Here is a 56,675-nt window from a genome sequence, read left to right as displayed (position 1 = left end):
TTGTGAAGCTCCTTGCGAAAGTGGAGCCGCCACTGATCGCCGCGACGCGATTGAAGGTGGCAGCTGTACGCAGGTTCGCGGACCGGTCTAGGAGCAACCCGGCATACCCGAAGGTATCCCGCGCACAGCCGCCATAGCGCCGCACAGTAGACGATAAAAAAGCGTCGACTGAAAGGGAGATGGTGCTTTTACTCCGTAGTAAACCGGGCCGCGACGCCCGACCACTGCATTTGCAGCGGTGTACGGAGACTAGGGAGCCCGGTTCCTAGGGGCAACCCGAAAACCTTGTCGGAAATTTCCTCAGTAACAACAGGTACACACCCATCCAACTGTGGGAGCTGGTTGAAGATCGTTCCCACGCTCCCGTGTGGGAATGCCTCCTGTGACGCTCTGCGTCACCGTTGCGCAAGGCTCAAGTCGGGACGCGGAGCGTCCCTGGCTGCATTCCCACGCAGAGCGTGGGAACGATCTTTACAACAGGTACACCCCCATCCAGCTGTGGGAGCGGGCTTGCTCGCGAAAGCGGTGTGTCAGCCAAAACTGTTCTAACTGAACCACCGCCTTCGCGAGCAAGCCCGCTGAAGATCGTTCCCACGCTCCCGCGTGGGAATGCCTCCCGTGACGCTCTGCGTCACCGTTGCGCCGGGCTCAAGTCGGGACGCGGAGCGTCCCTGGCTGCATTCCTTTGCTGCGCGTGGGAACGATCATCACACCCCCATCCAGCTCCCACATTTGAACCGGTGACCACTCGACGATCGTCGCCCTGAAACCAAAGTTGGAAGGCTTCTTGCAATACCGCCTCCAGGACGCTCTCCCGCGTCAAAACTTTGCTTCAAGGAACACGAGGAATACCGGTGGTAGATCGCTCTCAAATGCTCAACACGGCCCGTGGCACCCTGACTGATTTGTCGCGGGGCAACCTGGGTGTGCCGTTGTTGTTGCTGGTGATGCTGGCAATGATGATGTTGCCAATGCCGCCGTTCCTGCTCGACGTGTTTTTCACCTTCAACATTGCGCTGTCGGTGGTGGTGCTGCTGGTCTGCGTGTATGCCCTGCGGCCGCTGGATTTCGCCGTATTCCCGACCATTTTGCTGATCGCGACCCTGCTGCGCCTGGCGCTGAACGTGGCATCCACACGAGTGGTGATGCTCCACGGCCAGGACGGCCACGCCGCCGCCGGTAAGGTGATCCAGGCCTTTGGTGAGGTGGTGATCGGCGGTAACTATGTGGTTGGTATCGTGGTGTTCGCGATTTTGATGATCATCAACTTCGTGGTGGTGACCAAGGGCGCCGGGCGGATTTCCGAGGTGAGCGCGCGGTTTACCCTCGACGCCATGCCCGGCAAGCAAATGGCGATCGACGCTGACCTCAACGCCGGCCTGATCGACCAGAACCAAGCCAAATCCCGTCGCCTGGAAGTCGCCCAGGAAGCCGAATTCTATGGCTCCATGGACGGCGCGAGTAAATTCGTGCGCGGCGACGCCATCGCTGGCCTGTTGATCCTGTTTATCAACCTGATTGGCGGCATGGCGGTCGGGATCTTCCAGCACGGCATGACCTTCGGCGATGCGGGCAAGGTCTACGCCTTGCTGACCATTGGTGACGGTTTAGTGGCGCAATTGCCATCACTGTTGTTATCCACAGCTGCAGCCATCATGGTCACCCGTGCTTCGGGCTCCGAAGACATGGGCAAGCAGATCAGCCGCCAGATGTTCGCCTCGCCCAAGGCGCTGGCCGTAGCCGCCGGCATCATGGCGATCATGGGCATCGTGCCGGGCATGCCGCACGTGTCGTTCCTGAGCATGGCGGCCATGGCCGCCGGTGGTGCCTACCTGTTCTGGCGCAAGCAAAATGCGGTCAAGGTCCAGGCCCAGCAGGAAATCGCCCGCCAGCAAGACTTGCTGCCATCCCCGGCCCGCGCCCAGGAAACCAAGGAGCTGGGCTGGGATGACGTGACCCCGATCGACATGATCGGCCTGGAAGTCGGCTACCGCCTGATTCCGCTGGTGGACCGTAACCAGGGTGGCCAACTGCTCGCGCGGATCAAGGGTGTGCGCAAGAAGCTGTCCCAGGACCTGGGCTTCTTGATGCCCACCGTGCACATCCGCGACAACCTTGATTTGGCCCCCAGCGCCTACCGCCTGACCCTGATGGGCGTGATCCTGGCCGAAGCCGAGATCTACCCGGATCGTGAGTTGGCGATCAACCCTGGCCAGGTGTTCGGCACGCTTAATGGCATTACCGCCAAAGATCCGGCTTTTGGCCTGGAAGCGGTATGGATCGAAGTCAGCCAGCGCAGCCAGGCACAATCGCTCGGTTACACCGTGGTCGACGCCAGCACCGTGGTCGCCACCCACCTCAACCAGATCCTCTACAAGCACTCCCATGAGCTGATCGGCCACGAGGAAGTCCAGCAATTGATGGGTTTGCTGGCCAAAGCCTCGCCGAAACTGGCCGAAGAACTGGTACCCGGCGTGCTGTCGCTGTCGCAGTTGCTCAAGGTGCTGCAAGCCTTGCTCGCCGAACAGGTGCCGGTGCGCGACATTCGCAGCATTGCCGAGGCCATCGCCAACAATGCCGCCAAGAGTCAAGATACTGCCGCTTTGGTGGCCGCGGTGCGTGTCGGGTTGTCCCGCGCCATCGTGCAAAGCATTGTAGGCATTGAGTCTGAGCTGCCTGTGATCACCTTGGAACCAAGGTTGGAACAAATATTGCTCAATAGTATTCAGAAGGCCGGACTTGGCCAGGAAGAGGGCGTTCTGCTGGAGCCAAGCATGGCTGAGAAACTGCAGCGTTCGTTGATCGAAGCCGCCCAGCGTCAGGAAATGGCGGGCCACCCGGTGATTCTGCTGGTGGCAGGCCCGGTTCGAGCGATGTTGTCGCGGTTTGGTCGCCTGGCAGTTCCGAATTTGCACGTTTTGGCTTATCAGGAAATTCCTGACAATAAGCAAGTGACTATCGTCGCGACAGTAGGGCCCAACGGCTGAGGTAGTGGGTTATGCAAGTTAAGCGTTTTTTCGCCGCCGATATGCGTCAGGCCATGAAACTGGTACGTGATGAGCTGGGCGCCGATGCCGCGATTATTGGAAACCGTCGCATTGCCGGCGGTGTCGAGCTGACGGCTGCCCTGGATTACACCCCGTCGGCGCTGGCGCCGCGCGTGCCGAACATGGAACTCGAAGACGAACTGCGCAAGACCGCTTCGCGCATTGTCTCGGCCCAGGCTGAATTGAGCATGCGTGGCGACAGCGATGCCAGCACCAATCGCCAATTGTTCGCCGGCTTGCCGCTGACCGCCGCCGAGCCGTTGGTAGAACCGACCTTCAAAGAACCGCCACGCCCTGCAGCGCCAGCCCCGGCCGCCGCTGTCGACCAGCGCGCGCTCGACTCGATGCGTTTTGAACTCAATGGCCTGCGTGAGCTGCTCGAAGTGCAGCTGGGCTCGCTGGCGTGGACGCAACTGCAAGGCAGCAAACCGCACCAGGCCAACCTGTGGCGTCGCCTGCAACGCATCGGCCTGTCCGGCCCGTTGTCGCGCGATTTGCTTGCACTGACGGCTGAAGTCGAAGAACCGCGCCAAGCCTGGCGCATGTTGCTGGCGCACCTGGCGCGCATGATCGCCACGCCGGAAATCGAACCGCTGGAAGAGGGCGGTGTGATTGCCATGGTCGGCCCCGCCGGCATGGGCAAGACCACCACCCTGGCCAAGCTGGCCGCGCGTTATGTGCTCAAGTACGGCGCGCAGAACATCGCGCTGGTGAGCATGGACAGCTATCGCATCGGCGCCCAGGAGCAGCTCAAGACCTTGGGCCGCATCCTCAATGTGACGGTGACCCACGTCGACCCGGGCCAGTCGCTGGCCAATGCACTCGACCCACTGCTGCGCAAGCGCGTGGTGTTGATCGACACGGCCGGCTTGCAAGCCAGCGACCCGGCACTGCGCATGCAGCTTGAAAGCCTGGCCGGGCGTGGCATCAAGTCGAAAAATTACCTGGTGCTTGCAACCACCAGCCAGAAACAGGTTCTTACCGCTGCCTACCACAGCTACAAACGCTGTGGCCTGGCCGGTTGCATTCTCACCAAGCTCGACGAAACTGCGAGCCTGGGCGAGGTGTTGAGCCTGGCTATCAGTCATGAGTTACCGGTTGCCTACCTGACCGACGGGCCGCGGATCCCGGATGATTTGCATCTGCCGCGCCGTCATCAGTTGGTCAGCCGTGCTGTCAGTGTGCAAATGCAAGAAGAGCCTAGCGAGGAAGCGATGGCCGATATGTTCGCCGACCTTTACCACAACCCGGCTAAGCGGGTGGGGTGAGGCAGGATGAACACCGTGAAATGTATCTACATCGATGGTCTGCAAGCGATTCACGCGGCCAAGCCATGTAGCCTGCGTCTAAGCAAGACAAGGTAAAGAAATAAAATGGGCAGCATGCATCCCGTACAGGTGATCGCGGTGACCGGCGGCAAAGGTGGCGTCGGGAAAACTAACGTGTCAGTGAATTTGTCCCTGGCCCTGGCAGAGCTTGGCCGTCGCGTCATGCTGCTGGATGCTGACCTGGGCCTGGCGAACGTGGACGTTCTGCTGGGGCTGACACCCAAACACACCCTTGCCGATGTGATCGAAGGCCGTTGTGAGCTGCGCGATGTGCTGCTGCAAGGCCCCGGTGGCATTCGCATCGTGCCGGCTGCCTCAGGCACCCAGAGCATGGTGCACCTGAGCCCGGCGCAGCATGCCGGCCTGATTCAGGCGTTCAGCGACATCGGCGACAACCTCGATGTGCTGGTGATCGACACCGCCGCCGGGATCGGCGAGTCCGTGGTCAGCTTCGTGCGCGCCGCGCAAGAAGTGCTGCTGGTGGTGTGCGACGAACCCACGTCGATCACCGACGCCTATGCCCTGATCAAACTGCTTAACCGTGACTACGGCATGAACCGCTTCCGCGTGCTGGCCAACATGGCCCAAAGCCCGCAGGAAGGGCGAAATCTGTTTGCCAAGTTGACCAAGGTCACGGATCGCTTCCTCGATGTCGCCTTACAATACGTGGGCGCAGTTCCTTATGACGAGTGTGTGCGCAAGGCTGTGCAAAAGCAGCGTGCAGTCTATGAAGCGTTCCCTCGTTCGAAGTGCGCATTGGCGTTCAAGGCTATTGCTCAGAAGGTCGATACTTGGCCGTTGCCTGCCAACCCTCGGGGGCATCTGGAGTTTTTCGTCGAGCGATTGGTGCATCAGACGAGCGCGGGACCTGTGCTATGACATCCAGCGGCTACAACCTTTACAAAAAGTCGGCACGTGACAGTCAGGGCGAACTGATCGAGCGCTATGCGCCCTTGGTCAAGCGCATTGCCTATCACTTGCTGGCACGCCTGCCTGCCAGTGTGCAGGTTGAGGACTTGATCCAGGCCGGCATGATCGGCCTGCTCGAAGTGTCGACCAAATACGACGCGAGCAAGGGCGCGAGTTTCGAGACGTATGCGGGTATTCGCATACGCGGTGCGATGCTCGATGAAGTGCGTAAAGGGGATTGGGCGCCGCGTTCGGTACACCGCAATACGCGTATGGTCAGTGACGCAATTCGTGCAATTGAAGCAAAAACCGGTCGTGACGCTAAAGATCATGAAGTTGCGGCCGAACTCCAATTGAGTCTCGACGATTACTACGGGATTTTGAACGATACCTTGGGCAGCCGCCTGTTCAGTTTCGACGACCTTTTGCAGGACGGCGAACACGAAGGGCTGCACGAGGACGGCGCGAGTGCACATCTGGAACCGTCGCGCGACCTGGAAGACGAACGTTTCCAGAGCGCGTTGGCGGAGGCGATTGCCAATTTGCCGGAGCGTGAGCGACTGGTGTTGGCGCTGTACTACGACGAAGAGCTGAACCTCAAGGAAATCGGTGAGGTCCTGGGGGTCAGCGAATCGCGTGTCAGCCAGCTGCATAGCCAGTGCGCCGCCCGCTTGCGGGGGCGATTGGGAGAGTGGCGCGCGCGCTGACAGGCAGTGTGGGGACACTGCAGACGCTACCGCAAAGGCTCTACGCTTTTGCGGGTTCGTGCCGTGGTGCCCTGGGCAGTCCTTTTTGTGTAACGCCTGTTGATTGAAATGGCGCGTCCAGGTGCTGGGCGCGTTTAAGACTGCTTGGAGGTCGAATTGGACAAGAACATGAAAATCCTCATCGTTGATGACTTCTCAACGATGCGGCGGATCATAAAAAACCTGTTGCGTGACCTTGGGTTCACCAACACGGTCGAGGCGGATGACGGCCTGACGGCGATTCCGATCCTCAACAGCGGGAGCATCGACTTTCTGGTAACCGACTGGAACATGCCGGGCATGACCGGTATCGACTTGCTGCGTCACGTGCGCGCCGATGAAAAACTGCGCAGCTTGCCTGTGTTGATGGTGACCGCCGAAGCCAAGCGTGAACAGATCATCGAAGCCGCCCAAGCCGGGGTTAACGGTTACGTGGTCAAGCCATTCACTGCATTGGCCTTGAAAGAGAAGATCGAAAAAATCTTCGAACGCATCCACGGCTGATGTCACCACGGGGGAGCTATGGAGCATAAAGAAACGTCACAGGGCGATTTTGAATCGACCCTGAAAAAGCATGCTCACCAGTTGGTCGACAGCCTTGAAAAAGGCCAGTTCGGCGACGCGGTGCAGTTGATCCATGAGCTTAACCAGACCCGTGACCGCGGCCTGTATCAGGAAGTGGGCAAGCTCACACGCGAGCTGCACAGTGCAATCGTCAATTTTCAGATTGACCCGCACATGCCCCAGGCCGAAGAAATCTCGCAGATCACCGATGCCACCGAACGCCTGTCCTATGTGGTCCGGCTGACTGAGGCGGCGGCCAACCGCACCATGGACCTGGTGGAAAACGCCACGCCCTTGGTCAATGGCATGGCCACCGAAGCTCAGGCGCTCAGCGTTGACTGGGGCCGCTTCATGCGCCGGGAAGTGGGGGCTGAGGAGTTTCGTGAGTTGGCGCGTCGGGTCGAGGGCTTTCTGTCGCGCACCGAACAGGAAAACCGCACGGTGGCCAGCAACCTCAATGACATTCTGCTGGCCCAGGATTACCAGGACCTCACCGGTCAAGTGATCAAGCGCGTGACCCAACTGGTCACCGAAGTGGAAAGCAACTTGCTCAAATTGGTACTGATGGCCGGCCAGGTCGACCGTTTTGCCGGCATCGAACATGACCGCGCAGCGATCCTCTCGGAAAAAGATCCACAAAAACATCTCGCCAAGGGTGAAGGTCCGCAGATTCATGCCGATAAACGTGAAGACGTTGTGTCAGGTCAGGATGACGTAGATGACCTGTTATCCAGTTTAGGCTTCTAAGGAGCACCCACATGAGCTTCGGCGCCGATGAAGAAATCCTTCAGGATTTCCTTGTAGAGGCCGGCGAAATTTTAGAGCAACTGTCCGAACAACTGGTCGAGCTGGAAAGCCGACCGGATGATGCGAACCTGCTCAATGCAATTTTTCGCGGTTTTCACACTGTAAAAGGGGGCGCCGGCTTCCTCCAGCTCCATGAGCTGGTGGAGTGCTGTCACATCGCCGAGAACGTGTTCGACATCCTGCGCAAGGGTGAGCGTCACGTCGACTCGGAACTGATGGACGTGATTCTCGAAGCATTGGATGCGGTCAACGGCATGTTCAGCGAGGTGCGCGAGCGTGCGCCGATCACTGCTGCCACGCCGGAGCTGCTGGCTGCGCTGGCACGCCTGGCCGAACCTGCCGATACCTCGGTTGCGCCGGTCGCCGCGCCTGAGCCTGAAGTTGAAGCCGAGCCGGATGTGACCGACAGCGAGTTCGAACAGCTGCTCAACTCCCTGAGCGCGGTGAAAGCCGAAGCTGAAGCACCGCAAGCGGTGGCTACGCCTGCCGTGCCGACCAGCGAAGACATTACCGACGCAGAATTCGAATCCCTGCTCGACCAGTTGCACGGTAAAGGCCAGTTTGCGCCGGACGCCGTGGCACCTGCTGCTGAGTCGGCAGCGCCTGCTGCGTCTGCCACATCTACAAGCGCCACCGACATTACCGACGACGAATTCGAAGCACTGCTCGACCAACTGCATGGCAAGGGCACGTTTGCTGCCGAAGCCTTGCCGGAAGTCGCCGCCATCGCGGCCGCACCTGCCGCCAGCGCTGCGCCTGCCAGCGTTGAGCCTGCCGCTGACGGCCTGATCTCCGATCACGAATTCGAAGCGCTGCTCGACGAGTTGCATGGCAAAGGCAAGTTCTCTGAAGTGGCCCCGGCCGCAGCAGCGACTGCAACGCCTGTGGCTGCCAAACCTGCGCCAGCCAAAGCCGCCGCGCCTGTGGCTGCCAAGCCCGCACCGGCACCGGCTGCCGCACCTGCGCGTGCCGCAGCGGCGCCGGTAGCCGAAAAGCCTGCCAGTGAAGCCGAAACCACCGTGCGGGTTGATACCGCGCGCCTGGACGACATCATGAACATGGTCGGCGAACTGGTGTTGGTGCGTAACCGCCTGGTGCGCCTGGGCCTGAACAGCGGCGATGAAGCCATGCAAAAGGCCGTGTCGAACCTCGACGTGGTCACCGCAGACTTGCAGACCGCCGTAATGAAAACGCGGATGCAGCCGATCAAGAAAGTCTTCGGCCGTTTCCCGCGCCTGGTTCGCGACCTCGCGCGCCAGCTCAAGAAAGAAATCAACCTGGAACTGGTGGGTGAAGAAACCGACCTCGACAAAAACCTTGTCGAGGCCCTGGCCGACCCGCTGGTCCACTTGGTGCGCAACGCCGTCGACCATGGCGTCGAAACCCCGGAAGAACGCGAAGCCTCGGGCAAGTCGCGTAACGGCAAGGTGATTCTGGCGGCCGAGCAGGAAGGCGACCATATCCTGCTGTCGATCACCGATGACGGCAAAGGCATGGACCCGGCGATTCTGCGCAATATCGCGGTCAAGCGCGGCGTGATGGACAAGGACGCCGCCGACCGCCTGACCGACACCGAATGCTACAACCTGATCTTCGCGCCGGGCTTCTCGACCAAAACCGAGATTTCCGATGTGTCCGGCCGTGGCGTGGGCATGGACGTGGTGAAGACCAAGATCAGCCAGCTCAACGGCTCGATCAATATTTACTCGACCAAGGGCCAGGGCTCCAAGATCGTGATCAAGGTGCCGTTGACCTTGGCGATCATGCCGACCCTGATGGTGATGCTGGGCAACCAGGCGTTCGCCTTCCCGCTGGTCAACGTCAACGAGATCTTCCACCTCGACCTGTCACGCACCAACGTGGTGGACGGCCAGGAAGTGGTGATCGTGCGCGACAAGGCGTTGCCACTGTTCTACCTCAAGCGCTGGCTGGTGGCTTCGGCCAAGCATGAAGAGCAGCGCGAAGGCCATGTGGTGATTCTGTCCGTGGGCACCCAGCGCATTGGCTTTGTGGTCGATCAACTGGTGGGCCAGGAAGAAGTGGTCATCAAGCCTTTGGGCAAAATGCTGCAGGGAACCCCGGGCATGTCGGGTGCGACCATCACCGGTGACGGTCGGATCGCGCTGATTCTCGATGTTCCGAGCATGCTCAAGCGTTACGCCGCACGGCGTATTTGATTCTGGCGGGGCAGGGCGGTTTGCCCGCCCCGCCTAACGGAGTGTTTATGGCAGTCAAGGTCCTGGTGGTGGACGATTCGGGTTTCTTCCGCCGCCGCGTCTCGGAAATTCTTTCCGCCGATCCAACCATCCAGGTGGTCGGCACGGCCACCAACGGCAAAGAGGCGATTGATCAAGCCATTGCGTTGAAACCGGACGTGATCACCATGGACTACGAGATGCCGATGATGGATGGCATCACCGCAGTCCGGCACATCATGCAGCGCTGCCCGACCCCGGTGTTGATGTTCTCCTCGCTGACCCACGAAGGCGCCCGGGTGACCCTGGATGCGTTGGACGCGGGTGCGGTGGACTTCCTGCCGAAGAATTTCGAAGACATCTCGCGCAACCCCGACAAGGTCAAGCAGATGCTGTGCGAGAAGGTGCACAGCATTTCGCGCAGTAATCGTCGCAGCCTGTTCAGTGCGCCTGCGCCTGCGCCTGCGCCCGCGCCAGTTGCCGCGCCGACGCCGAGCACCTCGACGTTTGCTCGCCCGGCCCCGGCACCGATAGCCCGGCCCGCAGTGGCGCCGGCGCGGGCCCCGGCACCGAGCGCGCATTCGCCTGCGCCCAAGCGCAAAGCCTACAAGCTGGTCGCCATTGGTACATCCACTGGCGGCCCGGTGGCCTTGCAACGCGTGTTGACTCAACTGCCGGCCAACTTCCCGGCGCCGATCGTGTTGATCCAGCACATGCCCGCCGCCTTCACCAAGGCCTTTGCCGAGCGCCTGGACAAGCTGTGCCGCATCAGCGTCAAGGAGGCCGAGGATGGTGACATCCTGCGTCCTGGCCTGGCACTGCTGGCACCGGGCGGCAAGCAGATGATGGTCGACGGCCGTGGCGCGATCAAAATCCTGCCGGGCGACGAGCGCTTGAACTACAAGCCGTGCGTGGATATCACCTTCGGCTCGGCGGCCAAGTCCTACGGCGACAAAGTTCTGGCGGTGGTACTCACCGGCATGGGCGCCGACGGCCGTGAAGGCGCACGCCTGCTCAAGCAGGGTGGCAGCGCGATCTGGGCGCAGGACGAAGCCAGCTGCGTGATTTATGGCATGCCCATGGCCATCGTCAAGGCGGACCTGGCTGACGCGGTTTATAGCCTGGACGACATCGGCAAACATCTGGTGGAGGCCTGCCTCTGATGGATGTCTTGAGCCTGATTGGCATCACCATGGCGTTTGTCGCGATTATCGGCGGCAACTACCTGGAAGGCGGCCACCTCGGCGCCTTGGCCAATGGCCCGGCGGCGCTGATCGTGATTGGCGGTACTGTGGGCGCGGCGCTGTTGCAGTCGCCGCTGAGTTCGTTCAAGCGCGCCATGCAGATTCTGGTGTGGATTATCTTCCCGCCGCGCGTGGACCTGCCCGGCGGCATCGACCGTGTGGTCAACTGGAGCCTCACCGCGCGCAAGGAAGGCCTGCTGGGCCTGGAAGGCGTGGCCGATGCCGAGCCCGACAGCTATGCACGCAAAGGCCTGCAATTGCTGGTCGACGGCGCCGAACCCGAGGCGATTCGCAGCATCCTTGAGGTGGATTTCTACACCCAGGAAAGCCGCGACATCAACGCCGCCAAAGTCTTTGAAAGCATGGGCGGCTACGCGCCGACCATCGGCATCATCGGTGCCGTGATGGGCCTGATCCACGTGATGGGCAACCTGGCCGACCCGTCGCAGCTGGGCAGCGGCATTGCCGTGGCGTTTGTCGCCACCATTTACGGCGTGGCGAGTGCCAACCTGGTGTTGTTGCCGGTGGCCAGCAAGCTCAAGTCGATCGCCATGCGCCAATCGCGTTACCGCGAAATGCTGCTGGAAGGCATCTTGTCGATTGCCGAGGGCGAGAACCCGCGCTCCATCGAATTGAAGCTCCAGGGCTTCATGGATTAATGCCCATGCACATCGACCTGTGGCCAGTGAGCGTTATGTGGCGAGCGAACTTGTTGTGGCGAGTGAGCTTGTTGTGGCGAGTGAGCTTGCTCACGCTGGGCTGCGAAGCAGCCCCAAAACCATACACCGCAACCTGCCTGAACAAACGCATTGCCTGGAGTGGGTCCGCTTCGCGCCCCAGCGCGAGCAAGCTCGCTCGCCACAATGAAGCGGGCACCAGTGAAGCGCTCAATAGGGGTCAGGGAGGTATCTGCCTGTGAGCCGTCGCCGCCGCGAGCCTGAAGAGCACGTCAACCATGAACGCTGGCTGGTGTCTTACGCCGACTTCATCACCTTGCTGTTCGCGTTTTTTGTGGTGATGTACTCCATTTCGTCGATCAACGAAGGCAAGTACAAGATTATTTCCCAGGCGCTGGTGGGCGTGTTCAACGACACCGACCGCTCGCTCAAGCCGATCCCGATTGGCGAGGAGCGGCCCAAGACCGTGACGCCGGCCAAGCCGCTGGTCAATGACAGTGACGAAACCGCCGCCGGCATCGGTGGCACCAGCGACCCGCTCAAAAGCATCGCCGATGACATCAGTGCCGCGTTTGGCGACTTGATCAAATCCAACCAGATGACCGTGCGCGGTAATGAGTTGTGGGTGGAGATCGAGCTTAATTCCAGCCTGCTGTTCGCCAGCGCCGATGCGTTGCCGAGCGATCAGGCGTTTACCATCATCGATAAGGTGGCGGCGATTCTCAAACCGTTTGAGAACCCGATCCACGTCGAAGGCTTTACCGATAATTTCCCGATCAGCACCGCGCAATACCCGACCAATTGGGAGCTGTCATCGGCACGGGCCTCAAGCATCGTGCGCATGCTCGCGATGCAGGGCGTGAACCCTGGGCGCCTGGCGTCGGTGGGTTACGGTGAGTTCCAACCGGTGGCCAATAACGCCACTGCCGAAGGCCGCGCGCGCAACCGCCGTGTGGTGCTGGTGGTGTCACGTAACCTGGATGTGCGCCGCAGCCTGACCGGCACCGGTACTGCCAACGCAACACCGGATGCAGCCTTGAAGCGGGCTGGCACACAAACTGCACCGCCAACCGTTAAGCCGCCGGTTCGTCAGAGCGCCGTCAATTCTCCGTCACCGGCTCAATAATGTTATGTAATGTCTCGGTCGCGCCTTAGCCTACCGGGAGGAACCAACTGAATGAGAGTCTGGGCAGTTGCCAATCAAAAGGGTGGAGTCGGCAAGACCACCACGTCCATCGCCTTGGCCGGCTTGCTGGCCGAGGCGGGCAAGCGTGTGGTCGTGGTCGACCTGGACCCGCACGGCTCGATGACCAGTTATTTCGGCTATGACCCGGATGCGCTGGAGCACAGCTGTTACGACCTGTTCCTGCACAAGGGCAGCGTACCGGCAGATTTGCCCGGGCAATTGCTGCTGCCCACCAGCAACGAGAGCATTTCGCTGTTGCCGTCGAGTACCGCGCTGGCGACCCTTGAGCGCCAGTCGCCGGGGCAGAGCGGCCTGGGCCTGGTGATCGCCAAGACCCTGGCGCAACTGTGGCAGGACTTCGACTACGCGATCATCGACAGCCCACCGTTGCTGGGCGTGCTGATGGTCAACGCCTTGGCGGCCAGCCAGCAGTTGGTGATCCCGGTACAGACCGAACACCTGGCGGTCAAAGGCCTGGAGCGTATGGTCAGCACCTTGGCGATGATCAACCGTTCGCGCAAACAGGCGCTGCCGTTCAGCATCGTGCCTACACTGTTCGACCGTCGTACCCAAGCGTCGCTGGGCACCTTGCGGGTGTTGCGCGATGCTTACCCGGAAACGATCTGGAACGGCTACATTCCGGTGGACACGCGCTTGCGTGACGCCAGCCGCGCCGGGCTCACGCCGTCGCAGTTCGACGGCAAGAGCCGTGGCGTACTGGCTTACCGTGCGTTGCTTAAACATCTGCTGTCCCAGCAACTTGTGGCGCAGGTGGCGTGATGAACCGTCCCGTTGAGCTTAAGACCCGGCCGCAACTGGCACTGGAATCCTACCTGGACGCCTTGTTGCAGGATGCGACGGCAGAAGAATTGCCCGAGCCGATTCTGGTCCTTGAACCGGCCGTAGTCGAACCCGAAAGCACCCTGGATGAATTTCAGTTAGCGGTGCTGGAAGAACAGGCTCGTGATGCCCACGTGGTGGTGCCGATTGTGCCTGCGCCCGTGGTGGTCACGCCCGTGGTGGTTGAACCGGTGGTCGATGTGCACCTGCCGCCGAGCATCACGCCGCCGCCGGTCACGGGTGACGGTCGCCCATCGTGGGCGGCCGAGCCGTTCGAGTGCCTGCTGTTCGACGTCGCCGGGTTGACCCTGGCGGTGCCGCTGGTGTGCCTGGGGTCGATCTACTCGCTGGAAGGCCAGGAGCTGACGCCGCTGTTCGGGCAACCGGAGTGGTTCCTCGGCATCCTGCCCAGCCAGGCCGGCAACCTCAAGGTGCTGGATACGGCGCGCTGGGTGATGCCCGACCGCTACCGCGATGATTTTCGCCAGGGCTTGCAATACGTGATCTCGGTGCAGGGCTACGAGTGGGGGCTGGCGGTGCATCAAGTCAGCCGCTCGTTGCGCCTGGACCCGAATGAAATCAAGTGGCGCAGCCACCGGGGCCAGCGGCCTTGGCTGGCGGGCACCGTGATTGAACATATGTGCGCGTTGCTCGACGTCGCCGAACTGGCCGAGTTGATCGCCAGTGGGGCGGTCAAGACGATGCCACAGAACAAACGCAGTTGATTGAACAATAAGGGCCGTGCGGTTGCGCGGTCGAAGAAGCACACACTGAAGGGGTCAGGGGTATGAACAAGTCAGCATCCGCACAAGGTTTGGATGATCCGATCCTGCAATGGGTTACCTTCAAACTGGACAATGAAACCTACGGCATTAACGTGATGCGCGTGCAGGAAGTGCTGCGCTACACCGAAATCGCCCCGGTTCCAGGCGCGCCGAGCTACGTGCTGGGCATCATCAACCTGCGTGGCAACGTGGTGACGGTGATCGATACCCGCCAGCGTTTTGGCCTGATGCCTACTGAAGTCAACGACAACACGCGTATCGTGATCATCGAAGCCGACAAGCAAGTGGTCGGTATCATGGTCGACAGCGTGGCTGAAGTGGTTTACCTGCGCCAATCGGAAGTGGAAACCGCGCCGAACGTCGGTAACGAAGAGTCGGCCAAGTTCATCCAGGGCGTGTGCAACAAGAACAACGAGCTGTTGATTCTGGTTGAGTTGGACAAGATGATGAGCGAAGAAGAATGGTCGGAACTGGAGAGCATCTGATTGTTCCTTGATGCGGCGGTGATTGTCCTGGCCCTGTTGTGGGCCGGGACGTTGGCATTCCTGCTGCGCTATATGCGCCAGCAACGGGAACTGGCCGTGCAGCAGGCCGAGCGCGATGCTGTGCGTGACCGACGGATTCTGGATTTGGTCAAGCGTGTGGATCACTTCCAGCAGAGTGCGGTGAAGGTCGGGGATGAAGTGCATGAACTGCGCGCGATTCTTGGGCCGTTGCCGGATAAGTTGGCGCAGATCGAGCAGCGTGATCCTTCAAGCCTGTCGTTTGCCCAGGCGGCCAAATTGGTCGGCATGGGGGCGACGGTGGATGAGCTGACGCAGTCGTGTGGGTTGACCCAGGCTGAGGCGCAGTTGATGAGCAAGTTGCACAAGAGCTGATTGCGGCGATCCTCTGAGACACCGCGGTCGAAATGTGGGAGTTGGCTTGCCTGCGATGGCATCAACTCGGTGTACCTGATGTGCCCAAGTGCCTGCATCGCAGGCAAGCCAGCTCCCACAGTTGACCGAGTATTGTTCTGTTGCTCTGGCCATTACATCCTTTTCGCTGGCGAAATCAGCGGTCTTTTGATCTGCGCTTTAGATCGAAAGCCGACCGGAGTGGTTGGATCAAAAGCACATCAACGTGCTTTCGGGCTACCGATACAATCCTTATAGCAAGGCTCCACACGCACATCCGGCCTGTCGTCGACGTAGAAGCCGTCGCGATTGGGCATCTTCAGATGAGTGAGGGTGGCAGCATCCACCGTGGCGTTCGCTTCCACTATCTCGTTTTTGTTGAGGATGTAACCCACCACGGCGTACACCTGATCATTGCTCAACGACTGTGGTTGCTGAAAGGGCATGGTGCGCCTGACATAGTCGAACAGGGTGGTTGCGTAGGGCCAGTAACTGCCGACGGTTTTTACCGGTTTGGGCGTGGGCAGCGAGCCGGCACCGCCGACCAAGGCCGGGCCTGTGCCGCCTTCGAGGTGCGCGCCGTGGCAGCCAAGGCAGCTGGTTTGATAGACCTTTTCGCCTTCCATGACCGTGCCTTGTCCGGCGGGCAGGCTCTTGCCATCGGGAGCGACGTCGATGTTCCAGCGGGCGATGTAGTGCTCTGTCACCGGCTGCCCCAAGCCGGATTGCGCAGCCGTCGATGCGCACGCAACCACGCCCATGCTCAGTAGCCCCAATGCCATGGCGGTAAGGTTATGCACGGCCATTGCTCACCTCCCCATTGGCGTTGATGCGCCAGGGCTGGATTGCATTGTTGTGGTAGAACGAGAAGTCCCCGCGCACGGCTTTCAATTGTTCCAGGCTGGGTTGCACGTAGCCGGTCTCGTCGATGGCGCGGCTCATGATGAGCATTTCTTTGCCCAGCCATTGGAAGGGCGCGCGAAACACCGTCAGGCATTTGTTCAGCACCGGCTCCTGCAGCGTGGCCGCATACCAGTTGTTCCCGCCGTCGACGGACACGTCCACGCGGGTGATTTTGCCGTTGCCGCTCCAGGCGATCCCGCGTATTTCATGCGGGCCTTTGCGGGTGAGTGTCTGGGTGCCGGACGGGGCCGTGATGAGTGACTTGCACTCCATCACGAAGGAGAACTTCCTGGCTCGCCCATCTGGCATCAAGTCGGTGTATTTGGCCGTTTCTTCACGGCTGTACGCCGGGGCATCGGTGACATGCAGGCGGCGCAGCCACTTGATGTGGGTATTGCCTTCATAACCCGGAACGATAAGACGCAGGGGGTAACCTTGCTCGGGGCGCAGCCTTTCGCCGTTTTGGCTGTAGGCGACCAACACGTCATCCAGGCATTTTTCGAGCGGCAGGCTGCGGGTCATGGCGGCGCCATCGGCGCCTTCAGCCACAACCCATTTCGCCCCTGGCTTAAGGCCAGCCGCGTGCAGCAAGGTTTTCAGCGGCACGCCGATCCACTCGGCACAGCTGACCAGGCCCGCGACTTCAGCGGCGGTTTTGCCCCAGGGCGGCAGGAATGAAGGGTTGCCCGAGCATTCGATGAAGTGGATGCGCGAGACGGCGGGAAACTGGCGTAGCTCATCGAGGGTGAACAGCAAGGCTGTGTCGGTCAGCCCATGAATCACCAGGAAGTGCCTGGCCGGATCAATCGCTGGCACGCCGGCGTGATGGCGTTCAAAAAACAGCCCGTTGGGCGTAATGATGCCGTCCAGTTCCTGCAGGGGCGAAGTACTGTAGGCCGACATGCGCTCGGTAAGCCCGGGGTAGAGATTGCGCACCGCATCCGTCTCAAAGCTGGACGGTTTACCGTAGGGCACACCGGTGGGACCGCCCAAGGTTTTTGTCCAGGCCGGCACTTCCAGTTGTTCATCGGCTGATCCGGGAGATTGTGCCGCGCGCGCCAACGGGCCAAAAGCAACCCCGAGCGCGGCGCTGCCAACCAGCAGGCTGGTTTTGCCGAGGAAGTCCCGGCGAGCCAGGGGCGCGGCGATTGCGGGTTTATCGTCTGTTGAGTCGTCTTTCATTCTGGCTCTCCTGAGCAAAAATTTTGGCGACTCGCCAGCGGTTAACGCTGCACCATTGGTTTTAATGTAGTCGGTTTTTAATCGCAGGCTTTGAAATTGATGTAACCCGGCGACGAATTAATTTTCAAGCGGATGGCTTTTTTCTTCTCCTCAAAGGTCCACATCCTTCAGGAACCCTTGAACCCAGGAGAATGCCCCCATGACCACCCCCAAAGCACTGTTGATCCTGCACGGCAAGCAAGCCCTCAATGAGGACGTGCGCGCTGCCGTGCAGGCCCGGCGCGAGCAGGGTTGGGAGCTGGCGGTACGGGTGACGTGGGAGGGCGGCGATGCCCAGCGCCTGGTCAATGAAGCCTTGGCCGACGGTTATACCCACTTGATCGCCGGTGGTGGCGACGGCACGTTGCGTGATGTAGCCGAGGCCATGGCCTTGGCCAAGACCGACGCCAGCCTGGTGTTGATGCCGCTGGGCACCGCCAACGACTTTGCCCGCGCCGCCGGTGTGCCGCTGGAGCCTGAACGCGCGCTGGCGCTGCTGGATGTGCCGCCCAGGGCCATCGACCTCGGTCAGGCCGGTGGGCAGATGTTCCTCAATATGGCCACCGGCGGCTTTGGCAGCCAGGTCACCGCCAATACCTCTGAAGACCTGAAAAAAGTGCTGGGCGGCGCGGCGTATCTGTTCACCGGGCTGTCGCGTTTCAGCGAGTTGAAGGCGGCGTATGGCGAGCTGGAAGGGCCGGGCTTTCACTGGAAGGGCGATTTGCTTGCACTGGGCATCGGCAACGGCCGCCAGGCGGGCGGTGGGCATGTGCTGTGCCCTGGCGCGCTGGCCGATGATGGCTTGCTTGATATCAGTATTTTGCCGGCGCCCCAGGAAGTGGTCGGCACGCTGATGACCCTGATGAGTGACGGCTGGGGCCTGGACAATATGTTTGTCCGCGCGCGCCTGCCATGGGTCGAGATCAAAGTGGCCGAAGGGCTGTATATCAACCTTGATGGCGAGCCATTGAAAGGCGATGACCTGCGTTTTTCCGCGCTGCCCAAGGCCCTGCGCGTGCACTTGCCGCTGGGCTCGCCGTTAGTCGTCCAGGCTGATGATCTGCTCGCGAACGGCGAATAACACCAGGCCCGCCACGTCGAAGATCTGCAGGCGTTTCATGATCTGCGAGCGATGCGCTTCCACTGTCTTGATACTCAAGCCCAGGCCATGGGCGATTTCCCGGGTGGACTTGCCGCGCACGATCAAACGCAGGATCTCCAGCTGGCGCGCCGTAAGGTTATGGTTGTCGGCGGCGGAGGAGACAGGCCCCTGGCTGCGGATCAGCGCCTGGTTGATCACCGTGTGGGCAATCGCAGGGCTCAGGTAGCGCTCGTTGTTACGCAAGGCCAGCAGGGCATGTTCCAGCTCGCTGGCGGTGGTGTCCTTGAGCAGGTAGCCATGGGCGCCGGACTCCAGCGCGCGCATGATCAGCTCCGGGTCGGTGTGCATCGACAGGATCAGCACCTTGCTTTTGGGGTAGGCCGCCTTGAGTTGCTGAAGCGCGTCGAGGCCGCCGGTGTATTTCATCGACAGGTCGAGCAGCACGATATCTGGCTGCAGTGCGCTGAATGTCTCCAGCAATTGCGCGCCATCGCTGGCCTCGCCGATCACGCTGTAGCCTTGGATATCCTGGATCAGCGCGCGTACGCCGGCCCGGATCAGTGCGTGGTCATCCACCAGGAGTAAGTTGCAAGTCACTCGAGAACCTTAGGGGAATTGGCCCGTTCGAGGGCGCGGGGCGCCCAGGGAAAAAGCGCGTCGATGCGCGTGCCTTTGCCTGGCTGGCTGCTGACAGACAATGCACCGCCCAGTTGGTCGATGCGCTCGGTCATGCCGGCCATGCCTCGTTGGCCTTCAAGGCCTGGGTTGGTCGCCGGTGAAAAGCCCAGGCCGTCATCGCAGATCATCAGCGACAGGCCTTCGGGCAGGCGTTGCAGGCGTACCAGCAAATTCTGCGCCTGGGCATGGCGCAACATATTGGTCACCGCTTCCTGGGTGATGCGAAAGGCGGCCACGGCCATTTCTTCCGGGATGCCGGTCAGGCGCTGCTGGCATTCCAGGCTCCAGTGCACCGAGGTGTTTTCCAGGGTCTTGAGCAAGTGCGCGCGCAGGCTCGCCTCAAGGCCCAGGCTGGCCAACTGGCGGGGGTTGAGGATGGCGGACACGTCGCGCACTTTGGCCAGGGTTTCGTTCAAGGTATTGCATAACACCGTGCATTGGCTTTGCAGGTCGTCGGGCAGGCGACGCTTGAGCCATTCGCTTTGCAGTTTGGCGGCGGTCAGCAGTTGGCCGATATCGTCATGCAGTTCGCGGCTGAGGCGGTGGCGTTCGTTTTCCTGGACCTGTAGCAGGCGGTCGGCCAGTTCCTGCGGCTGGAATTTTATCGACTTGCGCGAGCGCCACTGCTGCAGCCCCACCACCACCAGGGTGGCCAGGTTGAGCAGCACTATCAACAAAGGCAGGGGCGCTGAGCGTGTGTAGGCCCACAGACTGACGAACAGCGAGCAAAGGCACAGGGCGAGGGCCAGGCGGCGAGCATTGCTGCGGGACACGGACCTTGCGATGAGTGACTTTAGGCTGGCGTACATAGCGGATGGAGCCAATGAAGGTTCGCTGCGGGAAGACCGGTCACTGCGGCTGACAGGGCTCTGTGTGGAATACGGTGCTGGAACGTTTTTTTATACATGATGAAGTTGAGTCACTTCGAACGGGGCATAGTACCACCACTATTACCGTCGGTCGCCTGGCGCCTTACCCGGTGCCGCCTAATCTGCGCCAAACGCCGAGGAACCTGACTCCGTAGTTCAAAGAGCCAGCGGTTTACTCAGCATAGTTATATTAATTTGGTTTGTTTGTATCGATATTGCGTTGATGGCTAATTGATATATATCGCCCACGCATCATTGTCGACCGTTGAATGTACGGTCGTTTTTAGATAACTCGACGATCAAATACGACCTGTCAGTACTCAGGACGCGTGATGTACGCGCTGTTGTGGTTTATGCGTGAAGTCTTTCTGCGGGATCTGCAAAGTGACGGTCGCGATCAGTGTGGTTTGTTCGCTGTCATCCAGCGTCAGTTCGCCGGTGCGGATGTCGATCAGCTCCAGTTGCCAGGCCAGCAGCGTCAGGCAGTCATGCAGGGCACTCAGCGCCTGGTCGTGCAGCTCCATGGGGCTTGCGGCGTTGGCGATCAGGTATTGGATATGTCGGGAAAACTCGCTGATCGCCTGCAGGGCCAGGCCTTCGGCTTTTTCCGCCAGCTTGGCCAGGCTGGTTTTCATGCAGTCGATGGCATCGCTGTCGTTGCGAATCAGATGTAAATGGTGCAGGCACTCTTCTGACTTGGCCAAAAGCTTTTCGGCTTCCAGCAGAAACTCGGGAAGTGCAGTCTGCCATTCGTTTGCGCTATTCATCATGCAAGTCTCCGCAACATAAGGTCGGGTGATGAGATGTCGCACCGGGTGAATGGCGTAAAACTACCGCTGAAATATGACTGAGATCTGTAGCCTGCTTCTGAAATTTCAGTAGGACCGTTACTTGAATGATCAGAGTCGCCGTGGAAGGCCCTGGTCATTCGGGTCATTTGCACAACTTTGGTTGCCGCCACGTATAAGTCTGGAAGACCCGTGGGCCGAGGGCTTGGGATGGCAAACAAAAGCCTGACTCCATTCATGCAATGAGAATGGCGTCACATTAATGGCTATTAGATATCGCGAATATCAGGTCGGGCCTGATTGTGCATAGGGGAATCCCTTACACAGCGGAACCCTACGTCGATTTGAATGTCGCGCAAGGTCGCTGTACTGCCGTCTGGAGAGCGGATTGCAGTAAACCATGATGTCAGTGTGACATCAATGTATTTACATGGCATTTTACCGGGGTCAAGGTCTGGCGCTTGCCGCCGATAACCACCCTTAAGTGAGCTGCACAATCCCACATCAGGAGCTTTTAATGGCCGGCATTCTCGACACGGTAGATCAACGCACGCAACTGGTGGGTGAGAATCGCCTGGAGATCCTCATGTTTCGCCTGGCCGGGCGGCAATTGTTTGCGATCAACGTGTTCAAGGTTCAGGAAGTCCTGCAACTGCCCAAGTTGACCCTGATGCCCCAGCGTCACCCGTTTGTATGCGGCGTGGTCAACCTGCGTGGCCAGACCCTGCCGGTCATCGACCTGTCACAGGCCATCGGCATGCGTCCGCTGGTGCCGGGGCCGAACAGCACGATTATCGTCACCGAGTACAACCGTTCGGTGCAGGCCTTCCTGGTGGGCGGTGTGGACCGTATCGTCAACATGAACTGGGAAGCCATCCTGCCGCCACCGGCCAGCGCCGGGCGCCAGCATTACCTCACGGCCATCAGCAAGGTCGATGACCAGTTGGTGGAAATCATCGATGTGGAAAAAGTCCTCGCCGAAATCGTGCCGTACAACGCCAAAGTCTCGCGGGAAAAACTTGAAGACCCGGTGCTGGAACGTGCCCGTGGCCGCGAAGTGCTGCTGGTGGACGATTCCAACGTGGCCCTCTCGCAACTGCGCGACACCCTGGGGCAACTCGGCGTGAAGATGCACATTGCCAGCGACGGCCTCAAGGCGCTGAACATGCTCAAGGCCTGGGCCGACAGCGGCCAGGTCATGACCGACAAATTGCTGATGATCTTCACCGACGCCGAAATGCCCGAGATGGACGGCTACCGCCTGACCACCGAAATCCGCAACGACCCGCGCCTGCGTGGCCTTTATGTGGTGCTGCACACCTCGCTGTCGGGCAGCTTCAACGACTCAATGGTCAAGAAGGTCGGTTGCGACAACTTCCTGTCCAAATTCCAACCCGACAAGCTGGTGGATGTGGTGCGCCAACGCTTGATGTTGGACGAAGTGCCCGCCTGAGCAGGCGGCCTATTGTGGCAGGCAGTCTCGTGATGGCAGGCAGGCTTGCTGTGGCAAGCAGGCTTGTTGTGGCGAGCAGGCTTGCCCTGCGTTGGGCTGCGAAGCAGCCCCTATAAAGGCGCCGCGTACTTCCAGGCAAAACCAAAGCGCCTGGTTTCAGGGCCGCTTCGCCCCCCAACGCCGGGCAAGCCTGTTCGCCACAGTAAGCTTACCGGTCACAAGAGCTCCAGCGACCTTTGATTCTGGAAGTCCCGTCCTATAGGGTGGCGCTTTGTCCCCCTCAGGAATGCAGGCCCATGCTTCGTCTCAGCGCGCTGTACCGTTACCCCTTGAAGTCTGGCAAGGCCGAAGCCTTGCAGCACATCGGCCTGGATAAACTCGGGCTGGATGGGGATCGACGCTGGATGCTGGTGGACGAAGCCAGTGGCCGATTCCTGACCCAGCGGGCGGTGGCGAAGATGAGCCAGTTGTCGGCGTTGTGGAACAGCGCCGGTGGCCTGACCCTTAATTCGCCTGGCTTTGCCACGCTGGACGTGGCGCTGCCGGGCAGCGATGCCGAGTTGCGCGGCGTGACGATATGGCGCGACACACTGCGTGTGCCGGATGCCGGCGATGCGGCGGCGGCCTGGGTCAGCGACTTTATCGGCAAGCCCACGCGGCTGGTGCAGGTGCCGCTGGCACGTGCACGTACTACCGAGGCCGGTTATGGCAAGGACGACGATCAGGTCGGTTTTGCCGATGGTTTCCCCTTGCTGCTGATCGGCCAGGCCTCGTTGGACGACTTGTCCCAGCGCATCGGCCGGCCGATGGAAATGCTGCGTTTCCGTCCCAATCTAGTGATTGAAGGCAGCGAGGCCTTCGCCGAAGACGGTTGGAAGCGCGTGCGTATCGGCGACGTGGAGTTTCGCGTGGTCAAGTCGTGCTCGCGCTGCATCCTCACCACCATCGACCCGGCCAGCGGCGAGCGCAGCGCCGACCGTGAGCCGCTGGCGACACTCAAGACCTACCGTGAGCAGGGCGGTGACGTGATGTTCGGCCAGAACCTGGTCAACGATGGCAGCGGTGAATTAGCCGTCGGAATGCCCGTGACGATCCTGGAATAAAAAATGCCCGTCTCCTGCGAGACGGGCATTTTTTTGCGCTGTAACCCTTAGCCGCGGTATTCGCACAGGTAAGCGGTGTCTACGGCAACCTTCAGTTGGAACTTGCTGTTGGCCGGCACGTTGAACTGGCTGCCGGCCGCGAAGGTTTCCCAGGCGTTGGCATCTGGCAGCTTGACGGACAGGGCGCCGGACACCACGTGCATGATTTCACGCTGGGCGGTGCCGAATTCGTATTCACCCGGTGCCATCACGCCGATGGTCGCAGGGCCCTCTGCGGTGCCGAAAGCGATCGACTTGACGGTGCCGTCGAAGTACTCGTTGACTTTGAACATGGGTGAATCCTCGGAAAAGGGTCTGGAAAGGTCGGCCAGTATGCCCAAGGCCGGGGGTGCTGCCTAGACCGGCAAAATCAACGGCAGCAGGCGTGCGGTGTTGCGCGCGTCTTCCAATGCCCGATGTTGCTGGCCATGGAACTGCATCCCCGCCAATTGCAGCGCACCGTTGAGCCCCAAGGGCTTGTCCAGCCGCCGGGCCTTGGCGAAACGCTGCTTGAGGTTCAAATGCGCGGTCTGGGCGAGCGCGCTGGTCAGGCCATGGCGTTGCCATTCAAGTTCAAGCTGCGCGCGGTCGTAGTCGCCCCAGCTGGCCCAGCCTTCCAGGCGCGCTTGATGTTGGCCCAGCCAACGCTCAAACAAGGGCCACACCTCGGTGATCGGCGCCGCCGCGTCGATGTTGGCCTGGGTGATATGCGTGAGTTGGCGACAGAACGGCGTCAGCAAGGGGCGACGCAGCGGCCGCACAAAGCGCTGGAAGTGATCCAGTTCGCGGCCCTGGCGGTTCACGAGGCTGGCGCCGATCTCGATGACTTCCATCTCCGTCACGGGCCAGCCGCCTTCATCCGTTGTGGCTTCAAGGTCAATAATCAGCCAATGGGGCATCGTGCAGGTTCCCGTACTCGTCCTTTCCTGATGGGGATAGAGCGTAGCTGGGCCGTGTAGTTCCGCCTAGGGTGTTATTCGATCTCCAGCAAAACCTGGCGATTGCGCACTTGATCTCCTGCGACAACCTGCACACCCTTGATCACACCGTCGATGCCGGCCGTCAGCGGATGTTCCATTTTCATGGCTTCGAGCACCAGCAGCAGTTGGCCTTTGCTGACGCTTTCACCGGCGCTTACGCGGATATCGACAATCGCGCCGTCCATCGGTGCCTTGACGATGCCGGTGCTGGCGTCGGCCCGGCGGCTGGCGACGTGTTGGGTGCGGTTGATGATCTTCACGCCCGGCAGCCAGAGCTGAGTGTCGTCCAGATGGTAGGGCAGGCGACGGCGAATACCGTCGATCACCAGTGTGGCCCAGCGGCCGTCGGTGGTCAGGTCATGGATCTCGATGCCGTTGGCTTGCAGATGATTGCCGTCCAATACGTTGACGTCGAGGTCCTGCACCTCGTCGTTCACCGCCAGGCGATAGCGCCAGGCGGCCTTGTTGCGCCATCCCGACAAGCCTTGGCGGTGGGTGTTGGCGCTGTGTTGGTAAAACAGTGCGGCGGCCAGCGCGACCTGCTCCTTTGTCGCGGCGTGACGTGGGATGTCATTGAAGTGTTTGGCGATAAACCCGGTACTGAACTCGCCTGCGATAAAGTCCGCTTGCCCGAGCAGGTCCACCAGCAAACCCTGGTTGGTGGTGACGCCCAGTAACACGGTGTCTTGCACTGCGCGCAGCAATTTGCGCCGGGCCTCTTCGCGGGTGGCGCCGTGGGCGATGATTTTGCCCAGCATGGCGTCATAGAACGGGCTGATGCGTTGGCCCTCAAGCACGCCGTGGTCGATGCGTACCCGGGCAGCCGGCTCCCAGCGCAGCACGTCGCCGGTTTGCGGCAAAAAGCCCAGGGCCGGGTCTTCGGCGTACAGGCGCACTTCCATGGCGTGGCCGGTCAGGGTTACGTCGGCCTGTTGCAACGGCAGCGGTTCGCCAGCGGCGATGTTCAGTTGCAACTCAACCAAGTCCAACCCCGTGATCAGTTCGGTGACCGGGTGCTCCACTTGCAGGCGGGTGTTCATCTCCAGGAAGTAGAAGTGGCCGTTGCGGTCGAGCAGAAATTCGACGGTGCCGGCGCCGACGTAATTGACCGCACGCCCAGCCTTCAGCGCAGCTTCGCCCATGGCTTGGCGCAGCGCAGGTGTCATCACCGGGCAGGGCGCTTCTTCGATGACTTTCTGGTGGCGGCGCTGGATCGAGCAGTCGCGTTCGCCCAGGTAAATGAGGTTGTTGTGGTTGTCGCCGAACAGTTGGATTTCAACGTGGCGCGGGTCGATCAAAGCCTGTTCGAGGATCAGTTCGTCGCTGCCAAACGCGTTGAGGGCTTCGGAGCGTGCGGTACGCAGTTGATCGAGCAGTTGGCTGCCGTCGTGGACCAGGCGCATGCCACGCCCGCCACCGCCGGCACTGGCTTTGATCATCAGCGGGTAGCCGATACGGTTGGCTTCTTGCTGCAAGGTCGCGTCATCCTGGGCATTGCCTTGGTAACCGGCGATGCACGGCACACCCGCGTCGAGCATGGCGAGTTTGGACTGGCGTTTGCTGCCCATCAGCTCGATGGCGGCAACGCTGGGGCCGATGAAGGTGAGGCCGGCGTCCAGGCAGGCTTGGGCGAATCCAGCGTTTTCGGAGAGGAAGCCGTAGCCGGGGTGGATGGCGTCGGCGCCTGTGCGTCTGGCGGCGTCGAGGATGGCCGGGATGTTGAGGTACGACTGGTTAACCGGCGCGGGGCCGATGTGGACGGCTTCGTCGGCCATTTGCACGTGCAGGGCCTGGGCGTCGGCGTCGCTGAAGACGGCGACGGTGCGATAGCCCAGGGTTTGGGCGGTGCGTTGGATGCGGCAGGCGATTTCGCCGCGGTTGGCGATCAGGATTTTGGTGAATGCAGGCATGGGTTTATCCCTTGGCACATTGGGTGAATGTTCGGCCCCTATCGCAGCGATGCGGCGACCCGACAAGCCAGCTCCCACAGTTTGAAATGCATTCCCCTTGTGGGAGCTGGCTTGCCTGCGATGGCGTCATCGAGACCACCCAGGCTTACGCTTCTGCACAAACGCCTGCGTCCCCTCAATCCCTTCTTCACTCGTCACCGCCTCGGCAAACCATTCTGCGGCCTGATCCAACAGCGGGCCCACCGGTTGTTCCACACTGGCGAGCAACAGCGCTTTAGTCCGCGCATTCGCCCCCGGCGCACAGCGCAACACCTGCCCCAGCACCTCATCCAATCGTTCCGCCAATGCTTGTGCATCGCGCTCGACGTAATGCACCACGCCCAACCGCTCAGCCTCAACCCCATCAAACCGCGCCGCCGTCAGCGCCAGTCGACGTGCCTGGGTCAAGCCAATGCGCTTGACCACAAACGGCGCAATCTGCGCCGGCAACAAGCCCAGGCTGGTCTCAGGTAACCCGAACTGCGCTTGGTGGTCGGCAATCGCGATATCACTCACGCACGCCAGCCCAAAGCCGCCGCCCAGCACCGCGCCTTGCAGCACCACGATCACCACTTGCGGCACGGCTTCGACGGCTTGCAGCAGGGTGCCGAAGGCTCGGTTCAGCGCCGGCAACTGCCCGCCCGCCATGACCATGTCTTTCACATCCGCCCCGGCACAGAAGTGCCCACCGGCGCCGCTGATCACCACGGCGCGCACCTGGCTGTCCAATTGTGCCAATACCGACCGCAGTTCGTTGACCATCTCCAGGCTCATCGCATTGCGGCTGGCGGGGCGGTTAAGGGTGATGTGCAGCACGCCGTTGTGCGGCTCGAGCAGCAGGGTGTTCATGATTTTTTCCCGGGCAGGGTGCCCATCAATTTGCAGATGATGCCCAGCATGATTTCGTCGGCGCCGCCGCCAATCGACACTAGCCGCACATCACGGTAGGCGCGGGCCACCGGGTTGTCCCACATAAAGCCCATGCCGCCCCAGTATTGCAGGCAGCTGTCGCTGACCTCACGGCCCAGGCGCCCGGCCTTGAGTTTGGCCATGGAGGCCAGGCGGGTCACATCCTGGCCTTTGATGTATTGCTCGGTGGCCTGGTAGACCAGCGCGCGCAGGCATTCGATTTCGGTGGACAGCTCGGCCAGGCGAAAGTGGATCACCTGGTTGTCGATCAGCGCCTTGCCGAAGGTCTGGCGCTCCTTGCAATACTCGATGGTGCTGTCGATACAGTGCTCCAGGCCCTTGATCATATTGGCCGCGCCGAACAGGCGTTCTTCCTGGAACTGCAGCATTTGCATCATGAACCCTGCGCCTTCGTGGCCGATGCGGTTGCGTTGCGGCACGCGCACACCGTCGAAAAATACTTGGGCGGTCTCGGAGCTGTGCATGCCGAGCTTTTCCAGCGGCGGGCTGACGCTGATGCCTGGGGTGGTCATTGGCACCATGATCAGTGATTTGTTGATATGCGGCTTGTCGTCGGAGGTGTTGGCCAGCAGGCAGATAAAGTCGGCGCTGGGCGAGTTGGTGATCCACATTTTGCTGCCGTTGATCACGTAGTCGCCGCCGTCCTTGCGCGCGTGGGTTTTAAGCCCCGCCACGTCGGAGCCGGCGCCGGTTTCCGAGACGCCGATGCAACCCACTTGCTCGCCGCTGATGGCCGGGCGCAGGAATTCGTCGCGCAGTTCATCGGAGCCGAAGCGGGCGAGGGCGGGCGTGCACATATCGGTTTGCACGCCGATGGACATGGGGATGCCGCCGCAGCGGATGGTGCCGAACTCTTCGGCGGCGACGATGGAGTAGCTGTAGTCCAGGCCCATGCCGCCGAATTGTTCCGGCTTGGAAATGCCCAGCAGGCCGAGGTCGCCGGCCTTGCGGAAGATCTCGTGAATGGGGAAGCGCCCGGCTTTTTCCCACTCGTCCACGTGCGGGTTGATCTCGCGGTCGACGAAGGCACGCACGGTGCGGCGCAGTTCCTGGTGTTCCTGGGTGAAGATCATTGTTGTTGTTCTCCTTGTTGGGACGCGGAGCGTCCTTGGCTGCGTTACCACGCGGAGCGTGGGCACGATCAGCGCGCTACACCAAAGCTGTTGGGCTGCAGTTGGCGCACCTCGGCCTCGTGGCAGATATCCAGCAAGAACCCCAATAGCGTGCGGGTATCGCGTGGATCTATCAGCCCGTCGTCCCACAGGTTGGCGCTGCCATAGAGGGCGGTGGACTGGCTGTCGAGTTTCTGCGCGGTGACCTGTTCGAGCATGTCCAGCACCTTGGGGTCGGGCACCAGACCGTCCTTCAATTGCTTGGCCTCAGTCACGATGCGCAGCACCTTGCCCGCCTGCGCGCCGCCCATTACCGCCGTGCGGCTGTTGGGCCAGGCAAAGATAAAACGCGGGTCCAGGCCACGGCCGCACATTGCATAGTTGCCCGCGCCATAAGAGCCGCCGACCACCACCGTGAGTTTAGGCACCCGCGCATTGGCCACCGCCTGGATCATCTTTGCGCCGTGCTTGATCACGCCTTGTTGCTCCGACTCGGTGCCGACCATAAAGCCGGTGGTGTTGTGCAGGAACAGCAGCGGCGTGCGGCTCTGGTCGCACAGTTGGATAAATTGCGCAGCCTTGCTCGCACCCTTGGGGGTGATAGGGCCGTTGTTGCCGATCACACCAATGGCGCGGCCCTGGATATGCAAGTGGCCGCAGACGGTGTGGGCATCGAACTCGCCTTTGAACTCCAGAAAGTGCGAGCCGTCGGCCAGGCGTGCGAGGATTTCGCGCACGTCGTAGGGCTTTTTCGGGTCATCGGGGATCAACCCCAGCAACTCGTCGATAGGATACAGCGGCTCCTTGTAAGCCCGTTGTGGAGCGGGTGGCAGGCGATCATCCCAAGGCAGCAGGCTGACGATTTCGCGCACGATGCGCACGCCGTCGGCATCGTTTTCCGCCAGGTACTCGGCCGTGCCGGCGGTTTGCGCGTGCATCTCGGCGCCGCCCAATTCCTCATCGGTAGCCACTTCGCCGGTGGCGGCCTTGAGCAGCGGCGGCCCGGCCAAAAACAGCTTGGCCTTGCCGCGCACCACCACCACGTAATCCGACAGCCCCGGTTGATACGCGCCGCCCGCCGTGGCCGAGCCGTGTACCACGGTGATCTGCGGCAAGCCCATGGCCGACATGCGCGCCTGGTTGGCGAAGCTGCGTGCGCCTTCGACGAAAATCTCGGCGGCGTAATTGAGGTTGGCACCGCCGCTTTCCGCCAGGGTCACCACCGGCAGTTTGTTTTCCATGGCGATCTTTTGCAGGCGCAGGGATTTTTTCAGGCCGGACGGCGAAATGGTGCCGCCCTTGATCGCGCTGTTGTTGGCCACCACCAGCATGCGTACGCCGCTGACGTAGCCGATACCGGCGATCAAACCGCCTCCGGCCGCGCTGCCGTCTTTGTCATCGTGGAGTTTGTAGCCGGCCAGGCTGGCCAATTCCAGAAACGGCGCGCCGGGGTCCAGCAGCAGGTTGAGGCGCTCGCGGGGCAACAACTGGCCGCGTTTGTCGAACTTGGGTTTGGCTTCCTGTGCTTTGGCGAGCAGGTTGTGCTCCAGTTGGCGCAACTGTTGGATGCTTGCCAGCATGGCTTCACGGTTGTGCGCGAACTGTGGGCTGTGGGCGTCGATCAGGCTTTCAATCACCGGCATGGTTCAGTGCTCCGTTTTCAGCACATCGGGTAAATACGCGCGGTGGAAACCGTTGAACGGCTCGCTCGGCGGCTGCGCCTTGTGCAGCGGCCAGGCGCGGCTGCCCAGGCTGGCAGCGCCGTCGATGCGCAAGGTACTACCGCTGATAAACGCGGCGGCGGGGCTGAGCAAAAACACGATGGCCGCGCTGACTTCCGATTCGGTGCCGATGCGCTTGAGCGGCACGTGCTCACGCAGGGTGGGGATCACTGCCTTGAACGCGCCTTCGTAGGTGTCCATGCCGCTGGACGCAATCCAGCCCGGCGCCACGGCGTTGACGCGTACACCGGCGTAACCCCATTCGAAAGCGGCGGTCTTGGTAAAGTTGTCCATGCCTGAGCGTGCAGCACCCGAGTGGCCCATGCCGGGCATGCCGCCCCACATGTCGGCGAGCATGTTGACGATGGCGCCGCCGTGCTTGTTCATCGACTGGTTGAACACTTCACGGGCCATCAGGAAACCGCCCACCAGGTTGGTGCGCAGTACGGTTTCAAAGCCTTTTTGATTGATCGAAGCCAGTGGCGACGGGTATTGACCGCCGGCGTTGTTCACCAACCCATGGATCGGCCCATGCTCGCGGATGATCTGCGTGACCAGCGCTGTCACTGCTTCTTCATCGCGAATATCGCAGGCCAGCCAGTGCGCGGTGCCGCCGTCTTCGGCGATTTCGGCGGCCACCTGTTGCAGCTTTTGCGGCTTGCGCCCCACCAGTATCACACTGGCACCAAGGGCCGCCAGTTCATGGGCAGTGCAGCGGCCAATGCCACTGCCGCCGCCAGTGACTATCACGGTTTGCCCCTGGAACAGGTCGGCTTTGAAGATCGAGTCGAAGGCCACGGCGACGGTCCTTTAGGAGAGTTGATCGGCTATGTGTTGCGGCACGGCGATGGGGATTTCCAGCAATTGTTGGGCGAAGGCCTTGCCTTGCGGGTCGATGCGCAGGCTGGCGATGCCGCCGCCGCCCAAGGCGTTTTCCAGCAGGAAATTCAAGCTGTGGCTGCCGGGCAAGTACCAGCGCTCGACACGGCCGTGAAGTGGGTCGAGCACGTGGCTCATCCAGTCGACGATCACCTCCGGGGTCAGCGCTTCGGCGATCCAAGGCAGGTAGTCGGGGTGGCGGGCGATTACGCCGATATTGCTGTGGTTGCCCTTGTCGCCGGAGCGCGCCACGGCCAGTTTCACCAGGGGCACACTGGCGTCCGCGCGGCCTTCGGGTTTGGGTGGATCAATCGGCGCGGCGGGTGTGCGCATCGGCGCTGATGAAGGCAACGCAACGGTGTGCCGCGCGCCTTGGAAGTCGACCTGCGGTGCGCAGGATGATTTGTCGACCAGGAATGAAAACAGCCGGATCAGCGGGTACACGGTCGGTCGCCCGCCGACAATGCCGGTCAAGCCGGGTGCCATGCCGGTCGCCGCCTGGGCGATCTCGCGGGCGAACAGCACCAAGGCCTGCTTGCTGGGGTGGCGTACCGCCAATTTCACCACCACCTCGCGGCAATCCTGGCGCTGGGCGTGGGCACCGTAGGTGGCTTCGCTGCCGAGCAGTTCAATGTTTACCTCGGTGTAAGGCGCCCAGCCGCGTTGGCTGAACAGTTCCGAGGTCTTGTTGATGATCGCCTGGCTGACTCGCTCGGCCTTGGCCACCGCGTCGATCCCGGCAATCAGGCAACTGGCGGTGCAACGGAAACCGTCGGGGTAAGTGGCGCTGACCTTGTACTGGTCGGTGGGCGGTAAACCCTTGGCGCCGTGCAGGCGCACGCAGTTTTGGCCTTGTTGCTGCAGGTTGACCTGGCTGAAATCGCAGATCACATCGGGCAGTAAATACGCGCGCGGGTCGCCGATTTCATACAGCAACTGTTCGGCCACGCTGAGTTCGCTGATCAGCCCACCGGTGCCGGCGACTTTATTCACGGTAAATTGGCCGTCGGCGCTGACTTCGACGATGGGAAAACCGATGTGCTCGTAGTCCGGTACATCACGCCAATCAGTGAAGTTACCGCCGCTGCACTGCGCGCCGCATTCGATGATATGCCCGGCGAGCGCAGCTTGAGCGAGGCGGTCGTAGTCCTGCCACGACCAGTTGAATTCATGCACCAAGGCGGCGCTGACCACGGCGCTGTCGACCACGCGCCCGGTAATCACAATATCGGCGCCCAGCGCCAGTGCCTGAGCAATGCCGGGTGCGCCGAGGTAGGCATTGGCCGAAACGCACATCGGCGGCAGGGGCGCGCCGTTGAACATATCGGTAATGTTGTGCAATTGCTTGAGTTGAGGTTGCAGGTCGTCGCCCAGCAGTACGGCGATTTTCAGCGGCACACTGGCCTTGTCGCAGGCCGCTTGCAGGGCGGCGGCGCAGGCGTGCGGGTGGATGCCGCCGGCGTTGCTGACCACGCGGATGCCCTGGCGCTGGATCTCCCCCAGCAACGGCGTGAGCACCTCGACAAAATCCGTGGCGTAACCGGCCTGGGGATCTTTCATCCGCGCACCGGCAAGGATCGACATGGTGACTTCCGCCAGGTAGTCGAACACCAGGTAATCCAGGGCGCCGCCGTGCACCAATTGGGCGGCAGCCGTGCAGGTGTCGCCCCAGAAGGCGCTGGCGCAGCCGATACGAACCGTCTTGCTCATGAGAAATCCTTCCTCTGATGGCTGGTGTCGAGACTACCAAGCAAGCGCTTGGTTTGTAAACGGTTGATATAAGTTTTGCCCAAGCGCTTGCTTGGCTGGCGGCCACGGCCTAAATTGCCGCCCAAGACGTCAGTAGAGATGAAGGAGAGCAGCATGGATGAGCAAAAAGCCCTGCGGGTGATGCGCACCATGGTCGACGGCGGCCAGTTGACCGACCCCGACAGTGCCCGGGGCAAGTTGCTGCAAACCGCGGCTCACCTGTTTCGCAACAAGGGTTTCGAGCGCACGACCGTGCGTGATTTGGCCAGTGCCGTGGGCATTCAGTCCGGCAGTATCTTTCATCACTTCAAGAGCAAGGACGAGATCCTGCGTGCCGTGATGGAGGAAACCATCCACTACAACACCGCGATGATGCGCGCTTCACTTGAAGAGGCCAGCAACGTGCGTGAGCGCGTGCTGGCGCTGATCCGCTGCGAGTTGCAGTCGATCATGGGCGGCAGTGGCGAGGCGATGGCGGTGTTGGTTTACGAGTGGCGTTCGCTGTCGGCCGAGGGCCAGGCTCAGGTGCTGGCGCTGCGCGATGTGTATGAGGACATCTGGCTGCAGGTGCTGGGCGAGGCCAAGGCGGCGGGTTACATCCGGGGCGATGTGTTTATCACTCGACGCTTCCTGACCGGCGCCTTGTCCTGGACCACCACCTGGTTTCGCGCCGAAGGCAGCCTGACCCTCGAACAGTTGGCCGAGGAGGCGCTGTTGATGGTGCTTAAAGCTGATTGAGGCGCAAGCTATTAATTTGTCGACGGAAAGTTGTCTCCCCTGACAAAAACGCCTAGCTTATTGCCATCAGAGTGTTAAACGGTGTGTGCCTCAATGTTTTCGCCATGGCGGCTGGCTGCAGGACTGACTATATGGGCACTGGGCACCGCGTGGTGGCTGCCGGCGTCGGCCGCGCAATTGGTCAGGATCGGCGCCGCGCACTTCCCGCCCTACACCGTTCGGCCCGAGCAGGGCGCCGATACCGGTTTGTTGCCGCAACTGGTCGAAGCCCTGAACGCTGCGCAAACCGACTACCAGTTTGTGCTGGTGCCGACGTCGATTCCACGGCGCTTTCGTGATTTCGAGCAAGGTCGGGTCGACATGGCCATCTTCGAAAACCCCGACTGGGGTTGGCAGGATATTCCCCACACCAGTGTCGACATGGGGTTGGAAGATGCAGAAATCTTCGTCGCCCAACGTAAGCCCGGCCGCGACCAAAGCTATTTCACCGACCTCGCCGGTAAGCGCCTGGCAGTGTTCAGCGGTTATCACTACGCCTTTGCCGGTTTCAACCCCGACCCCAAGAACATGGCCGAACACTTCAACGCCACATTGACCTACTCCCATGACAGCAACCTGCTGATGGTGGCGCGCGGGCGTGCCGATATTGCGCTGGTCACGCGTTCGTACCTGAGCGACTTCATGGTGCGTAATGCGGACATGGCCGGGCAGTTCCTGGTCTCGGAGCGGATTGACCAGGTGTATCACCACTACGCGCTGGTACGGCCCAAAGCGCCGATCACCGGCGCGGCGTTCGCCGAGCTGCTCAAGCACCTGCGTGAGAGCGGGGAGATGTTGAAGATCTTCGAGCCGTATCGCATTGATGTGAGGCCGGTGCCCTGATTATCTGCGTTGAGCAGGCCTGTTGTGGCCACCTGGCTTGTTGTGGCAAGCAGGCTTGCTGTGGCGAGCAGGCTTGTTGTGGCGAGCAGGCTTGCCCTGCGTTGGGCTGCGAAGCGGCCCCAGTAAGGCCACCGCGCTCTTCCAATTAGGACCGAGTGTCCGGTTTTAGGGCCGCTTCGCGCCCCAACGCAGGGCAAGCCTGCTCGCCACATATCTCTACAGCTTCACACCCTGCGTGCAAACGTATCGCTATGGCTGCCCGACACCTTGCGGCAATGCACCAGCGCATCACGAATCATGAAGTTCACCAGGGTTGGCGATACGCCCAACTCCTTGGCGATGTCCTTTTGCGGCACGCCGTGCAGACGGTACATCTCGAACGCATAGCGGGTGCGCTGGGGCAACTCCGTCAGGGCGTCAGCGATGTTTTCCAGGGTGTTGAAGTTGATATGCGAAGTTTCCGGTGAAGCGCCGTGAATGACCACATTCAAGCCTTCCTCTTCCGTCCCCGAATATTTGAGCTCCAGGGCCTGCTTGCGGTAGTGGTCGATCGCCAGGTTGCGCACGATCTGGAACAGATAACTCAATTGAGCCTTGAACGACGAGGTGATGGTCGGCGCTGATTGCAGCCGAAAGTAGGCGTCCTGCACGACGTCTTCGGCGCGCGAGCGGCAACCGGTAATCCGGGCGGCGATCTTCACCAAAATAAGTCGATTGTCGACGAATGCCTGCAAAAGGGGTGAGTCGCACCTGCCTGTGGATACTTGTTCCGTCATGGAAATCACCTTGTCGCGAAAGAGTTAGGGGAGGGCGTCCTTGCTGAGGCCTCCTACACATCGGGCAACAAATTATGCTTAATGATAATGATTGTCAAATGAGAAGACGAACTAATCTTATGCTTTCTTGTTCGCTGTGAACTACGCCTCCCTCGCTCCCGGCGACTAATTATTTGCCCGGGCCGTCCGTTCTTCTGGGTGACAGGCCCGTTAGCCAACGGCCAAGGATCAGCACCCGCAGGAGGGCGAAATGGGTTTTTATCGTGCAGGCAGCGTTTTTCAGTTTGGAGACCGCGATCAATGAGCGTTTCCACGCGATTGCGCCTGTTCTGCCTGCCCTATTCGGGGGCCAGCGCGATGGTCTATGCACGCTGGCGCCGGGCTCTGCCTGACTGGTTGCAGGTGTGCCCGCTGGAATTGCCGGGCCGCGGCATGCGCATGGATGAGCCGTTGCAGCGCGATATCAAAACCTTGGCCGCGCAGCTTGCCGACGAGATCGGTCGTGACCTGGGCAGCCCCTATGCCTTGTTCGGCCACAGCCTGGGCGGCCTGCTGGCATTTGAACTGGCGCATGCACTGAAGGCACGCAATCTGCCTGCGCCGCTGGCGTTGTTTGCTTCCGGTACCGCCGGCCCGGCGCGCCGCGATGTGAGCGAATACGCCATCGAAAAGACCGATGAACAACTGATCGCCCGCCTGCGCGAACTGCAGGGCACCGCCGAAGAGGCGCTGTGCAACCCGGAATTGATGCAGTTGATGCTGCCGATTCTGCGCGCCGACTTCCTGCTGTGCGGCAGCTTCACCTATGGCGAGCGCGCGCCACTGGGCATGCCGATCCATGTGTTTGGCGGCAAGCAGGACAGTGTGCGCGCCGACCAGTTGCTCGACTGGCAACTGGATGCCGCCAGCGGCTTCTCCCTGGATATGTTCGACGGCCACCACTTCTTCCTCGTGCAGCACGAAAGCGCGGTGCTGCGCTGCCTGCGTCGCTATGCCGACGAGCACTTGGCCCGCTGGCGCAATGATGCGGCGCGCCAACTGGCTGCCGTTTAGCACGGCCCTAATTCCCGATTTTCCCGTAAGCCGATTTCAGGCAGGAACCCCATGATGGACGCCTTCGAACTTCCCCGCACCCTGGTCCAGTCCCTTCAACACCGCGCCGCGCAGACCCCTGACCAGGTGGCCCTGCGCTTCCTTGCCGAATCCGCCGCCGACAGCGTTGTGCTCAGTTACCGCGACCTAGACCAGCGCGCCCGCACCATCGCCGCCGCCTTGCAGGCCAATGCGGCATTGGGCGACCGTGCGGTGCTGCTGTTCCCCAGCGGCCCGGATTACGTCGCGGCGTTCTTTGGTTGCCTGTACGCCGGGGTCATCGCGGTGCCGGCCTATCCGCCGGAGTCGACCAAGCGCCATCATCAGGAGCGGCTGCTGTCGATCATCAGCGATGCCGAGCCGCGCCTGCTGCTGACCATCGCCAGCCTCGCCGACGGCCTGGCGCAGATCGAGAACGCGCCGCCGGTATTGAGCGTCGATACCCTGCAGACCGCCGGCAATTGGGTCGAGCCCGCGCTGCAAGCAGACGACATCGCCTTCCTGCAATACACCTCCGGCTCCACCGCGCTACCCAAGGGCGTGCAAGTCAGCCACGGCAACCTGGTGGCCAACGAAGTGCTGATCCGTCGCGGCTTCGGCATTGATCTGCACCCGGATGATGTGATCGTCAGCTGGCTGCCGCTGTACCACGACATGGGCCTGATCGGCGGCTTGCTGCAACCGATCTTCAGTGGCGTGCCCTGTGTGTTGATGTCGCCGGCGTACTTCCTCGGCCGCCCATTGCGCTGGCTGGAAGCGATCAGCGAATACGGAGGCACCATCAGTGGCGGGCCGGATTTCGCCTATCGCCTGTGCAGCGAGCGGGTCAGTGAAACCGCGCTGGAACGCCTGGACTTGAGCAAATGGCGCGTGGCGTATTCGGGCTCCGAGCCGATCCGCCTCGACACCCTGGAACGTTTCGCCGAGAAGTTTGCCGTTTGTGGTTTCACCTCGAATAATTTCTTCGCCTCCTACGGGCTGGCCGAGGCGACGTTGTTTGTCGCCGGTGGCACCCGTGGTCAAGGCATCCCCGCGTTGCGTGTGGATGAGCAGGCGCTGGCCGCCAACCGCGCTGAACCGGGGCAGGGCAGCGCGATCATGAGTTGCGGTACGAGCCAGCCGGAACACGCGGTGCTGATCGCCGATCCGCACACCCTCACCGAATTGCCCGACAACCGTGTCGGCGAACTCTGGGCCGCCGGCCCCAGCATCGCCCACGGCTACTGGCGCAACCCCGAGGCCAGCGCCAAGACCTTTGTACAACACGCAGGTCGCACCTGGCTGCGCACCGGCGACCTGGGCTTTATCCGCGACGGCGAGGTGTACATCACCGGTCGCCTCAAAGACCTGCTGATCGTGCGCGGCCACAACCTGTATCCGCAGGACATCGAGCAGACCGTCGAGCGCGAAGTCGAGGTGGTGCGCAAAGGCCGGGTCGCGGCGTTCGCCGTGAATCACCAAGGCCTGGAAGGCATCGGCATCGCCGCAGAAATCAGCCGCAGCGTGCAGAAAATCCTGCCGCCGGAGGCCTTGATCAAGGCGATTCGCCAGGCGGTGGCCGAGGCCTATCAAGAAGCCCCGAGCGTGGTGGTACTGCTCAACCCCGGCGCCTTGCCCAAGACCTCCAGCGGCAAGGTGCAGCGTTCGGCGTGCGCGCTTCGTTATGCCGATGGCAGCCTCGACAGCTATGCGCAGTTCCCGAGTCTGCAAGCCCAGGCCAGTGATGCGCTGCTTGAATCCGAGCTGCAAAAACAGATTGCAGCGATCTGGTGCGAGCAGTTGCAGGTCGCAACCGTGGCGGCCGATGACCACTTCTTCCTGCTCGGCGGCAACTCCATCACCGCCACCCAGGTGGTCGCGCGCCTGCGTGAAAGCCTGGGCCTGGAGCTGAACCTGCGCCTGCTGTTCGAGGCGCCGACGCTTTCGGCGTTCGCCGCCCATGTGGCGCAATTGCAGCAAGACGGCGGCATTGCCCAAGGCGCGATCCAGGCCTTGTCACGCCAGGCAGACTTGCCGCAATCCCTGGCACAGAACCGCCTGTGGATCACCTGGCAACTGGACCCGCACAGCAGCGCCTACACCATTCCCGGCGCCCTGCGTTTGCGCGGCGAGCTGGACGAAGATGCCGTGCGCACGAGCTTCCAGCAATTGATCCAGCGCCACGAAGCCCTGCGCACGCGCTTCTACGAACGCGATGGCCAAGCCTTCCAGCGCGTCGAGGCCAACACCGGTTTCGATCTGGAAGTGATCGACCTCAGCGACCTGCCAAGCGCCGAACGCGAAGCCCGCGCGCAGCAGATCCGTGAAGACGAAGCGCGCACCCAGTTCGACCTGGAAAAAGGCCCGTTGCTGTGGGTGACGCTGGTGCGCCTGGACGATGAAGATCACCAACTGCTGGTGACCTTGCATCACATCATCGCCGACGGTTGGTCGCTGAACATTCTGATCGACGAATTCTCGCGTCTGTATGCCGCCGCAACCCAAGGCCAAACCCTGGAACTGCCGCCACTGGCCCTGCAATACGCCGACTACGGCAGTTGGCAGCGTCAATGGCTGGCCGAAGGCGAAGGCCAGCGGCAATTGGCCTATTGGCAGGCGCAACTGGGTGATGAGCACCCGGCCCTGAGCCTGGCCACCGACCATCCACGCTCTGCGCAGCACACCCACAGTGCCTCGCGCCATAGCGTGCGCTTGAACGCAGCGCTCAGCGAAGCCATTCGCCAGGCCGCGCAAGCTCACGATTCCACACCGTTCATGTTGTTGCTGGCGGCGTTCCAGAGCCTGCTCTACCGCTACAGCGGCCAGCGCGATATTCGCATCGGCGTGCCCAACGCCAACCGCCCGCGCCAGGAAACCCAAGGCCTGATTGGCTTCTTCATCAACACTTTGGTGTTGCGCGTTGAGCTGGACGGGCGCCTGCCATTCAATCAACTGTTGGCTGCCACGCGCCAGGCTGCGCTGGGCGCCCAGGCTCACCAGGACCTGCCCTTCGAACAACTGCTGGAAGCTTTCCCCCAAGCGCGCGAGCAAGGCCTGTTCCAGGTCATGTTCAACCACCAGCAGCGTGACTTGAGCGCCTTGCGACGCTTGCCGGGCATGCTTGCCGATGAGCTGCCATGGCACAGCCGCGAAGCCAAGTTCGACCTGCAACTGCACACTGAAGAAGACCGCAACGGGCGTTTGAGCCTGGCGTTCGACTACGCCGATGAGCTGTTCGACAGCGCGACCATCCAGCGCCTCGCCGAGCACTTCATCAGCCTGCTGCACGCGGTGTGCGAGCAGCCGGAGCAAGCCATCGGCGACCTCAAGATGATGCACACAGACGAGCAGCAGCCATGGAGCGAAGCCCCGTGTGCCCCGGCCCGGCAGTGGCTGCCCGAGCTGCTCAGCCAACAGATCTCTGACAACACCGCACTGGTCTGGCAAGGCGGCAGCCTGACCTTCGCCCAACTGCACACCCAGGCCAACCGCCTGGCCCACTACCTGCGTGACAAGGGCGTCGGCCCGGATGTGTGCGTGGCCATCGCCGCCGAGCGTTCGCCGCAATTGCTGATCGGTCTGCTGGCAATCATCAAGGCCGGTGGCGCCTATGTGCCGCTCGATCCGGATTACCCCGCCGACCGCCTGGCCTACATGCTCAAGGACAGCGGCGTGCACCTGCTGCTGAGCCAAACCTCACTGCTTGAACTGCTGCCGGCCACCGAAGGCGTGTGCGTGATCGCCATGGACAGCTTGCACCTGGACAGCTGGCCGACCCAGGCGCCGGGCCTGCACTTGAATGGCGACAACCTCGCCTACGTCATCTACACCTCCGGCTCCACCGGCCAGCCCAAAGGCGTGGGCAATACCCATGCGGCCCTCGCCGAGCGCTTGCAGTGGATGCAGGCCACCTATCAACTCAACGACACCGATGTGCTGATGCAAAAGGCGCCGATCAGTTTCGACGTGTCGGTGTGGGAGTGCTTCTGGCCGCTGATCACCGGCTGCCGCCTGGTGCTGGCCGGCCCTGGCGAACATCGTGACCCGCACCGCATTGCGCAGCTGGTACAGGAACACGGCGTAACCACGCTGCACTTTGTGCCGCCGCTGCTGCAGCTGTTTATCGATGAGCCGTTGGTGACTGAGTGCACCAGCCTGCGGCGTCTGTTCTCCGGCGGTGAAGCCTTGCCTGCCGAGCTGCGTAACCGCGTATTGGCGCAGCTGCCGGCGGTGCAACTGCACAACCGGTACGGCCCGACTGAAACCGCGATCAACGTGACCCACTGGCATTGCCAGGTTGCGGATGGCGAACGCTCGCCCATCGGCCGGCCGCTGGGCAATGTGATCTGCCGCGTGCTGGATGAGCAACTCAACCCATTACCGGCCGGTGTGCCGGGCGAACTGTGCGTCGGCGGCATCGGCCTGGCGCGCGGTTATCTTGGCCGCGCCGGGCTGACCGCCGAGCGATTTGTGGCTGACCCGTTGGGCGCACCCGGCACACGCCTGTATCGCACCGGTGACCGTGTGCGTTGGGGCGCAGATGGCGTGCTCGAATACCTGGGCCGCCTTGATCAGCAGGTCAAGCTGCGTGGGTTCCGTGTGGAGCCTGAAGAAATCGAAGCACGGATGCTGGCGCTGGACGGCATCGCCCAAGCCGTGGTGCTGGTGCGTGATGCGCAGTTGATCGGTTACTACACCGCGCCTGCGAAGCTTACCGAGCAGGAGGTAAAAACCGCCCTGGCCGCCGAGCTGCCGGAGTACATGGTGCCCACCTTGCTGATGCGTCTGGACGCCATGCCCCTGAGCCCCAGCGGCAAACTCGACCGCCGCGCATTACCAGAGCCTGTGTGGCAAACCCGCGAGCACATCGAGCCTGCAACGCCGTTGCAGCAGCAGATTGCCGCGATCTGGCGCGAAGTGCTGGGCTTGCCACGTATCGGCCTGCGCGACGACTTTTTTGCCCTCGGCGGCCACTCGTTGCTGGCCACGCAAATCATCTCCCGCACCCGTCAGGCCTGCGACGTCGAGTTGCCGTTGCGCAGCCTGTTCGAAGCCAGCGAGCTGGGTGCGTTTGCCGAGCAAGTGGGCGCGATCCAGGCTTCGGGCCAACGCAATCAGCAAACCGCTATCGCCCGGGTCGACCGCAGCGCGCGGGTGCCGCTGTCTTATTCCCAGCAGCGCATGTGGTTCCTCTGGCAGATGGAGCCCGACAGCCCGGCCTACAACGTCGGTGGCATGGCGCGTCTGTGCGGCATACTGGATGTAGGGCGTTTTGAGGCGGCGTTGCAAGCCTTGATCATGCGTCACGAAACCCTGCGCACCACCTTCCCGAGCGTCGATGGCGTGGCGTACCAAAAGGTCTCACCGCAAACCGGTATGCGCATGGGCTGGCAGGATTTCTCCGCGCTCAATGAAACCGAGCGTCAGCAGCGCCTGCAAGATTTCGCCGATCAGGAAGCTCACACGCCGTTCAACCTGGAAACCGGGCCGCTGTTGCGGGCCTGCGTGGTCAAGGCCGGCGAGCAAGAGCACTACTTCGTGCTGACCCTGCACCATATCGTCACCGAAGGCTGGGCCATGGACATCTTCGCCCGTGAGCTCGGCGCGCTGTACGAGGCGTTTATCGACGAACGCGACTCGCCGCTGGCGCCGCTGGCGGTGCAATACCTCGACTACAGCGTGTGGCAGCGCCAGTGGCTGGAGGCTGGCGAGCGCCAACGCCAACTGGACTACTGGACTGCGCAACTGGGCCATGAGCATCCTTTGCTCGAACTGCCCGCCGACCGCCCACGGCCACCGGTGCAAAGCCATCAGGGCGAGTTGTACCGTTTTGATCTGAGCGATGACTTGGCCGCTCGCGTGCGCGCCTTTAACGCCGAACGTGGCCTGACGTTGTTCATGACCATGACCGCCACCCTGGCGGTGCTGCTCTACCGCTACAGCGGCCAGACCGACCTGCGCATCGGCGCGCCGGTGGCCAACCGCATTCGCCCGGAAAGCGAAGGGCTGATCGGCGCATTCCTCAACACCCAGGTGCTGCGTTGCCAGCTCAATGGGCAGATGAATGTGGCCGAGTTGTTAGAGCAGGTGCGCCATACCGTGATCGAAGGCCAGTCTCACCAGGACCTGCCATTCGATCATCTGGTGGAAGCCCTGCAACCATCGCGCAGCGCGGCATATAACCCGCTGTTCCAGGTGATGTGCAACGTGCAGCGCTGGGAATTCCAGCAGAGCCGCCAACTGGCGGGCATGACCGTCGAATACCTGGTCAACGATGCGCGGGCGACCAAGTTCGATCTCAACCTGGAAGTCACCGACCTCGACCATCGGCTGGGTTGCTGCCTGACCTACAGCACCGATCTGTTCGACGAGCCGCGTATTGCGCGGATGGCCGCACATTGGAAAAACCTGTTGGAAGCGTTGATCGCCAACCCGCAACAGCGTCTGAGCGAGTTGCCCTTGCTGACGGCCACTGAGCAGCGCGCCTTGCAGAGCAGCCTGGGTATCGAGGCGGGTGAACACCGCCTGGATCAGTGCATTCACCCGCTGTTCAGCCAACAAGCATTGGCCCGCCCCGATGCAGCGGCGTTGACCTTTGCCGGGGTCACGCTCAGTTATCGCGAACTGGATGAGCGCGCCAACCGCCTGGCCTGGATGCTGCGTGAGCGCGGCGTTGGCCCGCAGGTGCGGGTCGGCCTGGCGCTGCCGCGCTCGCTGGAAATGGTCATCGGCCTGCTGGCGATCCTCAAGGCCGGCGGCGCTTATGTGCCGCTGGACCCGGAATACCCGCTCGACCGCCTGCACTACATGATTGAAGACAGTGGCATCGGCCTGCTGCTCAGTGATGCGGCGATGTTCGAAGCCCTTGGCGAATTGCCGGCGACGGTCGCGTGCTGGTGCCTGGAAGATGACTTGCCGGTGTTGGCCAATTACCCTGCCGCCGAGCCGCCCTTTATCAGCCTGCCGCAACATCAGGCGTACCTGATCTACACCTCCGGCTCCACTGGCAAGCCGAAGGGCGTGGTGGTGTCCCACGGCGAAATCGCCATGCATTGCCAGGCGGTGATCGAGCGCTTTGGCATGCGCGCGGATGATTGCGAGCTGCACTTCTACTCCATCAACTTCGACGCCGCCACCGAGCGTCTACTGGTGCCGCTGCTCAGCGGTGCGCAGGTGGTATTGCGCGCCCAAGGCCAATGGGATGCCGAAGAAATCTGCGCACTGATCCGTGCCCATGGCATCACTATCCTCGGCTTTACCCCAAGCTACGGCAGCCAATTGGCGCAATGGCTGGCGACCCGGCAACAGACTTTGCCGGTGCGCATGTGCATCACCGGCGGCGAGGCGCTGACCGGCGAACACTTGCAGCGTATCCGTGCAGCGTTCCAGCCCGAGCTATTTTTCAACGCCTATGGCCCGACCGAAACCGTGGTGATGCCGCTGGCCAGCCTGGCGCCGCACGTGTTGGAAGAAGGCGCCGCCAGCGTGCCGATCGGCAGCATCATCGGCGCTCGCGTGGCCTACATTCTCGACGCCGATCTGGCGCTGGTGCCCCAAGGCGCGACGGGTGAGTTGTATGTGGGCGGCGCCGGTCTGGCCCAGGGTTATCACGAACGTCCTGGCATGACGGCCGAGCGGTTTGTCGCTGATCCGTTCGCGGTAAATGGCGGCCGTTTGTACCGCACCGGCGACCTGGTGCGCCAACGCGCCGACGGCCTGGTGGAGTACCTGGGCCGTATCGACCATCAAGTGAAGATTCGCGGTTTCCGCATCGAGCTGGGCGAAATTGAAACGCGCCTGCTGGAGCACGCAGCCGTGCGCGAAGCAGTGGTGCTGGCGCTGGATTCAGCCAGTGGTAAACAGCTGGCGGCGTATCTGGTCAGCGACGCCGACCCTGCCACCTTGCGCGAAGCGCTGAAGGCGCACCTCAAGGCGCAACTGCCGGACTACATGGTGCCTGCACACCTGATCGTGCTCGACAGCATGCCGCTGACCGCCAATGGCAAGCTCGACCGCCGCGCCTTGCCGCAGCCGGACCCTGCGGCCAATCGCCAAACCTACGTGGCGCCACGCAATGAGCTGGAGCAAACGCTGGCGGCCATTTGGTGCGCAGTGCTGAACGTGCAGCAAGTCGGCCTGGACGATAACTTCTTTGAATTGGGCGGTGACTCGATCCTGTCGATCCAGGTGGTCAGCCGTGCGCGGCAGGCCGGGATTCATTTCAGCCCACGGGATTTGTTCCAGCACCAGACCGTGCAAACCCTGGCCGCCGTGGCTACGCGCTCCGAGCAAGTGACAGCCGAGCAGGGGCTGCTCACTGGCAGCTCGGGCCTGACGCCGATCCAGCATTGGTTCTTTGATACCGAGATCCCCAACCGTCAGCACTGGAACCAGGCATTGCTGCTCAAGCCGCTGCAATTGCTGGAGCCCCATCGCCTGGAGCAAGCACTGCTGGCGGTGCTGGAGCATCACGACGCCTTGCGCCTGAGCTTCTCCACGCGCGACGCACACTGGCATGCCGAGCACCTGGCCGTGCCCCAAGGCGGTGTGCTGATGCAGGCGCAAGTGCGCGATATGCAGGCCTGCACTGAGCTGTTCACTGACACCCAACGCAGCCTCGACCTTGAGCATGGCCCGCTGTTGCGCGCCTTGCTGGTGGACGGCCCGCAAGGCCAGCAACGCCTGCTGATCGTGATTCATCACCTGGTGGTAGACGGCGTGTCGTGGCGCGTAGTGCTGGAGGACCTGCAAACGGTTTACCGCCAGTTGAGCGACGGCCAGTCCGTCAGCCTGCCCGCCAAGACCAGCGCATTGCGCGATTGGGCCGCGCGTCTGCGCGCTTATGCCGGCAGCGAATCCCTGCGCGAAGAGTTGAGCCTGTGGCAAGACCAACTGGCCGGTCCTGCGGTGGAATTGCCAGTGGCGCGTCCACAGGGTTCACTGCGCAATGGCGAGGCTGAAACCGTCAGCGTGCGCCTGGGTGCCGACCATACCCGACAGTTGCTGCAACAGGCGCCGAGCGCGTATCGCACCCAAGTCAACGACCTGCTGCTGACCGCCTTGGCCCGCGTGCTGTGCCGCTGGACGGGGCACGCCTCGACCTTGATCCAACTGGAAGGCCATGGCCGTGAAACCCTGTTCGATGAAATCGACCTGACCCGCAGCGTCGGCTGGTTCACCAGTGCTTACCCGTTGCGCCTGACACCGCAAGCCGGGCAGGGCGACTCGATCAAGGCCATCAAGGAACAACTGCGCGGCGTGCCGCACAAAGGCCTGGGTTATGGCGTGCTGCGTTACCTGGCGGACGATCAGTGCAAACAGACCATGGTCGCATTGCCAACGGCGCAGATCACCTTCAACTACCTCGGCCAGTTCGACCAGAGCTTCGGCGCCGATGCACTGTTCCACCCGCTGGATGAATCGGCGGGCCTGGCCCACGACCCGGATGCGCCGCTGCCCAACGAGCTGAGTGTCGACAGCCAGGTGTACGGCGGTGAGTTGCTGCTGCGCTGGACCTTCAGCCGTGAGCGCCATGACCCACAGACCATCCGTGAACTGGCGGATGGGTACTTGAGCGAGCTGCAAAGCCTGATCGCGCATTGCCTCAACGACGAGGCGGGTGGCCTTACGCCGTCTGACTTCCCGTTGGCGCACCTGACTCAATCGCAGCTCGACAGCCTGCCGGTGCCGGCAAACGTCATCGAAGACGTCTACCCGCTGACGCCAATGCAGGAAGGCCTGCTGCTGCACACCTTGCTGGAGCCGGGCACCGGCCTCTACTACATGCAGGACCGCTACCGCATCAACAGCGCCCTCGACCCCGAGCGTTTCGCCCAGGCCTGGCAGGCGGTGATCGCCCGGCATGAAGCCTTGCGTGCGTCGTTCTGCTGGAACGTCGGCGAGGACATGCTGCAGGTGATCCACAAGCCGGGCAGCACGCCGATTGAGTATCTGGATTGGAGCCGTGACCCCGAAGCCGAGCAGGAGCCGCGCCTGCAAGCCTTGCTGAAGGCCGAGCGCGAAGCCGGTTTTGATCTGCTCAACCAGGCGCCGTTCCACCTGCGGCTGATCCGCGTGGGCGAGGCGCGCTACTGGTTCATGATGAGCAACCACCACATCCTGATCGATGCCTGGTGCCGCTCGTTGCTGATGAATGATTTCTTCGACATCTACATGGCCTTGGGCGAGGGCCGCGATACACAATTGGCCACGCCGCCGCGCTACCGCGATTACATCGCCTGGCTGCAACGCCAGAACCTCAATGAAGCGCGCCAGTGGTGGCAACAGAACCTGCAAGGGTTCGAGCGCACCACGCCGATCCCGAGCGACCGGCCATTCCTGCGTGAACACGCAGGCCACAGCGGCGGCATGGTGGTAGGCGATTGCTACACCCGCCTGGATGCCCGCGACGGTGCGCAATTGCGCGAATTGGCCCAGGCCCATCAACTCACCGTCAACACCTTCGCTCAAGCGGCGTGGGCCTTGGTGCTGCGGCGTTTGAGCGGTGATCGTGATGTGCTGTTTGGCGTCACCGTCGCCGGGCGGCCGGTGGAGATGCCCGAGATGCAACGCACTGTCGGCCTGTTCATCAACAGCATCGCGCTGCGGGTGAAACTGCCGGAAGACGACCAGACTTGCAGTGTGCGTCAGTGGCTGAGCGGCTTGCTCGACAGCAATATGCAACTGCGCGAATACGAATACCTGCCGCTGGTGACTATCCAGGAACACAGCGAATTGCCTAAAGGCCAGCCGCTGTTCGACAGCCTGTTCGTGTTTGAAAACGCACCGGTGGAAGTCTCGGTGCTGGACCGTGCGCAAAGCCTGAATGCCACCTCGGACTCCGGCCGCACCCACACCAACTTCCCGCTGACGGCCGTGTGTTATCCGGGCGATGACCTCGGCTTGCACCTGTCCTACGACCAGCGTTATTTCGATGAAACCACCGTGCAAGGCATGCTGGGCGAGTTCAAGCGCCTGCTGCTGGCGTTGGTGCAGGGCTTCCATGGCGACATGGCGGACTTGCCGCTGATCGGCGAGCAGGAGCGGGCGTTTCTGGTCGACGGCTGTAACCAGAGTGAGCATGACTACCCGCTGGAACGCAGCTATGTCGAGTTGTTCGAAGTGCAGGTGGCGCAACATCCGCAGCGCATCGCCGCCAGTTGCCTCGACCAGCAATGGACCTACGATGAATTGAACCGCCGCAGCAACGGCCTGGGCTACGCGCTGATCGAGGCCGGTGTCGGGCTGGATCAGCCGGTGGCGCTGCTGGCCGAGCGTAACCTGGATTTGCTCGGCATGATCATCGGCAGCTTCAAGGCCGGTGCCGGTTACCTGCCGCTGGACCCAGGCCTGCCAAGCCAGCGGCTGAACCGCATCATCGACCTGAGCCGCACACCGTTGCTGGTGTGCACCGAGGCGTGCCGCGAGCAGGCGATTGAATTGCTGGACGGCACTGACTGCCAGTTGCTGGTATGGGAAGAAGTGCCCGGCCGTGGCGAAAACCCCGGCATCTACAGCACGCCGGATAACCTCGCCTATGTGATCTACACCTCCGGCTCCACGGGGTTGCCCAAAGGTGTGATGGTGGAACAGCGCGGCATGCTCAATAACCAGTTGAGCAAGGTGCCGTATCTGCAACTGAGCGAGACAGATGTGATCGCGCAGACCGCTTCGCAGAGTTTCGATATTTCTGTGTGGCAGTTCCTCACCGCGCCGCTGTTTGGCGCGCGGGTGGATATTGTGCCGAACACCATCGCCCATGACCCGCAGGGTTTGTTGGCGCACGTGCAGGCCCAAGGTATTACCGTGCTGGAGAGCGTGCCGTCGCTGATCCAGGGCATGCTCGCTCAAGAACGCATGAGCCTGGACGACTTGCGCTGGATGCTGCCGACGGGTGAAGCCATGCCGCCGGAGCTGGCGCACCAGTGGTTGCTGCGTTACCCCGAGATCGGCTTGGTCAACGCTTATGGCCCGGCGGAGTGCTCGGATGATGTGGCGTTCTTCCGCGTTGACCTGGCGTCGACCCGTGGCACGTACCTGCCGATTGGCACGCCAACCGACAACAACCGCTTGTACCTGCTTGATGGTGCGCTGGCGCTGGTGCCGCAAGGTGCGGTGGGCGAGTTGTGTGTGGCAGGCAGGGGCGTAGGGCGTGGTTATGTCAGCGACCCATTGCGCACCGCCCAGGTGTTTGTGCCGAACCCGTTCGGCGCGCCGGGCGAGCGGCTATACCGCACCGGCGACCTGGCGCGTCGGCGCAGTGATGGTGTGCTGGAATATGTCGGGCGTATCGACCATCAGGTGAAGATTCGCGGTTACCGCATCGAACTGGGTGAAATCGAAGCGCGCCTGCATGAGCAGCCGGATGTGCGGGATGCGGCGGTGGGTGTGCAGGAAGGCGTCAACGGCAAGCATTTGGTGGGTTACCTGGTGGCGACGGATGCAGCGCTGAATCCAGGCGAGCGCCTGGACCGCATCAAGCAACGCCTGCGCGCGGAGCTGCCGGAATACATGGTGCCGCTGCACTGGTTATGGCTTGACCGCCTGCCGCTGAACGCCAACGGCAAGCTGGACCGCAACGCTCTGCCGGCCCTGGAGATTGGCCAGTTGCACAGTCAGGATTACCTGGCGCCACGCAACGAACTGGAAGCTACCCTGGCAGCGATTTGGGCTGAGGTGTTGAAGGTCGAAAGGGTAGGCGTGCAGGACAACTTCTTCGAGCTGGGGGGGCATTCATTGCTGGCCACGCAGATTGCTTCGCGGGTGCAGAAAACCCTGCAACGGGATGTGCCGCTGCGGGCGATGTTCGAATGCAGCACGGTGGCGGAGTTGGCCGAGTATATCGACGGCCTGGAGGCCAATGAGATCAGTGCAGAGAAGGTCGATCGGTTGAGTGATCTGATGGCGGAGCTGGAGGGTTTGTAACTGATCGTTCCCACGCTCTGCGTGTGAATGCAGCCCAGGACGCTCTGCGTCCCAAAGCGTGACGCAGAGCGTCACCTGAGGCATTCCCACGCAGAGCGTAGGGAACGATCTGATGGGCTATTTAGGGCCGAGAATCTTCACCAGCTTGTCCGGCGACGGCGCGCCTTGCTGTTGCTGCAAGCCACCCTTGTCATCCAGACTGATCGTTCCCACGCTCTGCGTGGGAATGCAGCCCAGGACGCTCTGCGTCCCAAAGCGTGACGCAGAGCGTCACCTGAGGCATTCCCACGCAGAGCGTAGGGAGCGATCTGATGGGCTATTTAGGCCCGAGAATCTTCACCAGCTTGTCCGGCGACGGCGCGCCTTGCTGTTGCTGCAAGCCACCCTTGTCATCCAGATAGAAAATCGCTGGCGTTGCCGACAGAGCTTCACTGATCGTTCCCACGCTCTGCGTGGGAATGCAGCCCACGACGCTCTGCGTCCCAAAGCGTGACGCAGAGCGTCACATGAGGCATTCCCACGCAGAGCGTAGGGAGCGATCTGATGGGCTATTTAGGGCCGAGAATCTTCACCAGCTTGTCCGGCGACGGCGCGCCTTGCTGTTGCTGCAAGCCACCCTTGTCATCCAGATAGAAAATCGCTGGCGTTGCCGACAGTTCCAGCTCTTCCATCAACTTCATGTTGGCATCGAGCTTGGCTTCGATATCCGCCGGAATCTTGTCCAATGCCTGCAATTTGCTGCCCTTGCCGGCGGCTTCGTGTTCTTCCAGGGCTTTTTGCGGGTCTTTGGCGGCCAGCAGCGCGGCGGATTTGCCTGGGCTGTCTTCGCGAATGATGCCGACCATGATGTGGCGCAATTGCACCTTGCCGGCCTTGACCCACGGGCGTGCCTGTTCCCAGAACATGTTGCAGTACGGGCAGTTGGGGTCACTGAACAGGTAGACGGTGCGCGGCGCGTTTTTGTCGCCGTCCTGGATCCAGTTGCTGTGTTCCATCTTGGCCCAGACTTCCTTGGCCATCGGCGCGTACACCAGTTTCTCCAGTGGCGCGTTGCTCAGGTCATTGCCCTGGGCGTCGTACAGGTTGCCGGCCAGCACACTTTTGCCGTCGGCGGTCAGGTACAGGGCCATGCCACGGTTCTGGTATTGCGCGGCGTAGCCGGTGAGGCCGCTGGGCGCGTCGAACTTGCCGAGGATCTTGGCACCCTTGGCTTCGATCTGTTTGATCGGCGCCGGCCAGTCTTCGGCCTGGGCCAGTGTGGCCGCAAGCGTCAGCGGCAGCAGGGTCAGCAGGTGGCGGAGTCTTGGCATGTCGGTTTCCTTGTGGCAGCAGGGGCAGTGTCGAAGGGTTCCATGGCTCGGGCCAGGCTGGCCTGGGACAACTCGCCCAGGTGGCTGTTGATCAGGCGCCCATCGGCTTGGTAGAACAGGGTTGTCGGCAAGGCCATCGAACCCACGGCCTGGCCAAGGCGGCCACTCGCATCAAACAGCACGTTGTCGAGGGTCAGGCCCTGGGTGGCGAGAAAGGTGCTGACGCTTTGCATGCTTTCGGCCTGGTTGACGAACAGGAAGGTCACGTCCGGGCGTTGGTGTTGCGCACGCTCCAGCACCGGCATTTCACGGCGGCACGGCGGGCACCAGGTGGCCCAGAGGTTGATCACCAGCGGCCCGCCTTTGTAGTCGGCCAGTTGCACCACGTCGCCATTGGCGTTGCGCAAGGTAATGTCCGGCAATTGTGCGCCCTTGTCGTAGAGGCTCAGGGACACACTGGTCAGGCCCCAGAACACCAGGCCCGTGACTACCCCGGCACTCAGCGGTGTGCGCATGGCCGGACGGCGCCAGCCGTAGAACACGGCGCCCAGCACCAGTGCAATCACGCCGGGCCAGGGCAGGAAGCCGCCGTCGCGCAGGTCGACTATCTGCAATGGGTCGTGGCTGTAGTCGCTCCAGTACATCAGTACAAAGCTTAAGCGTGCCACCAGCATGCCCAGCAAAAACAGGCTGAACAGCACCGATTCGGGGTTTTCACCGCCACGCTTGGCCACGCGCCAACCCACCAGCGTGGCTAGAATCAGCGCGCTGATCAGCAGGATGTGATTCAGGGCGATGGCGAACGTACCGATGGTCAGGGTCAGCATCAGCGCGCGTCTCGGGTTTGCGTCCAGCGTTGCAGGAAGGCGGCGGCATCCACTTCGCCGGTGATGCGTTGGGCGCGACGTTCTTCACCGTCCGGGCCGATCCACACGAAGCTCGGTGGCCCCGGCACCTTGTAGCGCCCGAGCAGCTCGCGGCTGGCGGCGTTGTCGGCGGTGACGTCCAGGCGCAACAGGCGCACGTCTTTAAGCGCGTCCATCACCTGGGGTTGGCCGAAAACTTGTTTTTCCATGATCTTGCATGACACGCACCAGTCGGCGTAGTAGTCCACCAGCACCCACTGGCCCTGGGCCTTGGCGCTGTCGAGCTGGCTTTGCAGCACGGCTGGGTCGTTGATGGTCATGAACGCATCGTGGGCGCTGGGTGCAGCGCCAACCTTGGAGCCGCTGTAAACCTTCAACGGTTGCCACAGGTCGTCACTGCCACCGGCCGCGCCCACTACCAGCAGCGCGCCCCACAGGCCCAGCACCAGCGAGCCGGCGCCGAATACCTTGGCCGCCAGCCCGTATTCGCGGGCAAGTGTCCAGCCGCAGTAGGCCATCACCAGCGCCAAGGCGCCCCACAGGCCGAGCCATAGGCTTTCGCCGACCACCGGGCGGATCATCAGCACGGCAGTGCCGAGGAACAGGAAGCCGAAGATGCCCTTGAGCACGTTCATCCAGGTGCCCGGCTTGGGCAGGAAACGGTTGCCTACGGTCACCAGCAGCAACAGCGGAATACCGATGCCGATGCCCATGGCGAACAGGATCAGGCCGCCGTGCAGCGCGTTGCCGCTCTGGGCGATATACAGCAGGGCACCCGCCAGTGGCGCGGTCATGCACGGTCCCACCAACAGGCCGGACAGCGCACCGAGAATACCGGCGCCGACCAGGCTGCCACCGCTTTGCTGGCGGCTGACGTTGTCCAGGCGATCACGCAGGAAGGTCGGCAGTTGCAGTTCAAAGAAGCCGAACATCGGCAGGGCCAGGATCACAAACAGCGCGGCGAAGTTGCCAAGGATCCACGGCGTTTGCAGGAGGGCGGCAAGGTTGCCGCCCAGCAGCGCGGCCAGTACGCCGAGCGCCGCATACACCAGCGCCATGCACACCACATAGCTGCTGGCCAGGGCAAAGCCACGGCGGGGGCTGGCGCCGCTGCCGACCACCAAACCCGCGAGGATCGGCAGCATCGGCAGCGAGCACGGGGCAAATGCCAGCAGCAGGCCCAGGCCGAAGAACACCAGCAGGCTCCAACCCAGGCTGCGCTGTTGCAGGCCGCTGGCCAGGCTTTGGTCCTGGGCTTGTGCGGTGGCCGCTACGGCCGGGTTGCCGCCCAGGTCTACAGTGATCGACTGCGGCGGGTAGCACAGGCCGGCATCGGCGCAGCCCTGCCAGCCGAGCTTGAGCTGGCCGGTGGCGCCCGCCGGGACCTTCACTTCCAGGCCCTGGCGGTACACTTGCTGTTCGCCGAAGAATTCATCGCTGTGGGCTTCGCCTTGCGGCAGCACGGGTTTTTCCGCCAGCCCGTCGAACTTCATGCGTTGCTGATAAAGGTAATAACCATCGGCAATCTGCCAAAACAGCTGGGTTTCGCCGCTTTCAAGACGCTCGGAGGTAAAGGTGAACGCTTTGCCCACCGGCAGGAAGTCGGGTTTGCTCTCGAATGGATTGCCCGGCGCGGCCTGGGCGAGCCCTGCGAATAACACCAGCAGAAAGGTAAACAGATACCGCATGGTCAAGCCTTAGTTTGATGCAAGTTAGGCACACAATGTGTGGCGTTGATTAACCGATGATTAACCGGGCGCTATTCTAAACTGAGCCTGCCGATTTTCACGGCATAATCGGCGCTTAATCCGCCCAACCTTTAATTCCCCCATCTTTCATGAAGGGTTAACCATGCACGTACTGGTCTGTGAAGACGACGAACTGATCGCCAGCGGCATCGTGGCCGGGCTTGGCGCCCAGGGTTTTACCGTCGAGCGCGTGGCCTCGGCCGCCGCTGCACGCGCGATGCTCAAGGCCGCCACGTTCGACATCATGGTGCTCGACCTTGGCCTGCCCGATGAAGACGGCCTCAAGTTGTTGCAACAACAGCGCAGCCAGGGCCTGGAAATCCCGGTGCTGATCCTTACCGCGCGCGATTCAGTCACCAACCGTGTCGACGGCCTGCAAGCCGGTGCCGACGACTACCTGCTCAAACCCTTCGACCTGCGTGAACTTGCCGCACGCCTGCAAACCCTGTTGCGCCGCGTGGCGGGGCGCCGGGTCAACCTGATCGAACATGGCCAACTGGCCTACGACCCCAGCAGCCGCGAGACCTTCCTGGCCGGCCAGCCGGTCGACCTGTCGCGCCGCGAGCAAGCCTTGTTGCAAGCCCTGTTGCATAACAAGGGCCGTGTGCTGTCCAGCGAACAGCTTAAAGACAGCGTCTACGGCTTCAACGACGAACTGGAAAGCAACGCTCTCAACGTGCATATCCACCACCTGCGGCGCAAATTGGGCAACGGCATCGTCGAAACCGTGCGCGGCCTGGGTTATCGCCTGGGCACGGCGGATGGGGGAGAGGACGCGTCGTGATGAGTTTGCGCCTGCGCCTGACGTTCAAGTTGGGCGCCGCTTTTGTGCTGATCTGGATTCTGGCAGCCGCCTGGATGCTCAACGATCTGCGCAACCAGATGATGTTTTCCCTCGACCAGCGTCTGGTGGCATCGGCGCGCATGGTGGCCGGGCTGACCGAGCAGATGCCGGGCCTGGCCAGTGTGAGCGGCGCGCCTACGCATTTGCGCACTGAACAACTGAACGTGCCAGGCGGCATGGCCTGCCAGGTCAGCTCCCTGCGCGGGGAAATCCTGGCGCGCAGCCACATGACCCCGGATGAAGGCCTGGAGTCGCGCAAAAGTGGCTTTCGCGACCAGATTATCGACGGTGTGGGCTGGCGCAGCTTCACGTTGTCCCGTGGCGACCTGCTGATCACCACAGCTGACCGCCAGGTGGAGCGTGAGGCGCTGAACCTGTCGATCCTGTTGGCGGCCTCGGTGCCGGTGGGCGTAGCCCTCCTGGGCTGCCTGTGCCTGCTGTGGCTGGGCATCGGCCAAAGCCTGTTGCCACTTAACCGCATGCGCGATGCCCTGATGCGCCGCAGTGCCGACTCCCTCGAACCGCTGCAGATTCACCCACTGCCCAGCGAGTTGAAGCCGCTGCTCGACACCCAGAACCAACTGTTGCAGCGCATTGCCAAGACCATCGAGCGCGAGCGCCGACTCACCGGCGATGCCGCCCACGAACTGCGCAGCCCGTTGACGGCGATCAAGACCCACCTGCAAGTGGCCCGCATGACCGACGGCGCCGCCCGCGACCAGTCCCTGGCCCACGCCGAAGAGGGCGCCGACCGCTTGCATCGCACCCTGGAGCAATTGCTGCTGCTGGCGCGGGTCGAGGGCAGCTTGTCGTTTGACGATGGCTTGCAATCAAGTGCCGAACAAGTGGCGCGGCTGGCGATTCAGGATGCCAATGCGGGCGATAACCGCCGCATCGACCTGATCCTGGCGGACAACCTCACGCAAGCGCCGGTGGAAATGCCGGTGGCCCTGGCGGTAGCGGCCTTGCGTAACCTGTTGGATAACGCGCTGCGCCATACGCCGGGTGACACTCGCGTTGAGCTGAGCGTGTTCACCAGCGCCGACACCGTGGTATTTCGCGTGCGCGACCATGGCAAGCAGATTTCTGCCGAAGACTTGCAATACCTGACCCAACGTTTCTGGCGCAATGGCAGCAGCGAGGGTTGTGGCTTGGGCCTGGCGATCGTGCAGGCCATCGTGCAGCGCTGCTCCTGCTCGCTGAAATTCGACAGCCAACCGGATGGCCTGCGGGTCGATCTGGGGATGCCGTTGCGACGCTGAGGACTTTTCTTCAAGCACTGAATAATTACCGCCAGCCTGACATTGATCCCTTCAGGATGGCGGTAATTTTTTTGCGTTTGAACGGGCTGAATGACTCAGCCTGTATTGAAAAGGACGGTTCTTATGTTGGTGATCGACAGCAGTTTCCCCGCTAAAGATTTTAATCAACGCAATGGCGAGGCTGTGCGGCAGGTGATCCTGCATTACACCGCGGCGCCCTTTGCGTCGTCTTTGCGTACCCTGACACAAGGTGGCGTCAGCGCTCACTATTTGCTTCCTGACCCTGATGAGCCCAGCTATGGCGCTGCCGGTTATGACGAACTGCGGGTGTTTCGCCTGGTGGACGAGGACAAACGGGCCTGGCATGCCGGGGTTAGCCATTGGGGCGGGCTGGATAACCTCAACAGCCGTGCGATCGGCATCGAGATCGTCAATTTGGCGCGCGATGATGCCGGGGTCTTTACCTTCCCCGAATATGGCCGGGAGCAGGTTGATACGTTGATCGCGTTGGTTCGCGACATGCTTGGGCGTTATCCGCAGGTGGGGCCTCTGGATGTGCTCGGGCATTCGGATGTGGCGTATTGGCGCAAGAGTGATCCGGGGCCTCGGTTGCCTTGGCGGTACTTGTTCGAGGCCGGGATCGGCGCCTGGTTTGATGAGACTACGCGCAGGATGTACCAGCGACGGTTTTGTCTTGGGTTGCCGCCGGAAGTAGAGGTGGAGCGGGCATTTCAGCGGTGCGGGTATAAACCGGCCTGGAACCGGCAGGCGTTTGAATGGAGGACGCGGGCGTTCCAGATGCACTTTCGGCCGCGCGATTATTGCGGGGTGCTGGATGGGGAGACGTGTGCGATTTTGTATGCGTTGAATGATCGCTATCGAGGGATTTGAGTGGTTGTTTGGTGGGGTACATATCCGTTGCTGCGGTAACGGCCGCTTATGGTTCCGCTCTTACAGCGGGTCACTTTTGGCAAACGCCCGGAATGCCGGCCCAGCCAAAAGTAACCAAAAGGTCTGTGCCCCACCACTCGGCACCTCGCTTGGGCTCGGTGTGCCCTCACTCCGGCTTGAATCCGTGGGTAACCCGGCGTCCTGCCGGGTTACCCACGGATTCAAGCCTGCGTTCGGCCATCGTGGTTAACGGGGCGTCTCAGATCAAGATCAAGATCTACAGCACGGCGGCCTGAAAGCCGACCTGAGTGGTTGAATCAAAAGCAAAAGCGGGTCCGCATACACTGAAGAGCTGCTTTTCTGTGGGAGCTGGCTTGCCTGCGATTCAGACACCTCGGTACATCAGGCACACCGAGTTGATGCCATCGCAGGCAAGCCAGCTCCCACATTAGACCGAGCATGGCTTTGCTGTTGCTGTTGCTCTGGCCCTTACATCCTTTTCGATGACGAAGTCAGCGGTCTTTTGATCTGCGCTTTTGATCTTGATCTGAAATCGCCCCGTCAAACACGATGGCCGGAATCTGACAGGGATTTGGGGGGTAAACCGGCAGGGATGCCGGTTTAGCCGCGCTGGGCCAAGGATGGCCCATCGCGGCGGCCCCC

At 61.9% G+C, this 56,675-nt stretch carries 41 protein-coding genes and 2 pseudogenes; 24 read left to right on the top strand and 19 right to left on the bottom strand.

Translation table 11 applies throughout. From position 1 onward, the window contains the following. Positions 1-872 precede the first annotated feature (872 nt). The 14 genes from flhA (at position 873) to GIW28_RS20355 (ending at position 15,206) form a co-directional block, all read left to right on the top strand. Positions 873-2,987 (top strand): flagellar biosynthesis protein FlhA, encoded by a 2,115-nt coding sequence (gene flhA, locus GIW28_RS20420; protein ID WP_056861060.1) that lies wholly within the window; start codon positions 873-875, stop codon positions 2,985-2,987. A gap of 11 nt (positions 2,988-2,998) precedes the next feature. Beyond that, positions 2,999-4,315, top strand: coding sequence for a flagellar biosynthesis protein FlhF (flhF, locus tag GIW28_RS20415; protein ID WP_017134956.1), 1,317 nt, complete (start codon positions 2,999-3,001; stop codon positions 4,313-4,315). 105 nt (positions 4,316-4,420) lie between these two features. Beyond that, positions 4,421-5,254 (top strand): flagellar synthesis regulator FleN, encoded by an 834-nt coding sequence (gene fleN / locus GIW28_RS20410; RefSeq protein ID WP_003192912.1) that lies wholly within the window; start codon positions 4,421-4,423, stop codon positions 5,252-5,254. After that, a complete protein-coding gene (gene fliA, locus GIW28_RS20405) occupies positions 5,251-5,991 on the top strand; it encodes an RNA polymerase sigma factor FliA (RefSeq protein ID WP_017134957.1) in 741 nt (246 codons plus the stop codon). Before fleN ends, fliA begins: the two co-directional genes overlap by 4 nt. Before the next feature lie 168 nt (positions 5,992-6,159). Continuing rightward, the gene (locus GIW28_RS20400) at positions 6,160-6,534 is read left to right on the top strand and encodes a chemotaxis response regulator CheY (protein ID WP_003192908.1); all 375 of its coding nucleotides are present in this window, start codon (positions 6,160-6,162) and stop codon (positions 6,532-6,534) included. A gap of 18 nt (positions 6,535-6,552) precedes the next feature. Continuing rightward, the gene (locus GIW28_RS20395) at positions 6,553-7,341 is read left to right on the top strand and encodes a protein phosphatase CheZ (RefSeq protein ID WP_099548887.1); all 789 of its coding nucleotides are present in this window, start codon (positions 6,553-6,555) and stop codon (positions 7,339-7,341) included. A gap of 11 nt (positions 7,342-7,352) precedes the next feature. Next, positions 7,353-9,578 (top strand): chemotaxis protein CheA, encoded by a 2,226-nt coding sequence (locus GIW28_RS20390; RefSeq protein ID WP_138448979.1) that lies wholly within the window; start codon positions 7,353-7,355, stop codon positions 9,576-9,578. Positions 9,579-9,625: 47 nt separating this feature from the next. Further along, positions 9,626-10,759 (top strand): protein-glutamate methylesterase/protein-glutamine glutaminase, encoded by a 1,134-nt coding sequence (locus GIW28_RS20385; protein ID WP_236446388.1) that lies wholly within the window; start codon positions 9,626-9,628, stop codon positions 10,757-10,759. After that, the gene (locus GIW28_RS20380; protein ID WP_005790033.1) at positions 10,759-11,499 is read left to right on the top strand and encodes a flagellar motor protein; all 741 of its coding nucleotides are present in this window, start codon (positions 10,759-10,761) and stop codon (positions 11,497-11,499) included. Before GIW28_RS20385 ends, GIW28_RS20380 begins: the two co-directional genes overlap by 1 nt. 256 nt (positions 11,500-11,755) lie before the next feature. Continuing rightward, positions 11,756-12,643 carry a flagellar motor protein MotD gene (gene motD, locus GIW28_RS20375; RefSeq protein WP_017134960.1) on the top strand — a complete coding sequence of 296 codons (888 nt, stop codon included), beginning with the start codon at positions 11,756-11,758 and terminating at the stop codon, positions 12,641-12,643. A gap of 51 nt (positions 12,644-12,694) precedes the next feature. Further along, positions 12,695-13,483 (top strand): ParA family protein, encoded by a 789-nt coding sequence (locus GIW28_RS20370; RefSeq protein ID WP_017134961.1) that lies wholly within the window; start codon positions 12,695-12,697, stop codon positions 13,481-13,483. Further along, positions 13,483-14,268 (top strand): CheW domain-containing protein, encoded by a 786-nt coding sequence (locus GIW28_RS20365; RefSeq protein ID WP_099548890.1) that lies wholly within the window; start codon positions 13,483-13,485, stop codon positions 14,266-14,268. Before GIW28_RS20370 ends, GIW28_RS20365 begins: the two co-directional genes overlap by 1 nt. 62 nt (positions 14,269-14,330) lie before the next feature. Continuing rightward, positions 14,331-14,813, top strand: a complete 483-nt coding sequence (locus GIW28_RS20360) for a chemotaxis protein CheW (RefSeq protein WP_017134963.1) — start codon at positions 14,331-14,333, stop codon at positions 14,811-14,813. Further along, positions 14,814-15,206, top strand: a complete 393-nt coding sequence (locus tag GIW28_RS20355) for a DUF2802 domain-containing protein (protein WP_017134964.1) — start codon at positions 14,814-14,816, stop codon at positions 15,204-15,206. Positions 15,207-15,445: 239 nt separating this feature from the next. On the opposite strand, the gene GIW28_RS20350 is transcribed toward GIW28_RS20355, so the two are convergent. After that, positions 15,446-16,030 carry a c-type cytochrome gene (locus GIW28_RS20350; protein ID WP_236446390.1) on the bottom strand — a complete coding sequence of 195 codons (585 nt, stop codon included), beginning with the start codon at positions 16,028-16,030 and terminating at the stop codon, positions 15,446-15,448. Continuing rightward, positions 16,017-17,309, bottom strand: coding sequence for a sulfite dehydrogenase (gene soxC / locus GIW28_RS20345; RefSeq protein WP_169984807.1), 1,293 nt, complete (start codon positions 17,307-17,309; stop codon positions 16,017-16,019). The genes GIW28_RS20350 and soxC overlap by 14 nt, the downstream gene beginning before the upstream one ends. A gap of 199 nt (positions 17,310-17,508) precedes the next feature. Between soxC and yegS the strand changes: the two genes are divergently transcribed. Further along, on the top strand, positions 17,509-18,429 hold the full coding sequence (yegS, locus tag GIW28_RS20340) for a lipid kinase YegS (protein WP_056861072.1): 921 nt from the start codon (positions 17,509-17,511) through the stop codon (positions 18,427-18,429). Here yegS and GIW28_RS20335 read toward each other — a convergent pair. From GIW28_RS20335 to GIW28_RS20325, 3 genes are all read right to left on the bottom strand, one after another. Next, positions 18,388-19,047: a response regulator transcription factor gene (locus GIW28_RS20335; RefSeq protein ID WP_099548893.1), complete on the bottom strand. Its 660-nt coding sequence runs from the start codon at positions 19,045-19,047 to the stop codon at positions 18,388-18,390. The genes yegS and GIW28_RS20335 overlap by 42 nt on opposite strands. Continuing rightward, positions 19,044-19,937 carry a sensor histidine kinase gene (locus GIW28_RS20330; protein ID WP_236446392.1) on the bottom strand — a complete coding sequence of 298 codons (894 nt, stop codon included), beginning with the start codon at positions 19,935-19,937 and terminating at the stop codon, positions 19,044-19,046. Before GIW28_RS20330 ends, GIW28_RS20335 begins: the two co-directional genes overlap by 4 nt. Before the next feature lie 380 nt (positions 19,938-20,317). Continuing rightward, on the bottom strand, positions 20,318-20,767 hold the full coding sequence (locus GIW28_RS20325) for a hypothetical protein (RefSeq protein ID WP_169984806.1): 450 nt from the start codon (positions 20,765-20,767) through the stop codon (positions 20,318-20,320). A gap of 535 nt (positions 20,768-21,302) precedes the next feature. Between GIW28_RS20325 and GIW28_RS20320 the strand changes: the two genes are divergently transcribed. Together GIW28_RS20320 and GIW28_RS20315 are read left to right on the top strand one after the other, a co-directional pair. Next, entirely contained in the window at positions 21,303-22,238 is a 936-nt protein-coding gene (locus tag GIW28_RS20320) for a chemotaxis protein CheV (protein ID WP_017134971.1), read from the top strand. A gap of 296 nt (positions 22,239-22,534) precedes the next feature. After that, positions 22,535-23,341 carry an MOSC domain-containing protein gene (locus GIW28_RS20315; RefSeq protein ID WP_017134972.1) on the top strand — a complete coding sequence of 269 codons (807 nt, stop codon included), beginning with the start codon at positions 22,535-22,537 and terminating at the stop codon, positions 23,339-23,341. Between the two features lie 47 nt (positions 23,342-23,388). Here the strand turns inward: GIW28_RS20315 and ppnP are convergent, their stop codons facing one another. The 8 genes from ppnP to GIW28_RS20275 all read right to left on the bottom strand — a co-directional run bounded on the left by ppnP (position 23,389) and on the right by GIW28_RS20275 (position 32,661). Then, positions 23,389-23,673, bottom strand: a complete 285-nt coding sequence (gene ppnP / locus GIW28_RS20310) for a pyrimidine/purine nucleoside phosphorylase (RefSeq protein ID WP_010566373.1) — start codon at positions 23,671-23,673, stop codon at positions 23,389-23,391. A gap of 63 nt (positions 23,674-23,736) precedes the next feature. Continuing rightward, positions 23,737-24,279: an exonuclease domain-containing protein gene (locus GIW28_RS20305; RefSeq protein ID WP_236446394.1), complete on the bottom strand. Its 543-nt coding sequence runs from the start codon at positions 24,277-24,279 to the stop codon at positions 23,737-23,739. 74 nt (positions 24,280-24,353) lie between these two features. Beyond that, positions 24,354-26,270 carry an acetyl/propionyl/methylcrotonyl-CoA carboxylase subunit alpha gene (locus tag GIW28_RS20300; RefSeq protein ID WP_236446396.1) on the bottom strand — a complete coding sequence of 639 codons (1,917 nt, stop codon included), beginning with the start codon at positions 26,268-26,270 and terminating at the stop codon, positions 24,354-24,356. A 126-nt stretch (positions 26,271-26,396) separates the two neighbouring features. After that, entirely contained in the window at positions 26,397-27,158 is a 762-nt protein-coding gene (locus tag GIW28_RS20295) for an enoyl-CoA hydratase/isomerase family protein (RefSeq protein ID WP_138448967.1), read from the bottom strand. Next, positions 27,155-28,312, bottom strand: a complete 1,158-nt coding sequence (gene atuD / locus GIW28_RS20290; protein ID WP_017134976.1) for a citronellyl-CoA dehydrogenase — start codon at positions 28,310-28,312, stop codon at positions 27,155-27,157. Before atuD ends, GIW28_RS20295 begins: the two co-directional genes overlap by 4 nt. A gap of 68 nt (positions 28,313-28,380) precedes the next feature. Further along, a complete protein-coding gene (gene atuC, locus GIW28_RS20285) occupies positions 28,381-29,994 on the bottom strand; it encodes an acyl-CoA carboxylase subunit beta (RefSeq protein ID WP_236458914.1) in 1,614 nt (537 codons plus the stop codon). Positions 29,995-29,997: 3 nt separating this feature from the next. Continuing rightward, a complete protein-coding gene (locus GIW28_RS20280) occupies positions 29,998-30,870 on the bottom strand; it encodes an SDR family oxidoreductase (protein WP_138448964.1) in 873 nt (290 codons plus the stop codon). Between the two features lie 12 nt (positions 30,871-30,882). Continuing rightward, a complete protein-coding gene (locus GIW28_RS20275) occupies positions 30,883-32,661 on the bottom strand; it encodes an acyclic terpene utilization AtuA family protein (protein WP_236446398.1) in 1,779 nt (592 codons plus the stop codon). A gap of 153 nt (positions 32,662-32,814) precedes the next feature. Between GIW28_RS20275 and GIW28_RS20270 the strand changes: the two genes are divergently transcribed. Then, on the top strand, positions 32,815-33,438 hold the full coding sequence (locus tag GIW28_RS20270; protein WP_017134980.1) for a TetR/AcrR family transcriptional regulator: 624 nt from the start codon (positions 32,815-32,817) through the stop codon (positions 33,436-33,438). Between the two features lie 93 nt (positions 33,439-33,531). Continuing rightward, positions 33,532-34,320 (top strand): substrate-binding periplasmic protein, encoded by a 789-nt coding sequence (locus tag GIW28_RS20265; RefSeq protein WP_176991392.1) that lies wholly within the window; start codon positions 33,532-33,534, stop codon positions 34,318-34,320. A gap of 224 nt (positions 34,321-34,544) precedes the next feature. Here the strand turns inward: GIW28_RS20265 and GIW28_RS20260 are convergent, their stop codons facing one another. After that, positions 34,545-35,096 carry an RNA polymerase factor sigma-70 gene (locus GIW28_RS20260; RefSeq protein WP_005789991.1) on the bottom strand — a complete coding sequence of 184 codons (552 nt, stop codon included), beginning with the start codon at positions 35,094-35,096 and terminating at the stop codon, positions 34,545-34,547. A gap of 300 nt (positions 35,097-35,396) precedes the next feature. On the opposite strand from GIW28_RS20260, the gene GIW28_RS20255 reads away from it, so the two are divergent. Both GIW28_RS20255 and GIW28_RS20250 read left to right on the top strand, forming a co-directional pair. Then, entirely contained in the window at positions 35,397-36,149 is a 753-nt protein-coding gene (locus GIW28_RS20255; RefSeq protein WP_017134982.1) for a thioesterase II family protein, read from the top strand. Positions 36,150-36,200: 51 nt separating this feature from the next. Continuing rightward, the gene (locus GIW28_RS20250) at positions 36,201-49,091 is read left to right on the top strand and encodes a non-ribosomal peptide synthetase (protein ID WP_236458915.1); all 12,891 of its coding nucleotides are present in this window, start codon (positions 36,201-36,203) and stop codon (positions 49,089-49,091) included. Positions 49,092-49,208: 117 nt separating this feature from the next. Here the strand turns inward: GIW28_RS20250 and GIW28_RS20245 are convergent. From GIW28_RS20245 to dsbD, 5 genes and pseudogenes are all read right to left on the bottom strand, one after another. Continuing rightward, positions 49,209-49,289: pseudogene (locus GIW28_RS20245) on the bottom strand (thiol:disulfide interchange protein DsbG); the annotation flags it as partial. Positions 49,290-49,407: 118 nt separating this feature from the next. Further along, positions 49,408-49,515 (bottom strand): annotated as a pseudogene (locus tag GIW28_RS20240) (thiol:disulfide interchange protein DsbG); the annotation flags it as partial. A 124-nt stretch (positions 49,516-49,639) separates the two neighbouring features. Then, a complete protein-coding gene (gene dsbG, locus GIW28_RS20235) occupies positions 49,640-50,401 on the bottom strand; it encodes a thiol:disulfide interchange protein DsbG (RefSeq protein ID WP_017134984.1) in 762 nt (253 codons plus the stop codon). Beyond that, positions 50,377-51,228 (bottom strand): TlpA disulfide reductase family protein, encoded by an 852-nt coding sequence (locus GIW28_RS20230; protein WP_017134985.1) that lies wholly within the window; start codon positions 51,226-51,228, stop codon positions 50,377-50,379. The genes dsbG and GIW28_RS20230 overlap by 25 nt, the downstream gene beginning before the upstream one ends. Beyond that, positions 51,228-52,955, bottom strand: coding sequence for a protein-disulfide reductase DsbD (gene dsbD, locus GIW28_RS20225; protein WP_236447734.1), 1,728 nt, complete (start codon positions 52,953-52,955; stop codon positions 51,228-51,230). The genes GIW28_RS20230 and dsbD overlap by 1 nt, the downstream gene beginning before the upstream one ends. 163 nt (positions 52,956-53,118) lie before the next feature. Here dsbD and GIW28_RS20220 point away from each other — a divergent pair, with 163 nt between their 5' ends. The 3 genes from GIW28_RS20220 to GIW28_RS20210 all read left to right on the top strand — a co-directional run bounded on the left by GIW28_RS20220 (position 53,119) and on the right by GIW28_RS20210 (position 56,012). Further along, positions 53,119-53,799 (top strand): response regulator, encoded by a 681-nt coding sequence (locus GIW28_RS20220; protein WP_017134987.1) that lies wholly within the window; start codon positions 53,119-53,121, stop codon positions 53,797-53,799. After that, positions 53,799-55,121 carry an ATP-binding protein gene (locus tag GIW28_RS20215; protein WP_017134988.1) on the top strand — a complete coding sequence of 441 codons (1,323 nt, stop codon included), beginning with the start codon at positions 53,799-53,801 and terminating at the stop codon, positions 55,119-55,121. Before GIW28_RS20220 ends, GIW28_RS20215 begins: the two co-directional genes overlap by 1 nt. A 123-nt stretch (positions 55,122-55,244) precedes the next feature. After that, a complete protein-coding gene (locus GIW28_RS20210) occupies positions 55,245-56,012 on the top strand; it encodes an N-acetylmuramoyl-L-alanine amidase (protein ID WP_017134989.1) in 768 nt (255 codons plus the stop codon). Positions 56,013-56,675: the final 663 nt, after the last annotated feature.

Origin of the sequence: Pseudomonas sp. PA-5-4B (genome assembly GCF_021606215.1) — a bacterium.
Classification (GTDB): domain Bacteria; phylum Pseudomonadota; class Gammaproteobacteria; order Pseudomonadales; family Pseudomonadaceae; genus Aquipseudomonas; species Aquipseudomonas edaphica.
This window is presented reverse-complemented; position numbering and strand designations above follow the sequence as displayed.

Excerpts from the sequence above, each read along its gene's own strand:
- flhA (WP_056861060.1), top strand. The coding sequence starts at position 873 with ATGCTCAACACGGCCCGTGGCACCCTGACTGATTTGTCGCGGGGCAAC.
- flhF (WP_017134956.1), top strand. The coding sequence starts at position 2,999 with ATGCAAGTTAAGCGTTTTTTCGCCGCCGATATGCGTCAGGCCATGAAA.
- fleN (WP_003192912.1), top strand. The coding sequence starts at position 4,421 with ATGGGCAGCATGCATCCCGTACAGGTGATCGCGGTGACCGGCGGCAAA.
- fliA (WP_017134957.1), top strand. The coding sequence starts at position 5,251 with ATGACATCCAGCGGCTACAACCTTTACAAAAAGTCGGCACGTGACAGT.
- GIW28_RS20400 (WP_003192908.1), top strand. The coding sequence starts at position 6,160 with ATGAAAATCCTCATCGTTGATGACTTCTCAACGATGCGGCGGATCATA.
- GIW28_RS20395 (WP_099548887.1), top strand. The coding sequence starts at position 6,553 with ATGGAGCATAAAGAAACGTCACAGGGCGATTTTGAATCGACCCTGAAA.
- GIW28_RS20390 (WP_138448979.1), top strand. The coding sequence starts at position 7,353 with ATGAGCTTCGGCGCCGATGAAGAAATCCTTCAGGATTTCCTTGTAGAG.
- GIW28_RS20385 (WP_236446388.1), top strand. The coding sequence starts at position 9,626 with ATGGCAGTCAAGGTCCTGGTGGTGGACGATTCGGGTTTCTTCCGCCGC.
- GIW28_RS20380 (WP_005790033.1), top strand. The coding sequence starts at position 10,759 with ATGGATGTCTTGAGCCTGATTGGCATCACCATGGCGTTTGTCGCGATT.
- GIW28_RS20370 (WP_017134961.1), top strand. The coding sequence starts at position 12,695 with ATGAGAGTCTGGGCAGTTGCCAATCAAAAGGGTGGAGTCGGCAAGACC.
- GIW28_RS20365 (WP_099548890.1), top strand. The coding sequence starts at position 13,483 with ATGAACCGTCCCGTTGAGCTTAAGACCCGGCCGCAACTGGCACTGGAA.
- GIW28_RS20360 (WP_017134963.1), top strand. The coding sequence starts at position 14,331 with ATGAACAAGTCAGCATCCGCACAAGGTTTGGATGATCCGATCCTGCAA.
- GIW28_RS20350 (WP_236446390.1), bottom strand. The coding sequence starts at position 16,030 with ATGGCCGTGCATAACCTTACCGCCATGGCATTGGGGCTACTGAGCATG.
- soxC (WP_169984807.1), bottom strand. The coding sequence starts at position 17,309 with ATGAAAGACGACTCAACAGACGATAAACCCGCAATCGCCGCGCCCCTG.
- yegS (WP_056861072.1), top strand. The coding sequence starts at position 17,509 with ATGACCACCCCCAAAGCACTGTTGATCCTGCACGGCAAGCAAGCCCTC.
- GIW28_RS20330 (WP_236446392.1), bottom strand. The coding sequence starts at position 19,937 with ATGTACGCCAGCCTAAAGTCACTCATCGCAAGGTCCGTGTCCCGCAGC.
- GIW28_RS20325 (WP_169984806.1), bottom strand. The coding sequence starts at position 20,767 with ATGATGAATAGCGCAAACGAATGGCAGACTGCACTTCCCGAGTTTCTG.
- GIW28_RS20320 (WP_017134971.1), top strand. The coding sequence starts at position 21,303 with ATGGCCGGCATTCTCGACACGGTAGATCAACGCACGCAACTGGTGGGT.
- GIW28_RS20315 (WP_017134972.1), top strand. The coding sequence starts at position 22,535 with ATGCTTCGTCTCAGCGCGCTGTACCGTTACCCCTTGAAGTCTGGCAAG.
- ppnP (WP_010566373.1), bottom strand. The coding sequence starts at position 23,673 with ATGTTCAAAGTCAACGAGTACTTCGACGGCACCGTCAAGTCGATCGCT.
- GIW28_RS20305 (WP_236446394.1), bottom strand. The coding sequence starts at position 24,279 with ATGCCCCATTGGCTGATTATTGACCTTGAAGCCACAACGGATGAAGGC.
- GIW28_RS20300 (WP_236446396.1), bottom strand. The coding sequence starts at position 26,270 with ATGCCTGCATTCACCAAAATCCTGATCGCCAACCGCGGCGAAATCGCC.
- GIW28_RS20295 (WP_138448967.1), bottom strand. The coding sequence starts at position 27,158 with ATGAACACCCTGCTGCTCGAGCCGCACAACGGCGTGCTGCACATCACC.
- atuD (WP_017134976.1), bottom strand. The coding sequence starts at position 28,312 with ATGATCTTCACCCAGGAACACCAGGAACTGCGCCGCACCGTGCGTGCC.
- atuC (WP_236458914.1), bottom strand. The coding sequence starts at position 29,994 with ATGCCGGTGATTGAAAGCCTGATCGACGCCCACAGCCCACAGTTCGCG.
- GIW28_RS20275 (WP_236446398.1), bottom strand. The coding sequence starts at position 32,661 with ATGAGCAAGACGGTTCGTATCGGCTGCGCCAGCGCCTTCTGGGGCGAC.
- GIW28_RS20270 (WP_017134980.1), top strand. The coding sequence starts at position 32,815 with ATGGATGAGCAAAAAGCCCTGCGGGTGATGCGCACCATGGTCGACGGC.
- GIW28_RS20265 (WP_176991392.1), top strand. The coding sequence starts at position 33,532 with ATGTTTTCGCCATGGCGGCTGGCTGCAGGACTGACTATATGGGCACTG.
- GIW28_RS20260 (WP_005789991.1), bottom strand. The coding sequence starts at position 35,096 with ATGACGGAACAAGTATCCACAGGCAGGTGCGACTCACCCCTTTTGCAG.
- GIW28_RS20255 (WP_017134982.1), top strand. The coding sequence starts at position 35,397 with ATGAGCGTTTCCACGCGATTGCGCCTGTTCTGCCTGCCCTATTCGGGG.
- GIW28_RS20250 (WP_236458915.1), top strand. The coding sequence starts at position 36,201 with ATGATGGACGCCTTCGAACTTCCCCGCACCCTGGTCCAGTCCCTTCAA.
- dsbG (WP_017134984.1), bottom strand. The coding sequence starts at position 50,401 with ATGCCAAGACTCCGCCACCTGCTGACCCTGCTGCCGCTGACGCTTGCG.
- GIW28_RS20230 (WP_017134985.1), bottom strand. The coding sequence starts at position 51,228 with ATGCTGACCCTGACCATCGGTACGTTCGCCATCGCCCTGAATCACATC.
- dsbD (WP_236447734.1), bottom strand. The coding sequence starts at position 52,955 with ATGCGGTATCTGTTTACCTTTCTGCTGGTGTTATTCGCAGGGCTCGCC.
- GIW28_RS20220 (WP_017134987.1), top strand. The coding sequence starts at position 53,119 with ATGCACGTACTGGTCTGTGAAGACGACGAACTGATCGCCAGCGGCATC.
- GIW28_RS20215 (WP_017134988.1), top strand. The coding sequence starts at position 53,799 with ATGAGTTTGCGCCTGCGCCTGACGTTCAAGTTGGGCGCCGCTTTTGTG.
- GIW28_RS20210 (WP_017134989.1), top strand. The coding sequence starts at position 55,245 with ATGTTGGTGATCGACAGCAGTTTCCCCGCTAAAGATTTTAATCAACGC.